Origin of the sequence: Hymenobacter piscis (assembly GCF_018760735.1) — a bacterium.
Classification (GTDB): domain Bacteria; phylum Bacteroidota; class Bacteroidia; order Cytophagales; family Hymenobacteraceae; genus Hymenobacter; species Hymenobacter piscis.
The window spans coordinates 1-57671 of the sequence record NZ_JAHHZN010000025.1; the positions used below are offsets into that span (position 1 = coordinate 1).

Annotated in this window: 47 protein-coding genes and 1 pseudogene; 27 read left to right on the forward strand and 21 right to left on the reverse strand. The window is 59.3% G+C overall.

All coding sequences use genetic code 11. The annotated features are described in order from the left end of the window. The 5 genes and pseudogenes from KLP40_RS21730 to KLP40_RS18575 form a co-directional block, all read left to right on the forward strand. A pseudogene (locus KLP40_RS21730) lies at positions 1-121 on the forward strand (IS701 family transposase); the annotation flags it as partial. 185 nt (positions 122-306) lie between these two features. Then, positions 307-1875, forward strand: a complete 1569-nt coding sequence (locus KLP40_RS18560; RefSeq protein ID WP_215595332.1) for an acyl-CoA carboxylase subunit beta — start codon at positions 307-309, stop codon at positions 1873-1875. Between the two features lie 9 nt (positions 1876-1884). Beyond that, on the forward strand, positions 1885-2409 hold the full coding sequence (locus KLP40_RS18565) for a GNAT family N-acetyltransferase (protein WP_215595333.1): 525 nt from the start codon (positions 1885-1887) through the stop codon (positions 2407-2409). A 46-nt stretch (positions 2410-2455) separates the two neighbouring features. Further along, the gene (locus KLP40_RS18570; RefSeq protein ID WP_215595334.1) at positions 2456-3526 is read left to right on the forward strand and encodes a M42 family metallopeptidase; all 1071 of its coding nucleotides are present in this window, start codon (positions 2456-2458) and stop codon (positions 3524-3526) included. A gap of 132 nt (positions 3527-3658) precedes the next feature. Further along, positions 3659-4462, forward strand: a complete 804-nt coding sequence (locus KLP40_RS18575; protein ID WP_215595335.1) for an ABC transporter substrate-binding protein — start codon at positions 3659-3661, stop codon at positions 4460-4462. A 16-nt stretch (positions 4463-4478) separates the two neighbouring features. Here KLP40_RS18575 and KLP40_RS18580 read toward each other — a convergent pair whose 3' ends face one another. The 5 genes from KLP40_RS18580 to aroB all read right to left on the reverse strand — a co-directional run bounded on the left by KLP40_RS18580 (position 4479) and on the right by aroB (position 8698). Next, a complete protein-coding gene (locus KLP40_RS18580; RefSeq protein ID WP_215595336.1) occupies positions 4479-4805 on the reverse strand; it encodes a hypothetical protein in 327 nt (108 codons plus the stop codon). Positions 4806-4929: 124 nt separating this feature from the next. Next, complete coding sequence (locus KLP40_RS18585; RefSeq protein WP_215595373.1) at positions 4930-5742, reverse strand: IS630 family transposase; 813 nt, start codon at positions 5740-5742, stop codon at positions 4930-4932. Beyond that, the gene (locus KLP40_RS18590) at positions 5637-6071 is read right to left on the reverse strand and encodes a helix-turn-helix domain-containing protein (protein WP_215595337.1); all 435 of its coding nucleotides are present in this window, start codon (positions 6069-6071) and stop codon (positions 5637-5639) included. The genes KLP40_RS18585 and KLP40_RS18590 overlap by 106 nt, the downstream gene beginning before the upstream one ends. 257 nt (positions 6072-6328) lie before the next feature. Continuing rightward, positions 6329-7558, reverse strand: coding sequence for a 3-phosphoshikimate 1-carboxyvinyltransferase (locus KLP40_RS18595; RefSeq protein WP_215595338.1), 1230 nt, complete (start codon positions 7556-7558; stop codon positions 6329-6331). Positions 7559-7669: 111 nt separating this feature from the next. Continuing rightward, positions 7670-8698, reverse strand: a complete 1029-nt coding sequence (gene aroB / locus KLP40_RS18600; RefSeq protein ID WP_246559017.1) for a 3-dehydroquinate synthase — start codon at positions 8696-8698, stop codon at positions 7670-7672. Positions 8699-8838: 140 nt separating this feature from the next. On the opposite strand from aroB, the gene KLP40_RS18605 reads away from it, so the two are divergent. From KLP40_RS18605 to lysS, 7 genes are all read left to right on the forward strand, one after another. Beyond that, on the forward strand, positions 8839-9297 hold the full coding sequence (locus tag KLP40_RS18605; protein WP_215595339.1) for a hypothetical protein: 459 nt from the start codon (positions 8839-8841) through the stop codon (positions 9295-9297). A gap of 269 nt (positions 9298-9566) precedes the next feature. Next, positions 9567-10763, forward strand: coding sequence for a proline dehydrogenase family protein (locus KLP40_RS18610; protein WP_215595340.1), 1197 nt, complete (start codon positions 9567-9569; stop codon positions 10761-10763). A gap of 139 nt (positions 10764-10902) precedes the next feature. Next, complete coding sequence (locus KLP40_RS18615; protein WP_215595341.1) at positions 10903-11271, forward strand: hypothetical protein; 369 nt, start codon at positions 10903-10905, stop codon at positions 11269-11271. A 193-nt stretch (positions 11272-11464) separates the two neighbouring features. Continuing rightward, the gene (locus KLP40_RS21590; RefSeq protein WP_317196796.1) at positions 11465-12298 is read left to right on the forward strand and encodes a hypothetical protein; all 834 of its coding nucleotides are present in this window, start codon (positions 11465-11467) and stop codon (positions 12296-12298) included. Between the two features lie 329 nt (positions 12299-12627). Further along, positions 12628-14775, forward strand: coding sequence for a carboxy terminal-processing peptidase (locus tag KLP40_RS18625; protein ID WP_215595342.1), 2148 nt, complete (start codon positions 12628-12630; stop codon positions 14773-14775). Between the two features lie 194 nt (positions 14776-14969). Next, positions 14970-16010 (forward strand): hypothetical protein, encoded by a 1041-nt coding sequence (locus KLP40_RS18630; RefSeq protein WP_246559019.1) that lies wholly within the window; start codon positions 14970-14972, stop codon positions 16008-16010. Between the two features lie 189 nt (positions 16011-16199). Continuing rightward, positions 16200-17756, forward strand: coding sequence for a lysine--tRNA ligase (lysS, locus tag KLP40_RS18635; protein WP_215595343.1), 1557 nt, complete (start codon positions 16200-16202; stop codon positions 17754-17756). A gap of 359 nt (positions 17757-18115) precedes the next feature. Here the strand turns inward: lysS and KLP40_RS18640 are convergent, their stop codons facing one another. Both KLP40_RS18640 and KLP40_RS21595 read right to left on the reverse strand, forming a co-directional pair. Then, positions 18116-18499, reverse strand: a complete 384-nt coding sequence (locus KLP40_RS18640; RefSeq protein WP_215595344.1) for a YtxH domain-containing protein — start codon at positions 18497-18499, stop codon at positions 18116-18118. Positions 18500-18638: 139 nt separating this feature from the next. Further along, the gene (locus tag KLP40_RS21595) at positions 18639-19073 is read right to left on the reverse strand and encodes a YtxH domain-containing protein (protein ID WP_215595345.1); all 435 of its coding nucleotides are present in this window, start codon (positions 19071-19073) and stop codon (positions 18639-18641) included. A 240-nt stretch (positions 19074-19313) separates the two neighbouring features. On the opposite strand from KLP40_RS21595, the gene KLP40_RS18650 reads away from it, so the two are divergent. After that, entirely contained in the window at positions 19314-19553 is a 240-nt protein-coding gene (locus KLP40_RS18650; protein ID WP_215595346.1) for a Kazal-type serine protease inhibitor family protein, read from the forward strand. A 15-nt stretch (positions 19554-19568) separates the two neighbouring features. Then, positions 19569-19940, forward strand: coding sequence for a cupin domain-containing protein (locus KLP40_RS18655; RefSeq protein ID WP_215595347.1), 372 nt, complete (start codon positions 19569-19571; stop codon positions 19938-19940). Between the two features lie 49 nt (positions 19941-19989). Here KLP40_RS18655 and KLP40_RS18660 read toward each other — a convergent pair whose 3' ends face one another. The 3 genes from KLP40_RS18660 to KLP40_RS18670 all read right to left on the reverse strand — a co-directional run bounded on the left by KLP40_RS18660 (position 19990) and on the right by KLP40_RS18670 (position 22698). Further along, positions 19990-20754, reverse strand: coding sequence for a LytR/AlgR family response regulator transcription factor (locus KLP40_RS18660; RefSeq protein WP_215595348.1), 765 nt, complete (start codon positions 20752-20754; stop codon positions 19990-19992). Between the two features lie 35 nt (positions 20755-20789). Then, positions 20790-21821, reverse strand: a complete 1032-nt coding sequence (locus KLP40_RS18665; RefSeq protein ID WP_215595349.1) for a sensor histidine kinase — start codon at positions 21819-21821, stop codon at positions 20790-20792. Between the two features lie 103 nt (positions 21822-21924). Next, positions 21925-22698: a hypothetical protein gene (locus KLP40_RS18670; RefSeq protein ID WP_215595350.1), complete on the reverse strand. Its 774-nt coding sequence runs from the start codon at positions 22696-22698 to the stop codon at positions 21925-21927. A 181-nt stretch (positions 22699-22879) separates the two neighbouring features. Between KLP40_RS18670 and KLP40_RS18675 the strand changes: the two genes are divergently transcribed. The 7 genes from KLP40_RS18675 to KLP40_RS18705 all read left to right on the forward strand — a co-directional run bounded on the left by KLP40_RS18675 (position 22880) and on the right by KLP40_RS18705 (position 36408). Then, positions 22880-23740: a dienelactone hydrolase family protein gene (locus KLP40_RS18675; RefSeq protein WP_215595351.1), complete on the forward strand. Its 861-nt coding sequence runs from the start codon at positions 22880-22882 to the stop codon at positions 23738-23740. 461 nt (positions 23741-24201) lie between these two features. Beyond that, the gene (locus tag KLP40_RS18680; protein ID WP_215595352.1) at positions 24202-25632 is read left to right on the forward strand and encodes a carbohydrate-binding protein; all 1431 of its coding nucleotides are present in this window, start codon (positions 24202-24204) and stop codon (positions 25630-25632) included. Positions 25633-26045: 413 nt separating this feature from the next. Continuing rightward, a complete protein-coding gene (locus KLP40_RS18685; RefSeq protein ID WP_215595353.1) occupies positions 26046-29216 on the forward strand; it encodes a SusC/RagA family TonB-linked outer membrane protein in 3171 nt (1056 codons plus the stop codon). A gap of 12 nt (positions 29217-29228) precedes the next feature. Further along, a complete protein-coding gene (locus KLP40_RS18690; protein WP_215595354.1) occupies positions 29229-30884 on the forward strand; it encodes a RagB/SusD family nutrient uptake outer membrane protein in 1656 nt (551 codons plus the stop codon). Between the two features lie 261 nt (positions 30885-31145). Continuing rightward, on the forward strand, positions 31146-31586 hold the full coding sequence (locus tag KLP40_RS18695) for a SusD/RagB family nutrient-binding outer membrane lipoprotein (protein ID WP_215595355.1): 441 nt from the start codon (positions 31146-31148) through the stop codon (positions 31584-31586). A gap of 331 nt (positions 31587-31917) precedes the next feature. Beyond that, positions 31918-35013: a SusC/RagA family TonB-linked outer membrane protein gene (locus tag KLP40_RS18700; protein ID WP_215595356.1), complete on the forward strand. Its 3096-nt coding sequence runs from the start codon at positions 31918-31920 to the stop codon at positions 35011-35013. Positions 35014-35040: 27 nt separating this feature from the next. After that, the gene (locus KLP40_RS18705; protein WP_215595357.1) at positions 35041-36408 is read left to right on the forward strand and encodes a RagB/SusD family nutrient uptake outer membrane protein; all 1368 of its coding nucleotides are present in this window, start codon (positions 35041-35043) and stop codon (positions 36406-36408) included. 111 nt (positions 36409-36519) lie between these two features. Here KLP40_RS18705 and KLP40_RS18710 read toward each other — a convergent pair whose 3' ends face one another. From KLP40_RS18710 to lon, 4 genes are all read right to left on the reverse strand, one after another. After that, positions 36520-37257, reverse strand: a complete 738-nt coding sequence (locus tag KLP40_RS18710) for an SDR family NAD(P)-dependent oxidoreductase (RefSeq protein ID WP_215595358.1) — start codon at positions 37255-37257, stop codon at positions 36520-36522. Between the two features lie 131 nt (positions 37258-37388). Next, positions 37389-38810: an ATP-dependent protease ATPase subunit HslU gene (gene hslU, locus KLP40_RS18715; protein WP_215595359.1), complete on the reverse strand. Its 1422-nt coding sequence runs from the start codon at positions 38808-38810 to the stop codon at positions 37389-37391. Positions 38811-38934: 124 nt separating this feature from the next. Beyond that, on the reverse strand, positions 38935-39987 hold the full coding sequence (gene porQ, locus KLP40_RS18720; protein ID WP_215595360.1) for a type IX secretion system protein PorQ: 1053 nt from the start codon (positions 39985-39987) through the stop codon (positions 38935-38937). A gap of 139 nt (positions 39988-40126) precedes the next feature. Beyond that, positions 40127-42583 (reverse strand): endopeptidase La, encoded by a 2457-nt coding sequence (gene lon, locus KLP40_RS18725; protein WP_215595377.1) that lies wholly within the window; start codon positions 42581-42583, stop codon positions 40127-40129. A gap of 330 nt (positions 42584-42913) precedes the next feature. Between lon and KLP40_RS18730 the strand changes: the two genes are divergently transcribed. After that, entirely contained in the window at positions 42914-44989 is a 2076-nt protein-coding gene (locus KLP40_RS18730; protein ID WP_215595361.1) for an OmpA family protein, read from the forward strand. Positions 44990-45181: 192 nt separating this feature from the next. Here KLP40_RS18730 and KLP40_RS18735 read toward each other — a convergent pair whose 3' ends face one another. The 3 genes from KLP40_RS18735 to KLP40_RS18745 all read right to left on the reverse strand — a co-directional run bounded on the left by KLP40_RS18735 (position 45182) and on the right by KLP40_RS18745 (position 48620). Then, positions 45182-45697 (reverse strand): DUF6702 family protein, encoded by a 516-nt coding sequence (locus tag KLP40_RS18735; RefSeq protein WP_215595362.1) that lies wholly within the window; start codon positions 45695-45697, stop codon positions 45182-45184. 139 nt (positions 45698-45836) lie between these two features. After that, positions 45837-47183, reverse strand: coding sequence for an RIP metalloprotease RseP (gene rseP, locus KLP40_RS18740; RefSeq protein WP_246559023.1), 1347 nt, complete (start codon positions 47181-47183; stop codon positions 45837-45839). A gap of 261 nt (positions 47184-47444) precedes the next feature. Then, on the reverse strand, positions 47445-48620 hold the full coding sequence (locus tag KLP40_RS18745) for a 1-deoxy-D-xylulose-5-phosphate reductoisomerase (protein ID WP_215595363.1): 1176 nt from the start codon (positions 48618-48620) through the stop codon (positions 47445-47447). Positions 48621-48827: 207 nt separating this feature from the next. On the opposite strand from KLP40_RS18745, the gene KLP40_RS18750 reads away from it, so the two are divergent. Continuing rightward, positions 48828-49313 (forward strand): hypothetical protein, encoded by a 486-nt coding sequence (locus KLP40_RS18750; protein ID WP_215595364.1) that lies wholly within the window; start codon positions 48828-48830, stop codon positions 49311-49313. Between the two features lie 110 nt (positions 49314-49423). On the opposite strand, the gene KLP40_RS18755 is transcribed toward KLP40_RS18750, so the two are convergent. From KLP40_RS18755 to KLP40_RS18765, 3 genes are read right to left on the reverse strand one after another with little or no spacing between them, the layout of a single operon-like run. After that, on the reverse strand, positions 49424-49831 hold the full coding sequence (locus KLP40_RS18755) for a 3-oxoacyl-ACP synthase (protein WP_317196797.1): 408 nt from the start codon (positions 49829-49831) through the stop codon (positions 49424-49426). After that, positions 49794-50309 (reverse strand): hypothetical protein, encoded by a 516-nt coding sequence (locus tag KLP40_RS18760; protein WP_215595366.1) that lies wholly within the window; start codon positions 50307-50309, stop codon positions 49794-49796. Before KLP40_RS18760 ends, KLP40_RS18755 begins: the two co-directional genes overlap by 38 nt. Before the next feature lie 28 nt (positions 50310-50337). Beyond that, positions 50338-51066 carry a slipin family protein gene (locus tag KLP40_RS18765; RefSeq protein WP_215595367.1) on the reverse strand — a complete coding sequence of 243 codons (729 nt, stop codon included), beginning with the start codon at positions 51064-51066 and terminating at the stop codon, positions 50338-50340. A 668-nt stretch (positions 51067-51734) separates the two neighbouring features. Between KLP40_RS18765 and KLP40_RS18770 the strand changes: the two genes are divergently transcribed. Beyond that, positions 51735-52532: an alpha/beta fold hydrolase gene (locus KLP40_RS18770; RefSeq protein WP_215595368.1), complete on the forward strand. Its 798-nt coding sequence runs from the start codon at positions 51735-51737 to the stop codon at positions 52530-52532. A gap of 262 nt (positions 52533-52794) precedes the next feature. Here KLP40_RS18770 and KLP40_RS18775 read toward each other — a convergent pair whose 3' ends face one another. Then, on the reverse strand, positions 52795-54375 hold the full coding sequence (locus tag KLP40_RS18775; RefSeq protein WP_215595369.1) for a M28 family metallopeptidase: 1581 nt from the start codon (positions 54373-54375) through the stop codon (positions 52795-52797). A gap of 336 nt (positions 54376-54711) precedes the next feature. On the opposite strand from KLP40_RS18775, the gene KLP40_RS18780 reads away from it, so the two are divergent. The 3 genes from KLP40_RS18780 to KLP40_RS18790 all read left to right on the forward strand — a co-directional run bounded on the left by KLP40_RS18780 (position 54712) and on the right by KLP40_RS18790 (position 57630). Continuing rightward, complete coding sequence (locus tag KLP40_RS18780; RefSeq protein WP_215595370.1) at positions 54712-55071, forward strand: hypothetical protein; 360 nt, start codon at positions 54712-54714, stop codon at positions 55069-55071. A gap of 91 nt (positions 55072-55162) precedes the next feature. After that, complete coding sequence (locus tag KLP40_RS18785) at positions 55163-56974, forward strand: ABC transporter ATP-binding protein (protein ID WP_215595371.1); 1812 nt, start codon at positions 55163-55165, stop codon at positions 56972-56974. A gap of 38 nt (positions 56975-57012) precedes the next feature. Further along, positions 57013-57630 (forward strand): hypothetical protein, encoded by a 618-nt coding sequence (locus tag KLP40_RS18790; RefSeq protein ID WP_215595372.1) that lies wholly within the window; start codon positions 57013-57015, stop codon positions 57628-57630. Positions 57631-57671: the final 41 nt, after the last annotated feature.

The window sequence follows — 57671 nt, forward strand, 5'->3', positions numbered from 1 at the left end:
CTGGGCCCGCCTCAAGCACCTGGCCTACCAAGCCAACACCACCGTCTACCAACTCAAGCAAGGACTGCTCGACGACTACCTGCGCCGCGAGCTGGCTCAGCCCACACTCCGGTTTGCGTAAGTCCTATTAGCTTTGAATGAACTTGTTGAGGTGGCTTACGCGAAGTGTCGCGTCTTTACACCATTCGGAAAACTGCCATAGTGCAGCAAGTGACGCCCCAGAATTCTGGTGCGGCTTTTCTTACCCCGTGCGTTACCTTTGAACCTCTTACCGAAGTAGCTACCCTGACTCTTTCCCACCCCACAATGTCTGATCCGCACGCTGAAGCCCAACTAAGCAAAACCGAAATTCTCGCCCGCAAAAACGCCGAAGCGCTGCTCGGCGGAGGCCAGGCCCGCATTGATGCCCAGCACAAGAAAGGCAAGCTCACCGCCCGGGAGCGGATTGACCTGCTGTTCGACGAAGGCTCGTTTGAGGAAATCGGCAAGTTTGTGATGCACCGCTCCAAGGACTTCGGGCTGGACAAGGAGTATTACCTCGGCGACGGCGTGGTGACCGGCTATGGCACCGTGAACGGCCGGCTGGTGTACGCGTTTTCGCAGGATTTCACGGTATTTGGTGGCTCGCTAAGCGAAACCCACGCCGAGAAAATCGTGAAGATCATGGACCTCGCCATGAAGAACGGGGCCCCCGTCATTGGCCTCAACGACTCGGGCGGGGCCCGGATTCAGGAAGGCGTAGTGAGCCTGGGCGGTTACGCCGATATCTTTTATAAAAACACCCTGGCCTCGGGCGTGGTGCCGCAGCTGTCGGCCATCATGGGGCCGTGCGCGGGCGGCGCGGTGTACTCACCGGCCATCACCGACTTTATCCTGATGGTAGAGGACACGAGCTACATGTTCGTGACCGGACCCAACGTGGTGAAAACCGTTACCCACGAAAACGTGACCAGCGAGGAGCTGGGCGGCGCCAGCACCCACTCGGCCAAAAGCGGCGTAACGCACTTCTCCTGTGCCAACGAGGTGGCCTGCATCACCCACCTCAAGCAGCTGCTGAGCTACATGCCCCAGAACTGCGAGGAAACTGCCCCGATGGTGCCCTACGAGGCCGGCCAGGACGAAAGCCGCCCTGCCCTCGACACCATCATCCCCGACAACCCCAACCAGCCCTACGATATCCGGGAGGTAATTGACGGCCTCATCGACGCCGGCTCCTTCCTGGAAGTGCACCAGAACTTCGCCGAGAATATCGTGGTGGGCTTTGCCCGTCTGGGGGGCCGCAGCATCGGCATCGTGGGCAACCAGCCGGCCGTGCTGGCCGGCGTGCTCGACATCAACGCCAGCACCAAAGCGGCCCGCTTCGTGCGGTTCTGCGACTCGTTCAACATTCCGCTGCTGGTACTGGAAGACGTGCCCGGCTTCCTGCCCGGCACCGACCAGGAGTGGCGCGGCATCATCACCAACGGGGCCAAGCTGCTCTACGCCTTCTGCGAAGCCACCGTGCCGCGCATCACCGTCATCACCCGCAAAGCCTACGGCGGCGCTTACGACGTGATGAACAGCAAGCACATCGGGGCCGATATGAACTACGCCTGGCCCACCGCCGAAATTGCCGTAATGGGTGCCAAAGGCGCGGCCGAAATCATCTTCAAGCGCGAAATTGCCCAGGCCGAAGACCCCGAAGCCAAGCTGCAGGAGAAGGTAGACGAGTACCAGCAGAAGTTTGCCACGCCCTACCGCGCCGCCCACCGCGGCTTCGTAGACGAGGTAATTCTGCCCTCGCAGACGCGCCAGAAGCTGATCCGCGCCTTCAAGATGCTGGAAAACAAAGTGGACACGCTGCCCCGCAAAAAGCACGGCAACATTCCGCTGTAAGCCCCTCGCATGTCCATCACCATTCGCCCCTCCACGCTCCACGATGCGCCCACCATTCGGCGGCTGTACCAGCGCGTGTCGGCGGAAAGCGGCGGGCTGGCCCGGCGGCCCGAGGAAATAACCGAGGACTACGTGCAGCACTTCCTGACGCGCAGCCTGACCCAGGGCATCGGGCTGGTGGCGGAACAGGCGGGTGAACTGGTGGCGGAAATTCACGCCTACCAAGCGGGCCTGCAGATTTTCGCCCACGTACTCGGCGACCTGACGGTAGCCATTGCCCCCGCTGCACAGGGCCAGGGCTTGGGCCGACGGCTGTTTACCGAGTTGCTGACCCGCGCCCAAGCCCAGTTTCCGCAGGTGCGCCGGGTGGAGCTGCTGGTGCGCGAAAGCAACACCCGCGCCATTGCGCTGTACGAGCAGCTGGGCTTCCGGCAGGAAGGCCGCTTTGAAGGTCGAGTGGCCGGTGCGTGGGGCCTGGAGGCCGATATTCCGATGGCCTGGTACGCTCCGGGGGCGTTGGCTGTTGCCCAATAAACCATCGGCCCCGGCGTTTGTATTTTATCTTCTGATTCTTCATCCCATGCGTCAAGAAAGCTTCGACTTCCTGCAGAAGTACCTCAACAACCCCTCTCCTACCGGTTTCGAGAAGGAAGGGCAGAAAATCTGGCTCGACTACCTCAAGCCCTACATCGACGAGTATTTCGTGGATACCTACGGCACGGTAGTAGGCGTGGTGAACCCCGAGGCCGAGTACAAAGTGGTGATTGAGGCTCACGCCGACGAAATCAGCTACTTCGTGAACTTCATCACGGAGTCGGGCTTCCTGTACCTGCGCAAAAATGGCGGCTCCGACCCGCTGGTGGCTCCCAGCAAGCGCGTAAACATCCACACCAAGAAGGGCATCGTGAAGGCGGTGTTCGGCTGGCCGGCCATCCACGTGCGCAAGGTGGAGCAGGACAAGGCCCCCACCATCGAAACCGTGTTCCTCGACTGCGGCGCTTCCTCGAAGGAGGAAGTGGAGCAGATGGGCATTCACGTGGGCTCGGTGGTGACGTTTGAGGACGAATTCACGGTGCTCAACGACCGGTTTTACGTGGGCCGGGCGCTGGACAACCGCATCGGTGGCTTCATGATTGCCGAGGTGGCCCGCCGCCTCAAGGAAGAGGGCAAAAAGCTGCCCTTCGGCCTCTACATCGTAAATGCGGTGCAGGAGGAAATCGGGCTGCGGGGGGCCGAAATGATTGCCCACCGCATCAAGCCCGACGTGGCCATCGTGACGGACGTGATTCACGACACCCAGTCGCCGATGTACGAGAAGAAAACCTCCGGCGACCTGTTCTGCGGCAAAGGCCCCGTGATTACCTACAGCCCGGCCGTGCAGAACAACCTGCGCGAGCTGATCATCGAAACGGCCCAGAGCGCCGAAATTCCCTTCCAGCGCGCCGCCGCCACCCGCGCCACCGGCACCGACACCGATGCCTTCGCCTACTCCCATTCGGGCGTGGCCTCGGCCCTGATTTCGCTGCCTCTCAAGTACATGCACACCACCGTGGAAACCGTGCACAAAGATGACGTGCAAAGCGTCATCAACCTGATTTACGAAACCCTGCTGCGCATCGAGGACAAGCACGATTTCCGGTACTTCAGCTAATTCGTAGGGTCCCATTCAGTGAACGTCATGCTGAGCTTGTCGAAACATCTCTACCGAACAATACGAAACGGTAGAGATGCTTCGACAAGCTCAGCATGACGTTCTTTTGTATCGTGCTTCACCTGTTTCTCTATGGATATTCCTTTTCCTAGCCTTCCGCTTTCCGTAACCGATCAGATGGGGCGGCGGGTGGCCGTGCCGCTGCCGGCGCAGCGCATTGTGTCGCTGGTGCCGTCGCAGACGGAACTGCTGTTCGATCTGGGGCTGGGGGCACGGGTGGTGGGCGTCACGAAGTTCTGCATTCACCCGGCCGAAGCCCGCCAGTCGGCTACTATCATCGGCGGCACCAAGAACTTCGATTTCGACAAGATTGACGCCCTGCGGCCCAATCTTATCATCGGCAATAAAGAGGAAAACTACCAGGCCGGCATTGAGCAGCTGGCGGAGCGGTATCCGATCTGGATGAGCGACATCAACACCCTGGCCGACTCGCTGAGTATGATCCGGCGGGTGGGGCTCATCACGCAGCGCAAGGAGGCTGCCGACGCCCTGGCTGCCGAAATTGAGGCTTCTTTCGTGGCTTTGCCGCCGGTGGCTGAGCCCGTATCGGCAGCTTACTTTATCTGGCGCAAGCCCTATATGGTGGCGGCGGGCAGTACTTTCATCGATGAGATGCTGGCACGGGCTGGCTTCCGGAACGTGTTTGGCAAGCTAGACCGCTACCCCGAAATCACGCCCGAGCAGCTGCAAGCCGCCGCCCCGCAGCAGATTCTGCTGTCTTCTGAGCCTTACCCTTTCGGCGAAAAGCACGTGGCGGAGTTTCAGAAAATATGCCCTACGGCCTCTATCCGCATCGTTGATGGGGAGCTGTTCAACTGGTACGGCAGCCGCCTCCGCCATTCCGCCGCCTACTTCCGGGAGCTTAGGGAACGATAGGGCATTGCATTGGTAGTTAACGAATAAAAATAGAACCTGGAGGATGCTCCTTCTTAGGCATATGCTTTAGCCAGATATCAACCACCGTTGTCGATTGAGTGTCTGTTGGGAGGATAATGTGTAGTTGCGCAATTGCCGCCGGAGTTACACGCAGCTTACTTGTTGCTTCTGTATTCAACCAATGGCCGTTAATAGCAAACTGCACCGGCCCCGATAATTTCAACCGTCGTCCCAGCTGCGCCAAAGATTCTGACGGCACTCGCCGTGTTGAATTAATAATCACTACTCCTGCTGTTCCTACACCTACTTGCCAAGGCAGCGGTATACTGTCATTGCTACGCATCGACAGCTTGTATACTTCGATTCCCTTGATATCAGAAGGCGCGAAATCGGCAAACAGGCCGTTGATAATGGTAGTTGAGTTGAGGAGGTATATCGGTTCAGCTAGTGCTTTGCCCGCATAGTTATTAGCCGGTCTGGGATGGCGGTTCGGGCTTGTTGACGGGGTTGACTTTTGTATACCAGTGCTGCAGTTTGTCTTCGGCTTTGGCCAGCGTAAAGCTCCAGTTGACCTTAACCGCTCGCCGGTTGCGCTCCGTGGCCCAGGCCTGCACTTGCCGGGCCAGCTCGTCGAGGGAGGCGATGCGCCGGTCCAGGCACTGGCGGGCCAGGGCCGAAAACTCCAGCTCGGCCATGTTGAGCCACGAGCCGTGCCTGGGCGTGAAGTGAAAGCGCACCTGCCGGCTTAGCGCCCGCGCCTGCGCCACGGGCAGGTGCTCGTAAAACGAGCCGTAGGCGTGCGTGTTCAGGTTATCCTGCACCAGGTCCACCCGCGCCGCGTCGGCGTAGTGGGTGGTGAGCACCTGGTGCAGGAAGTCGGCGTAGTCGGCCTTGGTGCGGCGGGCCCGCACCTGCGCGTAGCGCTGGCCCGTGTCCAGGTCATACGCCAGCAGCACCACGGCCGTGCCATGGCGCACGTACTCGTGGTCCTGCCTGGCCACCTGCCCTGGCCGGGCGGGCAGCGCCGCCAGCTTCTCGCCCAGCAGCTGGCAGGGCCGCTCATCGAAGCACAAGCGTGCCCGCCCCGGGTGGGCCGGTTGCGCGTACAGCTCGAGCACGTCTTCCATTTTAGCCAGGTACTCGCCGTCGAGCTTGCTCAGGCACCATTGCTTTTTCAGCCAGGGCTTGAGTTGGCTTTTTTTAAGACCTGCCGCACCGATTCCTCGCCCACGGCCACGCCCAACTCGATCAGGCGCCCGCGCAGCAACCGGATGCTCCAGCGCGAGGCCCCGTCCGGGGCATCGGTGCAGGCCAGCGACGTGATGGTGGCCTCGACGGCGGGCGTGACCTTGCGCGGCTGGCCACTGCGGGGCTTCTCTGTCAGGGCCGCGGCCAGCCCCTGCTGGCGGTAGCGGCGGCGCACATTGTAGACCGTGGCCCGGCTCACGCCCAGCAAGGTCACAATGGCATCGGGCGCATGGCCCTGGTGGCTGAACTGCAGGATGCGCGCCCGGTTGAGTTGCCGGGCCGGGGCGGTGCCTTTGCGCACCAGCCGCTGCAGCTGCGCTTGCTCGGCAGCCGACAGTTCAATCGAAGAAGAAGTGTTCATCCGACCCTATACGAACTCGACACCAACCCGGTCTAATAATTATGCGGGCAGAGCACTAGCTCAGTCGCCGTACGCGCGTAGGCAGCCGTCTCCTGAGCGTACGCGCCACAGGTCATTCCCAATAAGCCTATTATCCATAAAATAGCTAGACGCATATTTACCACGATGAACGGTATAACTCGAGCTAATAACGGAAATCTTCCGGCTGCTGCCAGCAGCGCGCTGCTACACTATGGGCGCGCTGCTGGCAGCTCGGCTCAGAACACCGGCGCGGGCGCGGGGTCCGTCACGAAGCCGACCTTTTCCAGCTCCCGCCAGAACTGCGGATACGATTTGCGGACTACCTGCGGAGCCTCCAGCGTAAGCGGCCCCAGCAGCGCCAGCGGGGCAAAGGCCATGGCCATGCGGTGGTCGTGGTAGGTAGCTACCGTCTGGCCAGCCACGTGGAAATCCTGGGCGCTGACCCGGAATACCCCTTCCCCTTCATCGGTCAGGGCGCCGCCGAACTTGGCCAGCTCGGCCTGCAGAGCTGCAATTCGGTCGGTTTCCTTGATGCGCAGGCTTTCCAGGCCGGTCATGGTGGTGGGTACGCCCAGGGCAGCGGCTACCACGGCCACGGTTTGCGCCAGGTCGGGACAGTCGGTGAAGTCCTGGGTGAGTGAGGCGTTAGGGGTGCGTTTGGTCAGGCGCAGGGTTTCATCGGCCAGAAACTCCGTTTGTACCCCTAACTGGGCCATAATAGCCACAATGGCCTGGTCACCCTGCCAGGAGTAGCGGCGCAAAGTGGGCAGGGTGAGATGGGAGCCTTCGGGGGCCAGGGCCACCATGGCGTACCAGTAGCTGGCCGCCGACCAGTCGCCTTCCACGGTGTAGTCGGTGGGCGCGTAGGCCTGGGGCCGCACTTCCAGCACCTCGCCCAAATCCCGGCACACGGCCCCAAAATGCTGCATCAGCGCCTGCGTCATCCGAATGTAGGGCCGCGACCCTACCTTGCCCGTGAGCCAGATGCGCAAACCGTGGGGCAGCGTGGGCCCGATCATCAGCAGGGCCGAAATGTACTGGCTGCTGATGTCGCCGCGCACGCTAATTTCCGTGAAGTCAGCGGCTTCATCGGTGGCAGGCTGGGGCGTGCGGCCCCGCAGGCGCAATGGCGGGTAGCCCTCCTGGTTCAGGTACTCGATGCGGGCACCCAGCTCCTGCAGGGCATCGGCCAGCACCTTGATGGGGCGCTCCTGCATGCGGGCGGTGCCGGTCAGCTCGGTCTGGCGGCCGGTCATGGCCAGGTAGGCCGTCAGGAAGCGCATCACGGTGCCGGCATCCTCCGTGTCGAATACGGGAGCCGTGGGGTCGGCCAGCAGGCGCTGCATGAGCTGGGTGTCGTTGGCGTCAGAAAGGTTGTGCAGCGCGCCGCCGCCAGCCAGCGCCCGGATGATGAGGGCGCGGTTGCTTTCACTTTTGGAGGCCGGTACCTGGGCCGTGCCGCGCAAAACACCCGCGGGCCAGGTCAGAGTCAGGGAAGAGTTGATAAGGCAGAGAAACTTACGAAGCGCCGCCGTGGCCGCGCTTCCGGTGATTATGATGAGACAAAGCCCGGCCGCTTACAGCCGGTGGTAGTAGCGCAGCGACTCCGCAATTTCCGCCAGCGTTACCGGCTGGTCGTACACGCCGCGCCCGATGCTCTCCAGCAGCGTGCAGTTGATGGTGGAGCCCGAGTTCTTCTTGTCCTGCAGCGCAAACTGGGCAATAGCCTCGGTTTCCAGCGTCACGAACTGCACCTTCTCGAACACCGAGAACAGGAAAGTTTCGATTTTGTCCAGTTCTTCGGCGCTGAGCAGGCCTTTCTGGTGGCTTAGCCAGGCCTCGCACACCATGCCGGCTGCCACGGCCTCCCCGTGCAGGATTTCCCGACCCGGCTGCTGGAGCAGGTAGCTTTCCAAAGCGTGGCCCACGGTGTGCCCGAAGTTGAGCAGCTTGCGCAACCCGCTTTCCAAGGGGTCCTGGGCCACAATTCGCTGCTTCAGGGCCACCGATTCGCGGATGAGGGGCGTCCAGTCGTCCACCAGAATGCCCACGTAACGGTTGCGGGCGAAGCCGTCAGCGTCGGCAATGAGCCAGTGCTTCACGATTTCGGCGTAGCCCGATTTGAGCTGGCGGGGGTCGAGGGTTTGCAGGAAGCGGGGCTCGATAAACACGCCCGCCGGCTCCTGGAATACGCCGAGCTGGTTTTTGAAACCCATAAAATCAACCCCGGTTTTGCCGCCTACGCTGGCATCTACCTGGGCCAGCAGTGTAGTGGGCACCTGCACAAACCGCACGCCCCGCTTGTACACGGCCGCCGCGAAACCACCCAGATCCGTTACCACACCCCCACCCAGGTTCACGACCACCGCGTAGCGGTCGGCCCGGGCCTCGGTCAGCGCGGTCCACAGCGTTTCGCAGGTAGCCAGGGTTTTGTAGTCCTCGCCGGCCGGGATTTCCACTACCTCACAGCCCGCGGGCAACACGTTTTTCAGCAAGGGCAGGCACATGGCCGCTGTGTTGGCATCCACCACCACAAACACCTGTTTAACAGCTGGTTTTTGCAGAAAATCAGCTAGTTCCGGCAGAGAACCGGGACCTACGAACATCTTTTCATTCAAAATAATATGAGTTTTATTAAAAGTTTTCGACAAACGCTTGCAAGAAATCGGACAAAAATAGCTTGTTTTGATGCAACTATTCTAGCCGGGTTCTGCTCATGGAAACGCAACTTACCTTCTATTCGATTATGAATTCTTTCGCCCGGAGCGTATTCGTCGGCGGCCTGCTCAGTGCGGGCGCCCTGTTCACTTCCTGCAGCCGGGACGCTATGCCCACGATGGAGGAGGGCCTGGTCGGCCGTTGGGAATGGGAGCAAACTGCCGCCAAGAATCAGCACGTGCTCACCCCCGATAATACCGGCCACAAAGTAGTAGTGGAATTCGACCGGCGCGGCCGGGCCCGCTTCTACCAGGATGACAAGCTGGTGAGTGCCGCGGCTTTCATGGTACGCCGCGACCGGGCCGGCCTGGGCGAGCCGGTACGCCACCTGATTATTTACCGGGGTTACCAGAACAACCAGTATTATTCCGTTTCCGGCAACCGCCTGCAGCTTCAGGATGCCAACGGCAAGCTCCTGCAGCATCAGTATACCCGTCTGGTAGCCGACCTCTCCGTGCAACTGCCCACCACCAAGCAAGGGCAGTAGCCCGGCCCCGCCGGATACCCCTCCCAGCCGGACGCAACCAGATTAGCGGGCCCGGTAGCGCCATAGCCGGCGCTGCCGGGCTGTTTTGCGCAAGCTACGGCCATTAATTCCCGGGGCCTTTTCGGGCCGGGGGGCCGAAGCCGGCTACTCGCGGGGAAAGCCGGCTCCCGCGCCCCGGGATGGGGCGCCACCTGCGCGAGCGAACCGCGTTTAGCGGTTATCTTTGCGCTACCCACCCAGCCCACCCGGCCGCCGCTACCACCCCCACTATGTCCCTGACCCAAGCCCCCGCCATTTCCTTCGACGATACGGCCGTTGCCTTCGCTTCCAAGTCTGATGGTGAACTTCGCCGCATGTACGCCCTGTTTGCGGCCATGAACAACAATACACTGGTCAAGACGGGCGGCAGCCTGATGAAAACGGCGCTGAAATGGCACCTGCCCGGGGCCAAGTTTCTGATCAAAAAATCTATTTTCGAGCAGTTCTGCGGGGGCGAAACCATTCAGGAGTGTCTGCCCGTCATTCAGGAACTGGGCCGCTACAACATCGGCACCATCCTCGACTACTCGGTGGAAGGCGAAGGCAATGACCAGAGCTTCGATGCCACGACTACCGAACTGCTGGCCACTATTGACCTGGCCCATCGTTCCCGCCACATTCCATTTTCAGTTTTCAAGGTAACCGGCGTCGGCGACGCGGCTATTCTGGAAAAGATGCAGGCGGGCAAAACGCTCACGCCGGCCGAGCAGGAAAGCTTCGAGAAAACCAGGACACGCGTTAACGCCATCTGCGCCCGCGCTCATCAGTATGGCGTACGCGTGTTCGTGGATGCGGAGGAAAGCTGGTTTCAGGATACCATCGACCAGTTGGCCTACGAGATGATGCAGCGCTACAACCGTGAGTCGGCCATCGTCTGGAATACCTACCAGCTCTACCGTCACGACCGGCTGGAGGCCCTGCGCCAGGCCCACGCCGAGGCCGAGCGCGGCGGCTACTTCCTGGGGGGCAAGCTGGTGCGGGGTGCTTACATGGAAAAAGAAGCCCGCGTAGCCGCTCAGCAGGGCGTACCCAACCCCATCAACCCCACCAAGCAGGCTACGGATACGCTCTACGACGACGCCCTGCGCTTCTGCGTGCAGCACCTGGACCGCATCAGCGTGTGTGCCGGCACCCACAACGAGGCCAGCTCCCTGCTGCTGACCCAGTTGTTGCAGGAGCACGGCATCCGACCCGATGACTCCCGCGTCTGGTTCGCGCAACTCTATGGCATGAGCGACAACCTGAGCTACAACCTGGCTAATGCGGGCTTTAACACGGCCAAGTATGTGCCCTACGGCCCCGTGGAAGCCGTTATGCCCTACCTGCTGCGCCGGGCCGACGAAAACACGGCCATTGCGGGCCAAACCAGCCGCGAGTTCCGGCTTATTCAGAAGGAGATGGCCCGCCGCCGGATTCGCCATACCTGATTCCGCCGGCCCAGACAGCTTGCCGGCATAGTTTTTGAAAAATCAGTGCCCGTCAGGACCGGTTTTGCACCGGTCCGACGGGCTTTTTTCTTACATTCCGTTTTCTTCTCTCTCATTTCCCGTTTCCTACCTTCCCTCCATGATCGGCCGAGTACGCAGTCATCTAATCCGTTTTTCCCGCACTCAGGTAGGCACTACCAGCTACCTCAACCTCGTTCAGGAAGCTGAACTGGGCCTGAACCTGGATATTTCGCACGAGAAGTCCCGCCTCAATGAGATACTCACCGAAATTTCAGAGCAGGAGTTCGAAGCCGGCCGCCCCATGCTGAGCTGCCTGGTAAAAGTCAAAGGGTCGAAGGGGCAGGGCGACAATTTTTTCAAGATGTGTGAGCGGCTGGGCATGGGCGAATGGCGCACCCTGAAACAGCAGGAGGATTTTCTAACCACCCTGCGGCAGGAATGCCGGGATTTTTGGCAGAACGACGAAAATTTTCAAAAATTTGCATAAGTCGAAATGCGGGTTAAGAGGATGAAAATCGGGGTATTGATTGGATGAGAAAGGTTGCGTGCATTTTTATGGCGCAACCTCCTGTTTCGGCCTGCGTTAAGCACCTCGAAACCTCCGCCGGACCCTTCCTTTCCACGTAAGAAGCCGAGCGGAGACTGTTCTCTTACTTCATCCCATTTAATTCTCTCCACCCATGAACAACGATTCGATTAACCCCACTAACTCCGGTACTGGTTCAGGCGCAAACTACGGCACTGGCTCGGCCGGCACTGGTTATGGCACGGGTGCCAATACTACTTCCAGCGGCAATATGGGCAACGCCAACACCGGCGACGCTTCCACTCCTACCAACGGCGACACGAACCCCCACCATGACTACAGCGCCACTCAGAAAGGTGCTGCTGTTGCTGGCTCGGTAGGTGCTGCAGTAGGCGCCGGTATTGATGCAACGCAGAACGCCGCCGGTGACGCCGCCCGTGCCGTAACCGGCAACAACGAAACCTACGGATCAGGCAATGCCTATACGGCCGGCTCTTTCCGTGACCGTGACAGCGCCGAGCGTGCTTACCAGTCGCTGGCCTCGCGGGGCTACGATAAGGATGACGTTAACCTGGTAATGTCGAACGATGCCCGCAAGCGTCACTTCGGCGACGACACCGTAGAGACGGAGCTGGGCGATAAGGCCATGGAAGGTGCCGGTGTAGGTTCCGCCATCGGCGGCACGGCCGGTGCGGTTATCGGTGCCATTGCTGCCATCGGTACTTCGGTAGCGCTGCCCGGCCTGGGCCTGGTAATTGCCGGTCCTATTGCTGCTGCGCTGGCCGGTGCCGGTGCCGGTGGCCTGACGGGTGGCCTGGTAGGCGCTCTGGTGGGCTCGGGTATTCCTGAAGAGCACGCCGCTGAGTACGAAACCGACGTTAAGAACGGCAACATCGTGATGGGAGTTCGTCCCCGCAACGAGGAGGACGCCCGCTACTTCGAAGAGGAGTTCCGCCGTCATAACGGTGACAAAGTTCGTCGCTACTAATTGCGCCGGAGCTTAAGCTCCCCCGATTTAAAAGAGGCCTTTCCTATCACAGGGAAGGCCTCTTTTTTGATAGTCAGGGGAATATAGTTTGCTGACCATCCATTTTTGGGTGGTTATTTGCTGAACCCCTATATTCACGGACGCCCACCGGCTCGGGCCATACAACCTGTTGCCCCGTTTAGTACCCTTTACCGGGGCACTGACTACCCGTTAAGGGCACTTATTGCACCGGTAGCCGCGTTGTTGCTGGAAACCGGAAGCCGGCCGTCGGCGTACCTCTCGGTCAGCCCCTCCCCATTTGCCAATCCCTCATTTCACCCCGTTAGTTCATGTCTTCCCCCCGACTCAAAATAGGCCTTTATGCCTCGGTGTTGCTGGCGGTGTTTGTGCTGGCTTCGTACAAATTGTACCAGCGCAACGACGGCCGTCCGCCCCAGAAGGACGAGGTTCTGATTAAGGCCATGCTCTCGGGCCTGAGCCAGGCCCACTACCAGCCCGAGCGTATTGATGACGCGTTTTCCAAGCGTGTGTTCGACCTGTACCTGAAGCGGCTGGATGGCAGCAAGAAATTTCTGCTCAAAACCGATGTTGACCAGCTGGGCCGCTACCAGAAGGACATCGACAACCAGGTGCAGCGCGGCACCCATGAGTTTCTGGACCTGAGCACGCAGCTGATGGACCAGCGCATGAAGGATGTGCAGGGCCTGTACCGCGAGATTCTGGCCAAGCCCTTCGACTTCACGGTGGAGGAAACGTTCGAAACGGAGCCCGATAAAGTGGACTTTGCCGCCAATGCCGCCGCCCAGCGCGAGGAATGGCGTAAGTTTCTGAAGTACCAGACCATGGTGCGGCTCTCAGAAATGATGGAGGAGCAGGCCCGTAAGAAGGATAAGCCCCTGGCCTCAACCACGGCCAAGCCTTCGGAAGCTACCACTTCTGAACCCGTGCGGACGCCGGAACAAATGGAAGCGGAAGCCCGCAAACGGGTGCTGAAGTATTTCAACGATTACTTCAGCGACCTGGCCCAGAACGATGCCAACGACCGGCTGGCTACTTACGCCAACGTCATTGCCAACACCTACGACCCCCACACCGAGTACTTCGCGCCCCGCGACAAGGATAACTTCGACATTGCCATGACCGGCCGGTTTGAGGGGATCGGGGCTACGCTGCAGGAAAAGGACAACCAGATCAAAGTAGCCGACATTGTGCCGGGTTCCGCTTCGGCCCGTCAGGGTGAACTGAAAGCGGGCGACATTATTCTGCGCGTGGCGCAGGGTGCCGAGGAACCCGTATCGGTGGAAGGCTGGCGCCTGGACAAAGCCATTACGCTGATCCGGGGCCGCAAAAACACCGAGGTACGCCTCACCGTGCGCAAGCCCGACAACAGCACTAAGGTGATTCCCATCATCCGCGACGTGGTGGTGATTGAGGAAACGTACGCTCAGTCGGCCACCATCGAGGAAAACGGCACCAAACTGGGCTACATCAAGCTGCCGAACTTCTACGCCGATTTCAACGACAACGGGGGCCGTAGCTCGGCCGCCGATGTGAAAAAGGAAGTAGAGAAGCTCAAGCAGGAAAATGTGAAAGGCATTGTGCTGGACCTGCGCTTCAACGGCGGCGGCTCCCTACAGGATGCGGTGGAAATGGTTGGCCTGTTCATCGACAGCGGCCCGGTAGTGCAGGTGCGCGGGGGCCAGGGCGCTCCCACCATCCTCAACGACCGGGACCCGCGCGTGCAGTACAGCGGACCGCTGATTGTGCTGGTCAACAAGTACAGCGCGTCGGCCTCCGAAATTCTGGCTGCTGCTATCCAGGATTATAAGCGCGGTATCGTGATGGGCTCGGCCAGCACGTATGGTAAAGGCACCGTCCAACGGATTTTTGATCTTGACGACGCCATGCCCGCCGAATTTAACGGGATCAAGCCCTTCGGTTCGCTTAAGCTGACTACCCAGAAGTTTTACCGCATCAACGGGGGCTCCACTCAGTTTAAAGGTGTCATTCCGGACATCATTCTGCCCGATGCCTACAGCTACCTTGATCAGGGCGAAAAGGAAACGGACTATCCGCTGAAGTGGGACGAAATCACCCCTGCCCGCTACCGCGCCTGGAACGATGCCCCGGCCATCGATAAGCTTCGGCAGGCCAGCCTGGCCCGCGTCAACTCCAGCCCCAGCTTCACCCAGCTCTCCGATATGGTGAAGCGCATGGTGAAGCGCAAGGACGAGACGAAGGTCTCGCTGCAGCTGACCAACTACCGCGCCGAGCAGCAACAGGCCAAGCTGGAGGCGGATAAGTACGAGGCCATCCAGAACGCCGCCCAGCCCATGGCTATTACGCCCCTGGCCTTCGATCTGCGCCAGCTCGGGGCCGATACCACCAAGGTGAACCGGGCTTCGCGCTTCGTAAAGCCCCTCAAGAAAGATATCACCTTGCGCGAAGCCGTAGCCGTTCTCAAGGACGAGATATAGCCGCTCAACAATCGGATCAGAGCAAAGCCCTTCTGCACTGCGTGCGGAAGGGCTTTTTTGCTGTTCCTTCGCCCGGCTTCAGCTTTCTTTATAGTGCTACAATCAACTTATAATCAGCTACATAAAAGCCAAAGTTTAATGACAATATTTTTAGCAATAAAGAACCTAATTATTAGTAATTTGGTTTACTAATCATGAAGACGACGAACATGGAAACGACCATCATCCCGCTGATTACCGACGAGCAGAAGCAAGCGGAGGAAACCTGGCGCAAATCGATTCCGGCCCAGGTGTTCCTTAATTACTTCTTCGCCATCAACTACCACATCGAGCAGGCCGACGACGCCCTGGGCGGACTGCAGCACCTGCCCTACTTCCGGGCTCACCAGGCGGAGCTGGCGGAAACCGACCTGCAGGCCATTACCAAAATGCTGCACGCCTGCTGGAGCACCGAGTACGCGTTGCGCGCTACTGCGGAACTCGGCGACGAGGATTACCTGCGTAATGCCCTGCACTGGACTTTCCCGCAGGCCTACCACACCATCACGGCCGGCTTGCAGGCTTTTTTATACACCGCCGGCGTGCGCAGCAACAACCCTTCGCTGATACGCCGGGAAGTGGGCCGTTTGGTGGTCCGCAACGCCTATCCGCGGCCGGTTTCCTTCTATGCCGCCGGGGCGTACGGCGACTTTAGCATTCACCGCCTGCCGCTGGCCGGCTACAAGGCGGGGCTGCACATTGCCGGGCAGGAAATCGATGCTCAGGCCCAGATTGGTCAGTTTCTGCGCACGACCCGCAAAATCAAGGCGCAGGCCACCCGCCAGCAGGTGCAGGCCAACGCCAATACGGCCCTGCGCAGCCAGAAAACCGGCAAGGTGCTGGACAAGTGGACGGCTGCCCACTGGCAGCAGATTACCTGGCGGCTGGGCTATACCACTATTTTCGACTTACTGGGTCGTCTGCGCGTGTCGCAGACCAGCCGGGAGATTGAGCGGTTCGTGGAGGCCGATATCGACTTCAAGCTGTTCCATAACTCCCTGCTCAACATTGTGAGCTACCTCAACGGCATCCACGAAACCTACGTGGCCAAGGCCCTGGGGCTGGAGCGCTACCAGCAGCTGGTGGCCGAGCTACCCCGCCACCTGCAGCACTCCTTCGTGGAGGAGCGCTTGCAGAGCCGCGTTGCCCCCCTGCTGCGCCCCGACGAGACGCCCCTGCTGCGCATGGCTGCCTAAGCACTGTCCCGACTTGTTTTCCTACTCCATATACACGTAAGCGCCGGCTCTTTGGGCCGGCGCTTTTTGCGTTCCGGTATTTCGAAATCAGGCGGGCCGGCCGGGGGCGTTAGGTTAGGCGGGCGGGCCGCGCTATTTTTGCAGCTTGACTTGCCGGGCCCCACGTGGGGCCCGTTACCCCCTTGCCGTATGCAGCACCTCAGCGAACAGGAGATTATCCGTCGGAACAAACTGGAAGAGCTTCAGAAACTGGGCATCGAGCCCTACCCTTCGGAGCTGTTCGACGTGAACTTCTACGCCCAGGAAATCAAGGACAATTACCATCCGGAGCTCAACAACTTCCAGGATGTGACGCTGGCCGGCCGCCTCATGTCGGCGCGGGTGAAGGGCAAAGCCTCTTTTGCCGAGCTACAGGACGCCTCGGGCCGGATTCAGCTTTACATTAACCGCGACGAAATCTGTCCCGGCGAAGACAAGGAGCTCTACAACACCGTATTCAAGAAGCTGCTCGACCTGGGCGACTTTATCGGCGTGAAAGGCCACGTATTCAAAACGATGGTAGGCGAAACGTCGGTGCACGTCACTGAGCTGACGGTGCTCAGCAAGAGCCTGCGGCCCCTGCCCGTGGTGAAAGAGCGTGTAGATGAGGCCACCGGCGAGAAAATCACCTACGACGCCTTCTCCGACCCCGAGCAGCGCTACCGCCAGCGCTACGTGGATCTGGTGGTGAACCCGCACGTGCGCGAAGCCTTCATCAAGCGTACCCAGCTGGTGCAGGCCATGCGCAATTACCTCAACGACAAAGGCTACCTGGAGGTGGAAACGCCCATCCTGCAGCCCTTGTACGGGGGTGCGGCGGCCCGGCCCTTCAAAACCCACCACAACACGCTGGACATGACGCTGTACCTGCGCATTGCCAACGAGCTGTACCTGAAGCGCCTCATCGTGGGCGGTTTTGATGGCGTGTACGAGTTCTCGAAGGACTTCCGCAACGAGGGCATGAGCCGCTTCCATAACCCCGAGTTCACCCAGATGGAGCTGTACGTGGCCTACAAGGACTACTACTGGATGATGGATTTGGTGGAAGAAATGGTGGAAAAGGTGGCGCTGGCCCTGCATGGCAAAACCGAAGTGCAGGTGGGCGCAAACCTCATCAACTTCCAGCGGCCCTGGAAGCGCTTCACGATGGCCGAGTCCATTGAGCACTTCACGGGCTTCAACATTGATGGCAAGAGCGAGGACGAGCTGCGCGCGGCCGCCAAGGACCTGAAAGTAGGCCTTGACCCGAGCATGGGTAAAGCTAAAATCATCGACGAAATCTTCGGGGAGCACGTGGAGCCCAAGCTGATTCAGCCCACCTTCATCACCGACTACCCGGTGGAGATGTCGCCGCTGGCCAAGAAGCACCGCAGCAAGCCGGGCCTGGTGGAGCGCTTCGAGGCCATCTGCAACGGCAAGGAAATCTGCAATGCCTTCTCCGAGCTCAACGACCCCATCGACCAGCGCGCCCGTTTCGAGGAGCAGCTGGAACTGGGCAAGCGCGGCGACACCGAAGCCATGGTGCTCGACGAGGACTTCCTGCGCGCCCTGGAGTACGGCATGCCGCCTACGGCCGGCCTGGGCATCGGCATCGACCGTCTGAGCATGATTATGACCAACTCCAACTCCATTCAGGACGTGCTGTTCTTCCCCCAAATGAAGCCGGAAAACACGAAATCGGAAAACGCTCCGCACCCCGAAGCCTAACAACCAGCCTACCTTTACAAGCCCAACGGCCTGCTTCCTTGTCGGATGCAGGCCGTTGGGCTTGTAAAGCGTAGATAACGGGTTTCCCCGATGCACCCACAAAATCAGAAAGCCTCCCGCCGAAATAGGGCGAGAGGCTTTCCTTTATACACAGACTGCCAACCCTTCCGGGCAAGTATTATAAGAGAACTGTGCGATGGACAGCGTACGATTTTACTGAAAGAATGAGTTACCAATTCTCTTCAGAAGCTCTACGGTCGGCAATTTTACTCTTATAACGGCTGCACCCTTCTTTTAGGCTGCCTGATGTTTGTTTGTACGGGTCAGGCCGCGGGAAGTTGCTGGAGCATGGAAAAAAATCAGACCCTTTCGTTGCCGGCTGTTGGCTTGGCACTCTGCTCCAAGGCTTCACTGCTCATTTCACCTAGTATCGGCGGCAGTTCCGGCACCGTTGCCAAGGTGTCCGAGTCCGTTTGACCCAGGGAATTGAGCAGTTCATCGGCAGCCGTGCGGTCGGTGCGATGTTGCTCGGAATCGGCCGGATTGGCTCCTTTAAGAGCTTCCACGCGTGCTCTGCCTTCTTTAAGCAGACGGGACAGGTCGGCGCTGAGCTTGCTGGCGGTACGTTTGAGGTCGGCGCGGGCTTCGTCGCCGGTTTCGGGAGCCAGCAGCAGGCCGGCTACCACGCCGGCCGTAGCGCCGGCCAGCAGCGACAGAATTACTTTACCTTTTGTGTCTTCCATGAAAAAACGTATTGGGATGAGAAAAGAAGAAGCCAGTACAACGGCAGCTTTGTCTAACGCGCGCCGTTGCCGATGGGTTAAGCAAAAGCCCCCGCTTCTCTGAAAGAAGCGGGGGCTTTTAAGGCATTTGGCTGATGACCTACAGGTCGTTCAGCATCTTTACTACTTCGCTCTTGGCTTTGCCGAGCTTGTTTTGCAGACGGCCCACGAGCTCATCGCCCTGGCCTTCGGCATACTGGAGGTCTTCATCGGTGAGCTGCGCATACTGCTGCTTCAGCTTGCCTTTGGCCGTGTCCCAGTCACCTTTCATTTTCAGACTGGAGCCCGAGCCGGTCAGGCCCATGTCTTCCAGCTTTTCGATATAGCCTTTAAACTTCGAGTCGAGTTCTTCGCCGTACTTGGAGAGCTGGTCGCCTACCTGGCCGCTGTACTTGGTAGCCGCCGAGCCGATTTTTTCGCGGGTAGCCTTGCCTTTGTCGGGAGCCATCAGCATCCCGGCAATAATACCGGCGCCGGCACCGGCGAGAGCAGCAAGGAGAATTTTACCGGAGTTGTCTTCTTCGTAATAGGACATGATTCTGGGAGAGAAGGGGTGAAAGAAAATAGGGTTGCAGCAGGAACGACACCTCGCTCGTGGTTTGGCGGAACGCCGAAACCCGGGCTAATTGTCGGGCATGGCTCACTATACGAAGCCGCGCGGCCGGGGTTTTGCGGCAGTGCAAAAAATTGCCGAACAAAAATATAGTAAACCGGCGGCTTCGTGCAGCCACGTTCCGTAGGTGCCATCATTGTTACCTCCTCCTACCTTTGCCTTATGTACACCCGCCTGATCACCTCCCTGCTCGCCCTGGCCCTGGTGGCCTGCCAGCGCGAAACGCCACCCACTGTTAAGGCCGGCTGCATCGATGCCAGCAAGATCCGCAAGGACGCCATCTGCACCATGGAATACGCCCCGGTCTGCGGCTGCGACGGTAAAACGTATAGCAACGCCTGCCAGGCCACCAACGCCGGCGTCACCAGTTACCGCCAGGGCGAGTGCCCGGCAGCCAACTAATTTTCTACCTTTCCTATGTCTGAAAAACGCTATTTCCGCCAGCAGAACCCCTTCGTTGTCCCTACCACCGATGGCAAGCTCATCGAGGAGCACATCGGGCAGGCCAGTACCGGCACCGGCCAGTACAGCGTGGCCCACATGGTAGCCCCGCCCCAGTGGAGCGAGCCCCACCAGCGCCCCGAGTTCGACGAGGTGACCATTTTGGTGCGCGGCCGCAAGCGGTTTGAGATTGATGGCGACGTGGTGGAGCTGGGCGCCGGCGAGTCGCTGCTGATCAAGGCCGGGGCGCGGGTGCGCTACTCCAACCCCTTCGATGCTGAGTGCGAGTACTGGTCGGTTTGCGTGCCGGCGTTCAGCCCGGACACGGTTAATCGGGAGGAAGAATAGATTCGATATGCTTATCGACAAGCGCGGCGGACCGGAAGGCCCGCCACGCTTATTTCAGGCCCAGCCAGCGGCGCAGCTCCGGGGTGCGGTGGGTGCTGCTGGTGAGGGCGGTGGGCGGCGTGCCCCGGAGGTGGGCCGTCAGCGTATCGTTGAAATAGGGTTCCAACCGCTCAATGGCGGCCAGCTGCACGATTTCGGCGCGGTTGAGGCGGAAGAACTGGGCCGGGTCGAGCTGGGTTTCCAGCTGGCTGAGGGTTTCGTTGAGCACGTAGGCGCGGCCTTGCCCATCCACGGCGTGCGTGACGCCGTGACGGAGCTGGAAGTAGTGCAGCGTGGCCACCTCGAGCAGGTAGAGGCCCTGGCGGGTTTTGCTCACGAGGCGCTGCTTGTAGCTGGCCGCCGGGGCCGCGCCCATGGTAGCGGCCAGCTGCCGCAGCGCCGCGCCCTGAAACGACTGCCGCAGCCGCTCGAACTTCTGCATGGCCGCCGCAAACTGCGCGTACTGCACCGGCTTGAGTACGTAGCCAATCCCGTTCTGCTCGAAGGCCTGCACCACAAAGGCGTCGTAGGCGGTGATGAAGATGATGGGGCTGCTGACCGCCACCTGATCAAAAAGCCCGAACACGTTGCCGTCGAGTAGCTCGATATCGGACAGAATCAGGTCGGGGGCAGGGTTGTGGCGCAGGAAATCGGCCGCCTCGCTCACCTGCTGGCACTCGCCCACGATGGTAGCGTCCGGGGCGTACTGGAGGGTGAAGCGGCGGAGCTGGTCGAGGGCGGGTTCTTCGTCTTCAATCAACAGAACGCGGAGCATGGCAAACGGGTAAATGGCGAAAGTGAAAACGGCCGCTACCCGGCCAGTCGGGCCAGCGGCAAAGTCACGCTGAACTGCTGGGGCGTGTCCAGCACCTGGACCGGCGTATCGTGGAGCAGGGCCAGGCGGGCGCGCAGGCCGGCTAGGCCGCTGCCCTCGCCCACCGCCGGCGCGGGCCGGGGCTGGCGGGCGTGGGCCACGGTGAGCGACTCGGGGCCGACGGTGAGGCGCACCCGCAGCGGCCGGGCGCGGCTGCCCAGGTTATGCTTGAGGGCGTTGGTGAGCAGCTCCTGCCCCACCCCGGGCGGAATCAGCAGGGTGTGCAGCGCGGCCGACTCCACCCGAATATCCTCCTCGAACACGTAGGCCGCCCCGAAGCGCCGCTGCAGCAGAAACTGGTAGTCGCGCAGAAACGCCAGCTCCTCGGCCACGGGCACCGCCACCTGCTGGCGGGTGCGCACCAGGTAGCGGTAGAGGCTGGCTAGGTGAGTCACGTAGTCGTGGGCGGCGGCGTTGCCGGGTTCGATGAGGGCGGCCAGAATGTTGAGGTTGTTGAACAGAAAATGCGGATCGACGTGCTGGTGCAGGGCCTGCAGGCGGGCCTGCGCGGACTCCTTCTCCAGGCGTTCCAGCTCGGTGCGGGCTTGGGCGGCGTGCTGCTGGTAAAGCAGCGGCAGGTAGAAGCTGCCCACCAGCAGGTACACGAACAAATCGGAAAAGCCGCTGCGCACCACCGAGTACCAAGTGGGATGAAAGCCGCGCCCCACCGGCGACACGCTCACCAGCGCCACCAGCAGCTGGCCCGCCACCAGAAACACCAGTCCCGCCCGCCACAGCAGCCCAAAGAAGTAGCGCGCCTGCCCGCTGGCCCGGCCCCGGCGCACGTTGCGGGCGTGCAGCCGGTCGAGCAGGAACACCACCAGCAGAGCCTCCAGGAAAATCCAGAAGGGCGCATCGGGGTAGAGGTGGAACTCGGCGGCAGTGGCGGCCATGTTCAGGCGCGTGTACAGCGCCAGCAGCACCGACAGGCCGAAAACGAACAGATAAAACCAGGGATTCTTGCGCATGGCGGCGGCCAAGGTAGGGCCGCGCCGCCGGCTTTCCAGCGGCGCGGCCGAATGAAACAGGAAGAACTATGCCGTAACCACACCGGGCCAGCCCCCGCGCCGCTTACAGGCCCGTCGTTTTCACTTCCTTGCCGGCCTCGTCCAGGAAGCGCAGCACGGGCTGGTTGCTCTTATCAACGCCGATGGTGAGGCGGGTGCGGCCCTGGCTGTCCTTGAAATCCAGGGTCGACTGCTCGGTGTTGGCCACCAGCATCACGCGGGTTTCGCCGCGCTGGTCGGCCATCACCATGGCCGAGGACCGGCTGGCCGTGGTGCCCAGGTAAAGGCGCGAGGTCAAACCCAGCTTGCCTTCCTTCACCGCTTTGCGCTGCTCCTCGGCGCTGGCGTGCTGGTAACGCGCATCGAGCACGGCCATGGATTCGTCGGGGGCGTCGTTGAAGGTCAGGCCGGCTTTGTAGCCACCGCCCTGCTCTTGGTAGTTGAGGGCAATGACCTGATCCTGCCCGAACCGGTCGAGGGAGAAGTGGCCGCCGGCGGCCACCTTGCCGTTCTCGTCCTTGTTGCCCCCGAAGATGAGGCCGCCGCACTCCTCCCCTTTCTCATTATAGAAGAGCATGCCGGGGTGCGGACGCTTGTAATCAATGTGCCGGCCGTCGATGGTCACGCCCTGCGGAAACCGCTCCTTGTTGCTCATCACCATCTTCACCGTGCCGTCGCGCTCCACCAGGTTGAGGCGCTCCACGGTTATTTCGCCGAAGCGCACCGGCTTATCGGGCTTGCCGAAGGCGCAGAGCAGGGCCACTATCGGCACCAGCGTGGTAGCTAGGGCGTAGGTTTTCAGCAATTTCACGTCGCGGGTCAGTTTCTGGGTATCCATCGGAAGTAGGGTTAAGGGGTTGATTGATGCCTCAAAACTGCCCCGCCTACCGCCCGAATACCGGCGTTTTCGCGTGAGTGCCGGAAAAATCGTGGGAGTGCGGGAAAACCGCGGGCGAATGGCGGTCACCCCGGGGCCGATTGACTATCTTTCCCTGCTCCACCGTTTTTTCCGGCTTCCCATGGACCAGCGCATCCTCAACCTCTTCGACGAGTACACCCACGCCCCGCTCAGCCGCCGCGACTTTCTGGAGCGCCTCCAGCAGCTAGCCGGCAGCACCGCCCTGGCCGCCGCGGCCCTGGCCGTGCTGGAACCCGGCTACGCCCGGGCCGCCACCGTGGAAACCGATAAAAGCAAGCTGACCGAGGAAACCGTGACCTGGCCCGGCGCCGACGGCACCATGATGCAGGGCTACCTGGTGAAACCCAAAGGCCGCAAAAAGCGCGGGGCCGTCGTCGTCATCCACGAAAACCGCGGCCTCACGCCCCATATCAAGGACGTAACCCGGCGCGTGGCCCGGGCCGGCTACCTGGCCCTGGGCGTCGATGCGCTGTCGGTTTTCGGCGGTACGCCCGCCAACGAGGACGAAGGCCGCACCCTCATCGGCAAGCTCGACAAAGCCCAGACGCTCACCAATTACCTCAACGCCCTGGCGTACCTGCGCCAACGCCCCGACGGCAACGGCCGTACAGGCTGCGTGGGCTTCTGCTGGGGCGGGGCCATGGCCAACAACCTCGCCACCCACGACTCCCAACTGAACGTCGCCGTGGCCTACTACGGCACCCAGCCCGCCGCCGCCGAAGCCGCCAACATCAGGGCCCACCTGCTGCTGCACTACGCCGGCCTCGATGAGCGGGTGAATGCGGGCAAAGACGCCTGGGCAGCCGCCCTGCAAGCCGCCCACGTGCCCTTCCAGCAGTACGTGTACGAGGGCGTTAACCACGCTTTCAACAACGACACCTCTCCCGCCCGCTACAACGCCGAAGCCGCTGCTCTGGCTTGGGAGCGGACCCTGCAACTATTCGGGCAGCAGCTATCCTGAGCGCGTATTGCCCTTCGCCCCGACTGCTTGTTAAGCCAACCCTCACAAACCTGCGGTTCCGCCCCTGTCCTATTCAGCCGTGAAGTTGCCTGCTTCACTTAGCCGACGGGTAATATCTGCCAGCCGGCTTCCCGACCGTTGGATGCTTGAAAAGCGAATCCTGCGGGCAGAAGCCTATTGGGGCTACTATAATTTTGGGGGATTTCGCGTGTTTTTTAGCTGCGGCAGCCAGCATCGGCGCCGGTGCCGCACGTCCGATTGCGCTTACGCCACGGCTCTTCCGGCTTGTGGCTTAGGCGTATAAGATGTACCTGAGCCTGGTTCGGGCGGGTGGGAAGGCGTTTGGATTTGCAGAAAAAGAACGGAAGAATTGGGGGTTCCCAGGCCCTGAGTGGCCGAAGGCTACTGCCGGTTTTAGCGCCCGGCATCCGTTCCTTTTCCAACCAATTCCCACAACCATCATGAAACACACGTTTACCTCCCTGCTGGGAGCAGCAGTCTGCTGCCTGCTCGGCTCCCTGGCCCACGCCCAAACCTACCAGCAGGTTTGGGCCGATGAGTTTACCACTGGCATCGGCCCTGGCTGGCAGTTTGAAAACGGCGGTGGCGGCTGGGGCAACAATGAGAAGCAATACTACCAGCGCGCCAACGCTACCGTCGCCAACGGCATTCTTCAGATTACCGCCCGAAAGCAAAGTGTGGGCGGCTATGCCTACACTTCTTCCCGGATGAAAACCCAGGGAATCAAAGAGTTTAAATATGGCCGCGTGGAAGCCCGGATGAAGCTCCCGCTCGGGCAGGGCCTGTGGCCGGCCTTCTGGATGCTGGGCAGCAATATCGGGCAGGTGGGCTGGCCGGCCTGCGGCGAAATTGACGTGATGGAACACATCAACGCTGAAAACAAGGTGTACGGCACCGCCCACTGGGACAGCAACGGCCACGCCGAGTACGGGGGTAACCTCATAACCACCCCCGAGGCTTACCACGTGTACAGCGTGGAATGGGAACCGACTTACATCCGCTGGTTTATAGATGGGGTCAAGTACCACGAAATCAACATTGCCAACAATGCCGGCGGTACCGAAGAATTTCAGCGGCCCTTCTTCCTGCTTTTGAACCTGGCCGTGGCCGGCAACTGGCCGGGCCAGACCGTTGACGAAAGCAAGCTCCCGGCTACCCTGTTCGTCGATTATGTACGAGTATACCAGAAAGCCGCGGCGCCCGTGGTCCGTTTCCTGGAGGCCGAAGGCTACAGCACTATGAACGGCGTACAGGTGGAAGCCTGTGCCGAAGGCGGCCAAAATGTCGGTTATGTCGATCAGGGCGACTGGTTGGCCTATAACAACATCCATTTCCCGGTTTCCGGCACCTACAAGCTGGAATACCGGGTTGCCAGCCCTACGGGCGGGACACTGTCGTCGGATCTGAATGGCGGGGCCGTGCAATTGGGCAACATCCTCATCCCGGCCACCGGCGGCTGGCAGAACTGGACCACCGTGACGCGCAGCGTGTACGTCAACGCCGGCACTTACAGCTTCGGCGTCTTCGCTCAGACCAGCGGCTGGAATCTGAACTGGATCCGCATTACTCCGCCTGCCAGCGCCCGCCCCGCCACCGTAATGGCTACCGCCACCGCCCAGAACGAGGACGCCCTGACGGTGTATCCCAATCCTTACGTTGCCGGTGGCCTGCTTACTATTCAACTCGCCCGTGAGCAACTCGCGTCTCCCTCGCAGGTTGCAATTCTGGATGCCAACGGCAAACAAGTGTGGCAAACCACTACCTTCGGAACGGAAGTCCGGATTACGGATCTTATGCTACCCAACGGACTCTACCTCATCCGCGTCACGAATTCCGCCACCACCATCACCCGGAAACTGCGGGTGCAATAGCGCCAATCTATAGTCAGGCCCGCCGATTCCGGCAAGCACCCCAAGTCCCTGTTCTCTCTCGCCAGAGACAGGCCCTGGGATTGTTCGCGGAGTCGGCGGGCCTTATTATGCCTACAGAATCTGCCCGCCTTCAGCCGGCATCACTTTCCCAGTCCTGTTTACCTAAGTATCGGAGAGACTTTTCGCCCAGATGATCAGCCGCTTAGATTCCGACAAACAGAACGGTAGTCCCCAGTCCAACCCACCCAACTGCCCCTACCTGGCCATTTGCGTGGGGTTTGCCTGAAGGGCTGGCTGAAAAGTATTCCCAGCAATTATTTTGAGCGGCTAAGATTTCCTCGTTACTTTAGCACTCTCACAAATGGATTTTTAATTATAGAAAGCTCCACCTTTTTCATTTTCCTCTCTTTTTCATGAAAAAAGCTTTACTTATTGCAGCACCGCTGGTTGCCCTTTCGGTGACGCAGGTGACTGCACAGACGAGAGCAGTATCCGGACGAGTTACTGATCGATCTACGGGTGAGGGCTTGCCCGGGGTCACCGTCCTATTGAAAGGAACCAATAACGGGGTATCCACGAACTCTGATGGCAGCTATACCCTCAACGTTCCCGCCGAAGGTGGCACGCTGACTTTTAGTTCCATTGGTTTCATATCGGTAGAGCGCCCGATTGGCAGTGATAATCAAGTTAACATAGGGCTTTCTGCTGACTCCAAACAGTTGAGTGAAGTAGTAGTAACGGGTTACGGCACTCAAGAGCGCCGAGATGTTACTGGCGCCATTAGCTCCATTAAAGGTGAAACTATCTCTCAATTAGCCACTCCTAGCTTCGACCAGCAACTAGCTGGACGAGCTGCCGGCGTACAGGTGACTACGCCTTCAGGCATTCTTGGTCAAGCACCTCGTATTCGAATTCGAGGAACAAACTCTATATCCTCGGCTGGAGATCCACTCATTGTAGTAGATGGAGTACCAGTGGTAACGGGCAACCAAAGTGGTGTAACACCTAACAACCCACTAGGCGATATTAACCCAAATGATATCGAGTCGTACGAAATTCTAAAAGACGGTTCAGCAACCGCTATTTACGGTTCGCGCGCTGGCAATGGTGTAATTCTAATAACCACCAAAAAAGGGCGTTTGGGTAAAGCCAAGGTGACCTATGACACTTGGATTGGCGTAGCAGAAACACTGAAACGTTACGAAGTACTAAATGCTGATCAGTTCATCGAAATCACGAATGAAAAGTACCGTAACGACGTAGGTGATGCAGCTTACCAGCCAATCGCCGTCCCGTTTGAGAACAACGTGAGTACTGATTGGCAGGATTTGATTTTTCGTTCTGGATTTCAACAAAATCATGCTGTATCGGTATCCGGAGCCAATGACAAGACGCGCTACTTTTTTTCGGGAGGATACACTGATCAAGACGGCGTAATAGTTTCTAACTCGCTTAAAAGAGCAACATTTCGGGCAAACCTTGATCAGGACGTAACCAAGTGGCTGCGCGTAGGAGTAAACATGGGTCTTACTCGGACGCAAAACTTCGGTCTAAATACTAGTCGTAACGGTCTTTCAGGAAACGTCACGAACGCACTGTCTTTGTTCCCCAACGTACCAGCTCGTAATCCTGATGGCACTCCCTTCATCAGTACGACTAACCCTGCCGTATTAGGCGAGGGTAACAACGCAGGAACCATTGATTTCAACTACACAAATATCCTTTTCCCACTAGAGAACAATAAGTACGAAGCTACGAATTACCGGATTTTGGGCAATGTGTTTGCCGAATTAGAGCCAGTAGCGGGTCTTAAACTCCGTACGCAATACGGAACCGATTTCTTCCTCAACGAAGATTATCAATACCTTGATCCACGCCATGGAGATGGACGGGGCTCCAATGGATTAGTTTACCAGCAGTACTTGCCAACCTTCCGGTGGAACTGGCAGAATACAATTTCTTACAATAAGGTACTAGCCGAGGCTCACAAGATTGGTTTTGTAGGTGGGGTAGAATACCAGAAGACTACTAGCCAGTCTTTCTTCGCCCAAGCAACGGGACTTTCTGACCGCTTCTTCGGTAATAATAACATCATTACTGGAACATTTGCTACACCAAACATTGGTGGTTCCTACCAACAAGAAGGATTCGATTCTTACTTTGGACGTTTGAATTATGCATTCAAGGATCGGTATCTATTGAGTTTCTCAGCTCGTAATGACGCTCTCTCCCGTTTACCTGAAGCCAATCGGCGGGGTTGGTTCCCTGGAGGCTCTATCGGCTGGCGTATTTCGGAAGAACCCTTCCTGCGAGAGTCGTCTGTGCGTACGGTTCTTTCCGATTTGAAAGCTCGAGCCAGCTATGCTGCTGTAGGTAATACTGGTATTGGCAGTTCATTCTTCCCGTATGCCAGCCTGTTTGGTCCAGCCAAGTACGGTACGCAGAATGGCATTGGTTACAACCGTAATGGTCAGTTTGGAAACCAAGACCTAAAGTGGGAATCCTCTAAGAAATTTGATGTTGGCTTGGATATTGGCTTCTTAGATAATCGATTCACTTTGGGAGCGGATTACTACCGCAACAACATTGATGACTTGGTTCTATTTGTGAGAGTGCCCGTTTCGTTAGGCATTCCTGGCAATGGATATAATGCTAACATTGGCAGAATGAGAAATGAGGGTTTTGAGTTTAATTTCACTTCGCAAAATATTTCTAGAGAAGATTTCACTTGGTCTACTAACTTGAATTTTTCTACTAACAAAAATCAGGTGTTAGAACTGAATAACGGTGAAGACATTCTCAATCCATATAATATTACGCGGGTAGGCGAATCAATTGGCTCTATTTACGGCTATGACTTTGTTGGTGTAAATGCAAGCTTCGGATATCCTATTTATCGAAAATCCGATGGATCGCTGGTGCAAGCCAATGTCGATAACAACACCTACTATCCTTACGACCCTAGCAACCCAGGTGCTGTGCTCGGTCCATCATCCGGTCCTACGCCTGCGGGTGAAATAGAGCGTACGACGCCTTTGCAGGCTGATCGTGATCGTAAGGTTTTAGGTAATTCCAACCCAACTTGGTTTGGCGGCATAGACAATAATTTCACATTCAAGGGGTTCGATCTGAATATTTTTGCTCGATTCTCGGGTGGCAACAAAATCATGAATGTATCACGGCAACAGCTGTTACGAATGGATTTTGTGAACAATGGCACTGAAATTTTAGATCGCTGGACACCAACAAACACCAACACTGATGTTCCAAAACTTGTGTTTCGAAATTCTGACTTCATTAACCTGAACAATTCCTCAGTTTCTCGTTTTGTAGAAAAAGGCGACTTTTTCCGTCTACAGAACGTAACATTGGGTTACACACTGCCTGAAAATTTCGGCCCTCTAAGTGCTTTGAGCCGTGTCCGCCTCTTCGCTCAAGTACAGAATATCTTTACTATCACCAAATATTCTGGTCTCGATCCAGAGGTAAACTCCAATGGAGAAACTAATCAGCAGTTTGGGGTAGACTTTAATAGTAACCCACAACAACGAGTGTTTACGGGTGGTCTAAACGTAGCTTTTTAAATTTCTTTCAGCATGAATACCAATTCTTTCTCGTTTAAGCCTCGGACCACCCGCACATTGGCTATCGCTACTTTCCTTTCGTTAGGTTTGACAGCTTGTGATGTAACTGATATAACTCCTCAGGACGCCATTCCCGAAGGTTCAGCTTTCGAAGATGCAGCGAAAGCCAACTTATCAGTTGCGGGTTTATACGATGCTGCCCAATCGGGTTTCTATGATCCACTCAACGGTACAGCCATTGCTGTCCGGGGTTATCCATTTGGAGCTGCTGCCAATGAACAGGGCGATGTAAGAGGTGAAGATGTGACGGATTTAGCCGGTTTCTTCGGCATTGTCTATCAGAACAATGTTACTCCTGGCAGCCCTAATATTGTGAATATGTGGTCTACCCTGTACTCACTTATTAACCAAGCTAACGTTGTAATAGAGGGAGTACAGGGTGCTGGACAGCGGGGAGCATTGAGTGCCACTGATGCATTGGCATTTGAAGGCGAGGCTCGCTTCTTGCGAGCATTGGCTTATCATGAGTTACTTCAACATTTTGCTCGGCCATACGCTGACGGTGCCGGTAGCAAGCCAGGAGTACCGTACCGAGATTTTGCCGTAAATACAGCTGAAAAGGTTGCGCGTGCGCGTGAACAAGGACGCAATACAGTGGCGGAGGTATATGACAAAATAATCGAAGATCTCAATATAGCGGAAGACAATCTGCCCGAAACTCGCACGGGCTCCTTGCGGGTAACACGTGCAACTAAAGCTGCAGCCATCGCACTTAAGCAACGGGTGTATCTACATAAAGGTGATTATGCTTCCGTTGTTATAGAGGGCAACAAATTGATTCCTGAAAGTGCTCCTTTTGTGAGTGCAATTGGCGGTGTTACGCTCAATACTACTCCCGGAGCAGCTTTTCCGGGTGGTACCGCTGTTACATTAGAGAATATTTTCTCGATCGAAAACAGCTCAGATGACAACCCAGGGGTTAATGGAGCATTACCGTCTATGTATGGTTCTCCTAATACAACAGCTAACGCTTTACCTGGTATTCAAGGTCGTGGCTTGGTGGCCGTAAGCCCTATTCTCTTCAACGCTCCATTTTGGACATGTGGAGATTTGCGTCGGACCCAGTTACTACAGCGAACTTCTACTCGCTATTTTACTTTTAAGTATAAGGATGCAGCAAATAACTCAGATTTTGCGCCCATTATCCGATACGCAGAAGTTGTGCTTAATCAAGCTGAAGCTGAGTCACGCTTAAACAATTCAACTCGTGCGATTGCATTGTTGAATGCAGTGCGCAATCGTGCAGTAACTGATGCTACCGAGCAGTTTTCCATAGCCAATGGTAATGTCCCAGTAGGTGATGAACTTACCCGCGCAATTCTCAACGAAAGACGTATTGAATTCGTGGCTGAGGGATTTCGTTGGGATGACATCCACCGTTTAGCTGTCGATCCGAAATTTGGCACGAACGGCGTTCCTCGTAAACTGACGGCGACCCAAACGATTCTTGCTAATTACCAGTGTCCAACTCCTAATATGCCTGCTCCAACAGTTACAGGTGGTGTTGCTCCTATTGATTACAACGATTTTCGATTCATTTGGCCAATCCCTTCTATTGAAGTAGCTAACAATCCAACTTTAGCCGCTCAGCAGAATCCTGGCTATTAATTCCTATAATATATTTATTGTCTCCAACTGCATGTTGATGTGCTAATACAAAGCCCCCGCTTGGAATTCCTAGCGGGGGCTTTTTTTGTATGAGGCTGTTTACTAGCTGTATAGCCCCAATGTGAGGTGAGTTGGGTCATAAGTGAAGCTAATAGGCCTTTTCTGCCATTGGGCACATACAAATTCATGTAGCGTGATGATACTCAAAATATTGACCCTGAATTATTTATAATCCAGCAAAGAGGCTTATATAACGGTTTTGTGAACAGTTCGGCCGTTTATTTTGTCGCCTCGGAAAGAGTTGTATGCACACTTACTCGCTTGATTTACGTACCCGCATATGCTGCCTACGTTGCGGCAGTTAACGCCGATCTGACAGCCAAAGGCGGAGCGGGCTTCGTGAGCACCAGCACCAGCGCAGAATCGCAGGAATTCCGCGACCGGGTATTCGTAGGTGCGGCTAACCTGACGTTGCAGAACATCATTACCCAGAAGTACATCTCCTTCTTCGTTTACCAGTCCATCGAAGCCTACAACGATTACCGTCGTACGGGCTTCCCAACGTTGCAGAACCCGAAAAACTCGGTTTTCTTCCCCCGTCGCTTCCCTTATCCTCAGAGCGAAATTGCAACCAACAAAGACAATGTACCGAATGCTACCATTGGGGACGGTGTTTGGTGGGATGATGGCACCGAAGACTAAGCAGCCATTAGCATCCTCCCGCTTTTACTATATCGGATGCTAACCCAAGAAAGCGCTGGCCTGTGGCCAGCGCTTTTTTTATGCTCATTCCGCTGTGCATCCGGAGCAAGTGATAGGCCCTCTGCACATACAGCAGAAGATGGCAACCATTCACAAACCCAACCTAGACAGCCCTCATTACCGGTTTACCTTCCCTCGCCGCAGCTGAACAGTTAACCAGCAAGGCTTTTTTTTAGAAATTATGATGGTAGTCATTATTTCCTTGTTAATTTAGCATTATCACAAATAAAACCGCCGAAACACACACCTTTTTCAACACTTGTTTACTTTCATGAAAAAAGTAATACTCTCTGTCTTACCGCTTGTAGCCTTCGCGGCGACTCAGGCAACTGCACAGACTAAAGCGGTTTCTGGCCGCGTCGTCGACCGTGCAACCGGTGATGGTATTCCGGGCGTTACCGTCATTGTAAAAGGTACCAGCATTGGGGTTTCCACCAACGCCGACGGTAGCTTTGCATTAAATGCCCCTACTTCTGCTACTACTCTGTCTTTGAGCTCAGTTGGGTTCATTTCTCAGGAAGTGGCTATTACGGATGGCCCTATCAACGTTGGCCTGGCTACGGACAGCAAGCAGTTGAGCGAGGTAGTGGTAGTAGGTTACGGCGAGCAATCGAAGGCCTTGGTAACGGGTGCTATTTCGCAGGTCGATGCCAAGGAGTTTGCCAGCCAGCCCGTGGCCAGCGTGGAGCAGGTGCTGCAGGGCCGGGCTTCGGGCGTGCAGGTTTCCTCTAACTCCGGAACCCCCGGCGGCGGTATCAGCGTGCGGATTCGGGGCAATAACTCCATTTCGGCTAGCAGCGACCCGCTTTATGTTGTCGACGGAGTGCCCATCAACAGTGGGAGCTACTCCAACGTCGGTGTGGGTAACCAGCAGCTCAATGCCTTGGCCGACATCAACCCCAACGACATTGCTTCTATTGAAGTGCTCAAAGACGCTTCCGCAGCGGCTATCTACGGCTCCCGGGGGGCCAACGGGGTAGTTCTGGTAACGACCAAGCGCGGCCAGAGCGGCAAAACCAAAATCACCCTCGATGCTTACGCCGGCGTCCAGCAAACCTGGAACCGGCTCGATGTGCTCAACGGCCAACAGTCCCAGGACCTGATCAATGAGGCCCGCACCAACGTGGGCCTGGCCCCCCGTTATGTAGAAGCGAGCCCCAACCCGAGCTCCCAACAGCTTTTCACGGGAGCCAGCACCAACTGGCAGGATGAAATATTCCGCGATGCTCTCATCCAGAACTACACCGTTTCTGCTTCCGGAGGCGACGCCAAAACGCGCTTCCTGGTTTCCGGCACTTACTTCGATCAGGAAGGCATTGTCCTGGGCTCGAGCTTCAACCGTGGCAGTGGGCGCTTCAACCTCGACCACCAGGTATCAAATAAATTCAAAGTAGGTCTGAGCCTGACGGGTAGCCGTTCCCTGAGCAACCGGATCAACAACGACAACAACATCTACGGGGTGCTGAGCACCGCCCTGCTGCTGGGCTCTCAGTTTCCGGTATATAACCCCGATGGCACGTTTGGTCGCGACCCGTTCAGCTCGGTGGAAAACCCCGTAGCCGCCGCTATCCTGCCCACCTTCCTGGCGCGCAACAACCGTGCTATCGGTTCCCTGTACGGTGATTACCAGCTCGCCAAGGGCCTGCGCCTGCGCTCCTCGATTGGTGGCGACTATCTGAACCTGAAAGAGGATGTATACATTCCCAGCACCGCCCTGCAGGCCGTGGGCAGCAGCGGACGCGGCAACGCCAACAGCCGCTACGATGTTGGCTGGATCAATGAAAACACCTTAAGCTACGACAAGCAGATCGGCGACCACTCCCTGACGGTATTGTTGGGACAAAGCGCTCAGCGCTCCACTGAGCAGGGCATCATCACGCAGGTTACGGGCTTTGCCACCAACAAGATCACCCAGCTCTCGGCCGGCTCCGTGAAAACGGAAGCTGCCTCCGACGAGACGCTCTGGACCCTGCTTTCCTTCTTTGGCCGCGTTAACTACAACTACCAGGGCAAGTACATCTTCTCGGGCTCGTTGCGCCGCGATGGCTCGTCCCGCTTCGGTACCGACAATAAGTACGGCTACTTCCCGGCGGCGTCGGTGGCCTGGCGCGTATCCGAGGAAGCTTTCCTGAAGGATAACGCCACCCTGAGCGAGCTGAAGCTGCGCGCCGGCTACGGCGTGGTGGGCAACTTCAATATCGGCAACTTCGCTTCCCGCAACCTGTTTGGCGTGGGTGCTACCAACCTGGCAAACTACAATGCCGTGGCCGGTTTTGCTCCCGTTCAGCTCGGCGTCAGCGACCTGGGCTGGGAACAGACCACTGAATACAGCGCAGGTATTGACCTGGGCTTCTGGGAAAATCGGGTGTCGCTGTCGGCCAATGCCTTCCAGCGCGAAGCCAAAGACCTGCTCCTGAACCGCCAGCTACCTCTCACCTCGGGCTTTACTTCGGTGACCCAGAACATCGGGGATCTAGAAAATAAAGGTCTGGAGTTTGACCTGACCACCCAGAACGTGCGCAGTGCCTCCTTCAGCTGGTCGACCAATCTCAACATCTCTATTATCCGCAACGAAGTAACCCGTCTGGTCGACAATGCGCCGTTTGCCGCCGGTTTCGCCAACCGGGTGCAGGTAGGGCAGCCATTGGGCAGCTTCTACGGTTACGTGGTTGATCGGATTTACCAGACTGCGGGGGAAATTGAATCAGATAATGCGGAAGCCCGCCGCCTGACCGGCAACCCGAACGCGCGCTACCAGGGTACCACTGCCGCCACTAATCCCCGCCCGGGCGATATCCGCTTCCGGGACCTGAACGGCGACGGCGTTGTTACGGCTCTTGACCAGGAGATTATCGGCTCAGCCCAGCCGAAATTCTTCGGCGGCATGAACAACACCCTCTCCTTTAAGGGAATCGACCTGAACTTCTTCCTGCAGTTCACCAAAGGCAACCAGATCTATAACAACAGCCGGGCCTTCGCCGAAGGCATGAACGGGCAGTTCGGACAGTTGGCCTCCACCCTGGAGCGCTGGACGCCCGATAACCCTAGCACCAGCATGCCCCGTGCCGCCTGGGGCGACCCCAACAACAACCGCCGGACGTCGGACCGCTGGCTGGAAGACGGCTCGTACATGCGTCTGAAAACGGCTACCCTCGGCTACAACCTGCCCACGGCCTGGATTGCGCCCTTACGCATGCAATCCGCCCGGATCTACCTGGCCGGCCAGAACCTGCTCACCTTCACCAAATACAAGGGTCTCGACCCCGAGGTGAATACGTTCAGCGGCTCCAACATCTCCCAGGGAACCGATTTCCTGACTTTCCCACAGGCCCGCGTCTACCAGGTAGGGGTTAACATCGGTCTGTAATTTTCACTTCGTCACAGCTTCACCTTCATGAATATTCGTTTTAACATTTCTACTCTGGCGGTATTGGGTTTACTCAGCCTGGGCGCGAGCAGCTGCTCCGACTTCCTGGAGCCAGAGCCACGCAACCAGGTAGACCGCAGCCAGGTATTCACCGACCTGGAGGGAGCCCGGGCAGCCCTTAACGGCACCTACGGCAACCTGCTCAGCGCAAATAATACCGGCTTGCGCGTACCGATCTTCGCCGATATGCTGGCCGATAACCTGGCGCACACGGGTACTTTTCCCTCGTTTTCCCAGATCAAGAACCTGGCTATTCTGCCCGACAATGCGGAGGTGACCAACATGTGGTCGTCGTTGTACTCAACGATCAACCGGGCCAACAACGTCATCGCCTACACGCCTGCCGTAGGCGGGGCCAGCGACGAAGTGAAAGGCCAGCTCATCGGTGAGGCACAGTTCCTGCGAGCCCTGTGTTACTTCTACCTCGTCAACTACTGGGGGGATGTGCCTTTGGTTACTACTCCGACCACTACCCCCGACAACACGCTCTTCGTGGCCCGCAACCCGAAAGCGGCCGTATACGACCAGATGGTGGCTGACCTGACGGCTGCCGAAGGCGTGCTGCCCGCTTCGGGTGGCCCGGCCCGGGCTACCAAGCTGGCTGCCACCGCCCTCAAAGCCCGCATCGCGCTTTACCGTCAGGACTACGCCGAAGCAGTCCGTCTGACTGATCTGGTGAGAGCCGGCAGCTACCAGCTCAATGCCAGCTACCGGGCGGCCGTGGCTTCTGAAAACCCTACCGAGTCGATTTTCGAAGTGCAGTTCGACGCCCAGAACCAGAGCTCGTACGCTTTCTTCATGCTGCCGGGAACCAATGGCGGCCGGAACGAGATGAGTCCTACGGGTCCCGGCTCTACCCTGCCAACGGCTTACGAAGCAGGTGATGCCCGCCGCAATGCCACCATTTCCGATGGAACCTTCACGCTCAACGGCCGGGCCGTGGCCACGGGCAATAACATTAAGTATGTAGACCCAGGCAACGGCACTGACAATTTCAAGGCTATTCGCCTGGCTGAAATCATCCTGATCAGCGCCGAAGCCAAGGCCCGCCTCAACGACCTGGCCGGCGCCATCACCGACCTGAACCGCATCCGTACCCGCGCGGGCCTGGCGGAAGTACCTGCCACCCTCGATCAGGCCCAGATTCTGGAACAGATCGAAAAGGACCGGCGGCTGGAACTGGCCTTGGAAGGCCACCGCTGGTTTGACCTCATCCGCACCGGCCGGGCCCAGGCAGTACTTGATATCACGGATGTGAACCGCCTGCTACTGCCCATTCCTTTCCGCGAAACGCTCAACAACCCGAATATCACCCAGAATCCTGGGTATAACTAAGGGCGGATTGTAGTATAAAGCCCCCCGGCCACCAAGTGGTCGGGGGACTTTTTTTATGTACCAGGCCCGCCAAACAAGCAGCAGACCCTCTGACTTCGTATCGGCGCCGTATCAGTCCGGCAGTTCTGAGAGGCGCAGAACGGGGTCGGCGGCGGGCAGGGGTGCCGCCTGCCGCAGCCAGCCAATGATTTTGGCTGCAACTGCAGCCGGCTCCGACAGTTGGCCCGCCTCGTGCAGTTCATTAAAGCGGGCGGCCTCGCTGAACTTCTGCTCCGGAACGTTGCGGATCTGTTCCTGCATGGCCGTATTGACAACGCCGGGTGCCAGACTGCGGATGCACACCCCGCTGCCGCGCAGGTCCTGCTCCTTTTGGGCAGTGCGGGAAAGGGCATCGAGGGCGGCCTTGGAGGCGGAATAGGCCGCCCACCCGTCCACCGGGCGCTGGGCCGCACCGCTGGTGATGTTGAGAATGGTACGGGGGATGTTCAGGCCCTGGTACGTGCTCAGAAATGTATTCATGAGCATGGCCGGCGCAATCAGGTTGATATCGAGCACGAACTCAAAGTGCTCGTTCGGCTGCTCGCCCAGGTAGCCAATGTCGCCCAGCACGCCGGCGTTGTTGATGAGCGTGATGCTGGCCGCGGCCGGCAACGGCGGAAATACCTTATGCAGATTATTCTGCACCGCAAGCATATCCGATAAATCCAGGGGCTGGTGGTGGTACCGCTCGTGCCGGATGGTGGCGTGCCGACTAACGCCAATGACGGTGGTATCGGCCTGCCGGAGCGCGTGTTCGGTCAGGGCCTGGCCCAGGCCGCGGCTCGAGCCGGTAATGATGTAATAGTGCATGAGGTGAGATGGTGAGGTAGTGAAAAGGTGCGTGCCGTTCAATGGCCCGTCAACCTCCGCAGGTCTTACGCGGGGAGTTGAGGAACCGTTGAACGGCACGCACTCTTTCACTACCTCACCACTTCGTTACCTCAGAGAATATACTGGCTCAGGTCGCGGTTGCGGACCATGTCGCGGAGGCGCTCTTCGACCAGGGCGCGGTCGATGAGGATGCGGGCGTTGGGGCCGATGCGGTCCGGCACGTCGAAGAGGATGTCGTTGAGCAGACGGCTCATGACGGTGTGCAGGCGGCGGGCCCCGATGTTTTCGACTTCGTTGTTGACCTCGAAGGCAATTTCGGCCAGGCGCTCCAGGGCTTCGTCCTCGAAGGTCAGTTCCACTTCCTCGGCCCGCAACAGCGCCTCATATTGCTTGGTGAGGGCATTTTTGGGGTCTTTCAGGATTTTGTAGAAGTCGTCCTTGCTCAGGCTCTGCAGCTCCACGCGGATGGGAAAGCGGCCCTGCAGCTCCGGAATAAGGTCGGAGGGCTTGGCCACGTGGAAGGCCCCGGCAGCAATGAACAGGATGTGGTCGGTGTGGACGATGCCGTACTTGGTGTTGACGGCCGAGCCTTCCACGATGGGCAGCAGGTCGCGCTGCACCCCTTCCCGGCTCACATCGGGGCCGCCGCCGCCCTTGCCGCTGCGGCTGGCCACCTTGTCGATTTCGTCGATGAAGATGATGCCGGCGTTTTCGGCGTGGCGCACGGCCTCATCCTTCACCTCGTCCATGTCGATGAGCTTGGCCGCTTCCTCGTCGAGCAGAATCTTGCGGGCCTCGGCCACGGTGACTTTGCGCTTACGGGTTTTCTTGGGCAGCATCGAGCCCAGCATGTCCTGAATGCCGGCCATGCTGGCCTCGTCCATGCCGCCGGGGCCGCCCCCGATAACGCCGATGCCGCCGCTCCCACCCTGCTGGACCTGAATTTCGATTTTGCGCTCGTCCATCTCCCCGTTGCGGATTTTCTCCCGGAACCGCTCCCGGGTGCGCTCGTTCAGCTCGTGGTCGGAATCGGGCAGGTCGCCGGCGGCCGTGGTGGGGAAACCCAGGGCCGGTTGGGCCGGCTTGCCGGAACCGGCCGCCGTCACGGGCGGAATCAGGATGTCGAGGATGAGCTCTTCCACCACCTGGGCGGCCTGCACCTTCACCTCCTCCTTGCGGCGCTGCTTGACCATGTTCACCGACTGCTCCACCAGGTCGCGGACCATGCTTTCCACGTCGCGGCCCACGTAGCCGACTTCGGTGAACTTGGAGGCCTCTACTTTGGTGAACGGGGCGCCGGAAATGCTGGCCAGGCGGCGGGCAATTTCGGTTTTGCCCACGCCCGTGGAGCCAATCATGAGGATGTTGTTGGGCACAATTTCCTCGCGCATATCGGGGGCGGCGCGCAGGCGGCGCCAGCGGTTGCGCAGGGCAATGGCCACGTGGCGCTTGGCCTCGTGCTGACCGATGATGTACTTATCGAGTTCGGCCACAATCTGGGCCGGGGTGAGAAATTCTGCGGAATCGAGCATAAAGGGGAATGTGGGCAATGTGCAGATGTGCTGAATGTGAGAAGGCATGTGGGCCGAATAAGTTTGCGGATGGCACGTGGTAAACGGCCACATTTTCCGCATTACTCAAATTTTCACCTTAAAATCAGGGTTGTTTTTTGAACAGCGAATCGAGGTTGCGGGCCACGGTGAAGTAGTTAGCCCCGCCCGAGGCGTGGTAGCCGGCGTGGGTGTAATCGAGCTGGAACTGGCTCAGACGCAGCATTACCCCGAAGGAAAATCCGGCTCCGCCCGAGGTATTATCCAGCCGCAGCTCCCGGCGCTGCAGGTGGTTGTAGCCCACGCGCAGGTGGAGGTTCTTGCTCAGCAGCAGCTCCCCTCCCACCACAAAATGGCGCGCAATTTTATCGCCCAGGCTCTTTTCAGGCTTAACTTCTACCCCGTTTTCATCCAGCTGCCCGCGCTGGTTGGGGTCGAGATACACAATATCGAGCCGCTGCAGGTGGTGAGCCGTGAAGGAAAAGCGGAACGGCAGGTGCTCGGGCTTGAAGCTGGTGCCCAGCTGCACATCGAGCGGCATGGGTTCCCGGCCGGCTCCGTCGTAGGCCTTGAGCTGCACGCCGGCGTTGCGCACCACCAGGCCCACCGTGAAATCCCGCTCCGGGTGCTTAAACACGCCGCCCACATCAACCAGGGCGGCGTAGGAATGACTGCCCGCCACGCCCGAGCCGGCCAGCTTGAGCGTGCCGCCCAGCGTGAACACGCCCGTTGTGTAGGAATCGGCCAGGCTCAGGGCGTACTCGTTTACCGAAAACCGGCCCAGCGAATTGCCGGCCGGGTCGAACTGCTCAAAGTCGCCGTAGTTGAGGTAGGTCAGGCCCACGCCAAAGCGGCCCGCTTTGGCTGTGTTGAACACGTAAACAGCCGTGCTCTGCCTGATGTCGGCCAGGTAGTTAACGAAGCCCAGGGCCAGGCGGCCGTCCATGTCGGCGTTGAGCAGGGCCGGGTTGCCGTAGAGCAGGGTGCCGTCGGCGTCGCGGGCGGAGGTGTTCACCCCGCCCAAACCAGCCAGCTTGGCGCTGGTGGGCAGGTTCAGGAACGAAAAGGCCTGCTGCCCCCCGATCTGAGCCTGCGCCGCGCCCAGCCCCAGACCCGAAACGGCGAAAACAGCAGCAGTGCGGCGTAGGTGTCGGACCATAGTCAATCTGAAGTAAAAGAAGCTTAGGACGATGAGCAGAACGAAGGAGGAAGCGGCCGGAAGCCCAGGCAAGTTAACTCCCCCGGGCCATCCGAACGCACAACCCCTCGTTTCCGCATACCGGTAGCCGCCGATCTGCTCAGCTCACTTCCACGCTCGGGCCCAGCGGGGCCGGGGTTTCGTCGCGGACGATGAGCTTCAGGGGATGGGCCACCTTCTCGTCCAGCAGGGCCACGCGCAACACGTCGTCCACACGGTCGGCGTAGTGAATGGTGAGGCCCTTGAGGTAGTCGGCCGAAATTTCGTCGATGTCCTTGCGGTTTTTGGGACAGAGGATGATGTCCTTGATGCCGGCGCGGCGGGCGGCCAGGATTTTCTCCTTGATGCCGCCCACCGGCAGCACCTTGCCGCGCAGGGTAATTTCGCCCGTCATGGCCAGGTGGCTGCGGATTTTGCGCTGGGTGAACACCGAGGCAATGCTGGTGAAGATGGCAATGCCGGCGCTGGGCCCGTCCTTGGGCACGGCCCCCTCGGGGAAGTGAATGTGCAGGTCGTACTGATCGAAGAGGCGGTAGTCGATGCCCAGCTCCTCGGCCCGGCTGCGCAGGTAGCTCAGGGCCGTCACGGCCGACTCCTTCATCACGTCGCCGAGCTGGCCCGAGAGCGTGAGCTTGCCCCGGCCCCGACTCAGCAGGCTTTCGATGAACAGAATGTCGCCGCCCACGCTGGTCCAGGCCAGGCCCGTGACCACGCCGGCCGTTTCGTTGTCCTGGTACTGGTCGCGGTCGAAAATGGCCCCGCCCAGGATGCGGGTGACGTCGGCGGGCTGGAGGGTGGCGGGGTACTCCTCATCGAGGGCCTTACTCTTGGCCACGTTGCGGACCACGCCGCCCAGCTTGCGCTCCAGGCTGCGCACCCCACTCTCGCGGGTGTAGTCGTCAATCACGCGCTGCAGGGCGGCGGTGCTGATGGCGGCGTCCTTGGGGCCGAGGCCGTGCTCTTCGAGCAGCTTAGGCCAGAGGTGCTTCTTGGCAATCTGGGTTTTCTCCTCCAGCGTGTAGCCCGTCAGATCGATGATTTCCATCCGGTCACGCAGGGCGGGCTGGATGGTGTCGAGGGAGTTGGCGGTGGCAATGAACAGCACCCGCGAGAGGTCGTACTCCACCTCCAGGTAGTTGTCGGTGAAAGTCGAGTTTTGCTCCGGGTCCAACACCTCGAGCAGGGCCGAGCTGGGGTCGCCCCGGAAATCGGAGGCCAGCTTGTCGATTTCGTCGAGCACGATAACCGGATTGGAGGCCCCGGCTTTCTTAATCTGGGCGATGATGCGGCCGGGCATGGCCCCCACATAGGTTTTGCGGTGTCCCCGGATTTCGGCCTCGTCGCGGACGCCGCCCAGGCTCATGCGCACGTACTGGCGGCCCAAGGACTTGGCAATGGAGCGGCCGAGGCTGGTTTTGCCCACGCCGGGCGGGCCGTAAAGGCACAGAATCGGCGCTTTCAGGTCGTTTTTGAGCTTGAGCACCGCCAGGTACTCGATGATGCGCGCCTTCACCTTTTCCATGCCGTAGTGGTCCTGGTCGAGGATGCGCTGGGTGCGCTTTAGGTTAAAGTTGTCCTTGGTGTACTCGCCCCAGGGCAAATCCAGCAGGTACTCCACGTAGTTGAGGCTGATGGGGTACTCGGCGGCCTGGGGGTTGAGGCGGCTGAGCTTGTCGAGCTCCTTGGCAAAGTGCCTGGCCACGGCTTCGGGCCACTTCTTGGTTTTGGCCCGCTGGCGCAGCTTGTCGGCGTCCTGCTCGGGGCCGTCGAAGCCCAGCTCGTCCTGGAGCACCTTGATCTGCTGGCGCAGGAAGTAGTCGCGCTGCTGCTGGTCGATGTCGGTGTGGACCTTGGTGTGGATTTCGCGCTTGATTTCGAGCAGCTGAATTTCCTTGAGCATGAGCTGCAGCAGCTGGGTGCCGCGCTCCACGCCGTCGTTGGTTTCGAGCAGCTGCTGCTTCACGCTCACCTCCACGTTGATGTTGGAGGAGAGGAAATGGGTCAGAAACGCGGGCGACTCAATATTATCCAGGGCCACCTGGGCTTCCTGCGGAATTTCGGGGTTGAGCTTGAGCATGCGGGCCGCCGCTTCCTTGAGCGACGAGACCAGGGCCTTGAGATTCTTGGAAGTCTGGGCCGGGAAGGCCTCCGGGGCGTAGCTTACCCGGGCCGTGATATAGGGCGTGCTCTGAATCTCCTGCTCAATTTTGAAGCGCGACTGGCCCTGGATGATGATGGTGGTATTGCCGTCGGGCAGCACCAGCATTTTCAGAATCTTGGCCAGCGTGCCCACCTGGTACATATCGGCCAGGGTGGGGTCGTCGCTCTGCCCGTTTTTCTGGGCCACCACGCCCACCAGCTTGTTGCCCCGGTAGGCCTTGCGCACCAGCCGGATGCTCTTTTTGCGGGTAACCGTGACGGGCAGCACCACGCCCGGAAACAGCACCGTGTTGCGCACCGGCAGCAGGGGCAGTACCTCCGGCTGCTCGCCCGGGCTCATGGGCTGGTCGGGGTCGGCGGCCACAATGGATACCATTTCCGTAGAGTCGTCGGTCATCAGCAGGTAGGAGGATAAATCGGCGGTAGGGGGATTGGAAAAACTCATGCGCGGGAGTACAAACGAAGCGGTAGCCGGGTGCCACAATGGCAGCTACCGGCCCGGACCGCCTTCCAACAGCGGGAAGGCGCTTCCGAAGGTACGGATTCGGCAAGTGCCGTGCCACGGCGGAGGGTTGCCACTTCGGCAGAACATCCCGGCCCGGGCCAAGGCAGACCGGGCCGGCAAAAAAAGGCGGGGCCACCGGGCACCGGGGCGTGTTTCGATATCCAAATTTTCCTATTTTTGATGCTTGCCGGTTTCCCACCGCCTCAGTGCCCTATTGTTGTTATGCCCCGTTTTTTTCGTCTGATTCCCTTCTGCGGGCTGCTGCTGGCCTTGTGCCTGCCCGCCACCTTGTGCGCCCAGCAGAACAGCAACCTGCCCACCTCCCAACGCAGACTCTCGGCCAAGGTCATCCGGCAGATGCGCACCCGCCTCGACGCCACGCCCCTGTTCCCGAACGTGAACCGGGTGGCGTATTTCCGGGATAAAAAGGCCCTGCGCGAAATTCAGCGGGCCGAAAAGCGCAGGAACTGGACCGCCGCCCGCAACCTGCTTGAACTCTACGTGGGCCAGTTCGGCATCGAGAACTTCTACCGCGATACGCCCATGCTCTGGCACCTGGGTCAGCTCTGGGACCGGACCGGCAACCCCGAGCGGGCCAAGGCCTACTACCGCCTCGCCCTCAAGCACCGCCGCCAGGGCCTGACCAAGGTGCAGCAGTACTACGACTCGCTCGAACACCGCGACACGGTGCTTTATGTGCCCCTGAAAACGTATTACGACCTGGTGGAGTACCGGAAAAACATTGCCACGTTCCGGCCGCCCAAGGGCGTGTACACCAGCATGGGCGAGGCCATCAACTCCAAGCGCGAAGACTACGGCCCCACCCTCAACGCCGACGCCGACCTGCTCATTTTCTCCTCCAAGCGCAAAACCCGCGGCCTCAACGACGTTTCCGACGAAGACCTCTACCAGTCGCGGCGCGAGAACGGGCTCTGGACCGACGCCGAGCCCCTGCCCAAGCCCATCAACTCGGCTTACAACGAGGGCTCGGCCTGCATCAGCAAGGACGGCACCACCCTCTACTTCGCCCGCTGCGAGTGCCCCACCTGCCACGGCAACTGCGACCTGTACGTGTCGAACTTCAAGGACGGCAAGTGGACGATGCCCAAGAGCCTGGGCGCCAACGTCAATTCCTCGGCCTGGGACTCCCAGCCCACGCTTTCGCCGGGCGAGGATACGCTCTACTTCGCCTCCGACCGGCTCGGTGGCTTCGGGCTGTCCGATATCTGGTTTACGGTGAAGCAGAAGAACGGCGAGTGGAGCCGGGCCCAGAACATGGGGCCCGTGGTGAACACCCGCGAGAGTGAGGTGAGCCCCTTCTACCACCCCCTCTACCACGTGCTGTACTTCAGCTCCCGGGGCCAGCTGCTCAATTTCGGCGACTTCGATATCTACAAAACCTACCGGGTGCGGGGCCGCTGGCAGGAACCCATCAACATTGGCCCGCTCGTAAACGGCAAGGGCTCGGAGTACTACTTCACCATCGATTCCGACTCCAAAAACCTGTATTACGCTCGCTCCGAGCAACAGGAACCGAAAAACCTGGACCTCTACTCCTTTCCCCTGCCCATGGAGGCCCAGCCCACCGCCACCACCCACGTCGAGGGCTCGCTCATCGACTCGGTGAGCCGCCGGCCGCTCAACGGCATCGTGAGCATCATCGACACCGATAACGGCATTGAGGTGGCCAGCAAGTACCTGCGCGACGACGGCTCCTTCGATTTCGACCTCATGGAGGGCTCCCACTACGTGATGCTGATTCAGAGCCCGGACTTTTTCAGCGTGGAAAAAAAGTTCGCCCTCCAGAACGATACGGTCATGTCGCTCATGACCAACGCCATCGACTACAAGCTGCCGCTGGTGTTCAAAAACATCGAGTTCGACCAGGACAAGGCCACCATCCGGGCCGGCATGCACCCGATTCTGGACCGCATTGCCGTGTTCCTGGTCGACCACCCCACGTTCCGGCTCAACATCTCGGGCCACACCGACGGCAAGGGCGACCCGGATTTCAACGAGCGGCTGTCGCAGGAGCGGGCCGAAGCCATCCGGCGCTACATCGAGCAGAAGGGCAAGCTGGCCGCCAACCGAATTGAGAGTTTCGGCTACGGCTCCACCCGCCCGCTCAAGGATGAAGTGACTGCCGAAGACGCCAAAACCAACCGCCGCGTGGAGTTCCGCCTGCTCAAGCCCGACGGCGGCCCCGACGACACGCCCTTCCAGGCCGACCCGCTCCCCGGCTCCAAACCCGCCGCCCCCGGCAAGCCCGAACCCCAACCCACCGGCGACGGATGGTAGCGGGAAATGAGTGAAGTGGTGAATGAGTGAATGAGTGAATGCGTGAAGTGTCATCCTGAGCAAAGCGAAGGACCTTATTACGGTAGCACGAGTCGTACGAACGATTGTCGTTGCAACGTAACAAGGTCCTTCGCTTTGCTCAGGATGACACTTCACGCATTCACTCATTTACCACTTCACCCATTCACCACTTCACCACTTCAGTGTCTGCGTTTCCTCGCCGTTGCGGAACAGCAGGCTTTGTTTCTGGCCGTGGGCGGTGAGGTTGACGATGTTCATCTGGTCGGGGAAGAGGGCCAGCAGGAGCTGGTGGCACAGCGTGACGCCGGTGGCGGCAGTGGGCAGCGGGGCCGTGAAGTAGAGCCAGTAGGCGTCGGTTTCCTTTTGCAGGCCCACCAGCGTGAGCGGCAGCGGAGCCGCGCCGGGGCGGGCCGTGAGCTGCACCTGCCGGCGCAGCAGATTCAGCAGCAGCGGGTCGAGCTGGGCGCGGGACAGCTGGTCGGTGCGCACGGGCGCGGGCTGGCCCTGGGAGAGGTCCTTTTCCAGGTCGTCGATGAATACTTTGAGGGCCATTTCCAGCCGTTGCTTCTCGGGGTTGAAGCGCACCTCCATGATGCTGGCGTGGTAGGTGTGCGCCCAGGCCGCCAGGCTGAGCGTGAGCAACAGAGCCAGCGGGGGCAGAATTCGGCGGAGCTTGGAAACGGACATGGGCAAAAGGCGCGGGTTGGCGGGCGGAGTTGCAGGTGTGGGGCGCGGCGAGTGGCGCACCCCGCTGCCCCGGCATTCATATAAAAGCCGTGCCATCCTTGCGGACAGCACGGCTTTTCGGCAGACCGCCCGCGGGCGGCTACTTGAGGAAGGTTTTGAGCAGGGGGTTGATGATGAGCGTGAAGGCCATCAGGCCCAGAATCAGCATCATGCCCACTTTCTGAGCGTTTTCCATGAAGGCATCCGAGGGCTTGCGGCCGGCTATCATCTCGTAGAGCAGGAACACCACGTGGCCGCCGTCGAGGGCCGGAATAGGCAGCAGGTTCATGAAGGCCAGCACCATCGAGAGCATGCCGGTGAGCGTCCAGAACCGGAGCCAGTCCCACTTGCCGCCGTATTGCTGGGCAATTTCGATGGGCCCGCCAATGGATTTGCGGAACGAGGCCTCACCCCGGAAAATCTTCCCGAAGGCCTTCATCTGGGTCGTCACGACGCCGAAGGCCTGCTTGGTGCCCACGGGCAGGGCCGCCAGCAACCCGTACTGCCGGGTTTCAAATTTAAGCAACGACTTGGGCAGGAACCCGATTTTACCGTCCTCATCTACGTTTACCTGCAGCGTCACGGGCTGGCTGGCGCGCTCCACCTGCACGGCTACCTGCTTGCCGGCCTGGTCCTTGAGGGCCTTCTGGAGCTCGGGAAAGAACTGAATGGGCTGGCCGCCCACGGTCAGAATCCGGTCGTTGGGCTGCAGGCCGGCCTTGGCGGCGGGGCTGCTGGGCACCACCTGGTCCACCACGAAGGGGTCGAGGGGCTGCACGAAGCGCTGCTCGCCCTCGTCGGCGAGGCGGTCCATGAAATTGTTAGGCACGGGCACGTCCAGCAGCTGACCATTGCGGTCGACGGTATAGTAGGCGTTGGAGCCCAGAATCACGTCGGGGCTGTACACGTCGCTGAAATCCTCGAAGGGGCGGCCGTTAATCTTCACGATTTTGTCGCCCTGGCGGAAGCCCATTTCCCGGCCCAGCTCGTTGGGGACCACGCCGTAGCGCACTTCCGAAGCCGGCAGGTAGCTCTGGCCGTAGCTCACCGTGAGCAGGGTGAAGATGACGATGCCGGTAATCACGTTCATGATGATGCCGCCCAGCATTACAATCAGGCGCTGCCAGGCCGGCTTCGAGCGGAACTCGTTGGGGGCCGGCTCGGAAGCCAGACTCTCGGCGTCCTGGGTTTCATCAATCATACCGTGGATGGCCACGTAGCCGCCCAGCGGGAACCAGCCCAGGCCGTATTCCGTCTCGCCGATTTTCTTCTTGAACAGGGCGAAGTTCATCACCCCGGGCAACGGAAACAGGAAGTCGAAGAAGATGTAAAACTTATCGACCCGGATTTTAAAGTACTTGGCGGCCGCAAAGTGTCCGAACTCGTGCAGGCCCACCAGTAGCGAAAGGCCCAGCAACAGGTTGCCGGCCATGATTAGTCCTTCCAAAGGTAGTAGGGTGAGGAGGTGAAGGGTAAAAGAGGATAAGGGAGAAAGGCGGTGAAAAAGAACGTCATGCTGAGCGAAGCGGAGCGCGGCCGAAGCATCTCGCGGGCTGTTGTTGCAACGGTAATCTACCAGCAGAAATTACTATTGCCCGCGAGATGCTTCGGCTGCGCTCCGCTTCGCTCAGCATGACGTTCTTTATGCTACTCGTGCCCATCAAACAACGCGCCGGGGCGCGGGGTTCGGCTGGTTTCGGCCAGGGTGTCAGGCGCGGGCCCCGAGGAGGTCGGCGGCCACGCGGCGGGTTTCCTCGTCGGTGAGCACGTAGTCGTTCAGGCTTGGGGTGGCAAGGTACGAAACCCGCGCGAGGCTGGTTTCTACCACGTCCGACATTTCCAGGAACCCGATTTCGTCGCGCAGGAAGGCGGCCACGGCCATTTCGTTGGCCGCGTTGAGGATGCAGGGCGCGTTGCCGCCCCGGCGCATGGCCTCGAAGGCCAGGGCCAGGTTGCGGAAGGTGTCGGTATCGGCAGGCTCGAAGGTGAACTGGGGATAGTCGAGGAAGTTGAAGCGGGGGAAGTCGTTGGCCAGGCGCTGCGGGTAGCCCAACGCGTACTGAATGGGCAGCTTCATATCGGGCAGCCCGAGCTGGGCCTTGAGCGAGCCGTCCTCGAACTGGACCAGGGAATGGATGATACTCTGGGGGTGGACGATTACGTCAATCTGGTCGTTGCGCAGGCCGAAAAGCCACTTGGCTTCCATCACCTCCAGGCCCTTGTTCATGAGCGAGGCCGAGTCGATGGTGATTTTGGCGCCCATGTCCCAGTTGGGGTGCTTGAGGGCCTGGGCCCGGGTCACCTGGGCCAGCTGCGCTCGGCTGCGGCCCCGGAAGGGCCCGCCCGAGGCCGTGAGGATGATTTTCTCGATCGGGTTCTGCTCCTCCCCCACCAGGCACTGGAAAATGGCCGAATGCTCCGAATCGACGGGCAGCAGGCGCACGCCGTGCTCCCGCACCAGCTCCGTGATGAGCTGGCCGGCCACCACCAGGGTTTCCTTGTTGGCCAGGGCAATGTCCTTGCCGGCCCGGATGGCGGCCACCGTGGGCAGCAGCCCGGCGTAGCCCATCATGGCCGTGAGCACCACGTCGGCGTCGGGGCGGCCGGCTACCTCGGTGAGGGCGGCCGGGCCGCTGAGCACCTCGGTTTCGGGCTGGCCGGCCAGGGCCGCGCGCACCTGCTGGTACTTGCTTTCGTCGCCGATAACCACGGCGGCGGGCCGGAACTCGCGGGCCTGGGCCACCAGCAGGTCGGCGTTCGACTGGGCCGAGAGGGCCGTGAGCGAGAAGCGGCCCGGCTGGGCCCGGATAACGTCGAGGGCCTGGGTGCCAATGGAGCCCGTGGAGCCGAGCAGGGTAACGCGTTTGGGAGTTTCGGAGGGCATAGGGCAGGGTAAAAAACCTGTTATTCCGACGCAGGAGGAAGCGGGTTTAGCGTCATCGAACCGGATTGCTGAAAGAATTGTCCCAGCTTCCTCCTGCGTCGGAATGACCGGGCGTTTGCAAAAGTACGGCTTCCGGCCACTTCGCCCCGCCGGCAACCCCACCGCCGCAAAACCCCGTACTTTGGGGTTCATCCGTTTCTCCGTTCCGTGACCCAGCCCGACCCCGCCGCCGCTTCCGCCGCCTTCGATAAAGCCCGCACCGGCCTCTGGACCAGCCTGCAGAAGCACCTGCAAACCGTGTACGCCGCCGAAGCCGACTTCCGCGCCGCCACCCGCTTCACCGAAACCTTTCCTTTCCCCAACTCCGCCGCCACGCCCCAGCAGCTGCTCGACTACCAGCACCAGCGGGCCGTACTGCGCGACCTGTTCATGGACGAAACCGTGCAGCTGGATACGCTGGTGAAGGCCGTACGCACCAAAGGCTACGCCGAAGCCGACAAGAAGCTGCTGCTGCTCATGATTCTGGGCTACCTGGACCTGGCCGACACCGTGTTCAGCCTCCTCGACACCCACCGCCCCAGCCAGCAGGAACCCGACGAAGAGCTGGACGAGGCCCGCACCCGCTTCGAGCGCGTCCGCAACTTCACCCGCCTCAACATCCGGGGCGTGGCGGGCCTGCTGCAGGGGTTTTGATTAGCTGTTGGCTGGTAGCTGATAAAACGAAAAGAACTCCCCACTCGATTGAGTGCGGAGCCCTTTGTTAGTTGGTCCGAATAGCACTCCTAACACAGAGCCAGCAGCTATCAGCTAACCGCTAAAACTTTAACCGGCTTCCCGTTAAACACCACCTGCTCGCCGGCGCGCTTGCCGCTCAGGGCGGCGGCCACCGGCGCGGCGGCCGATACGGCGAAGTAGTCGGTGCCGTCCAGCGGGAGCTTGCCGGCGCTGATGCTGACGAAGAAGTGGCCCAAGCTGGTGCTGACCAAGGCGCCGGGGCGCACGGCCTCGCAGGGCAGGTCGGGGTTGATGCGCTGGAGTTCGGCCAGCAGCTGCCGGGCCTGCTGGAGCTGCACCAGATTTCGGTCCCGCTCGTTCTGAGCCATGGCGCGGCCGGTTTCGTACTTGTCGCCGGCGCTGCTCTTGGTTTCGGAGTTGGCCGATTCCTGGGCCGCATTAACGGCCGCCTGGATGGCGTTTAGGCGCTCCTGCACGTAGCTTAGGCACAGGGCGTGGAGGCGGGGTTTGATCATTTGTCTTTTGACGCTTCAGCAAAGTAATTTCGGATTTCAAGGACTCGATAGCCTTGGCGTTATTCATAGTACTAATAATATTCATTACAAACGTGCTGACACTGATAATTGCTGCTATAAATATGCCTGTCATCTGCAACCAACGAAGCATATTAACTTTAGCCTTTTCCTTTCCCTCTTCTAATAGTATCTTCTGAAAAAGCGCTTGTGCACCTTCAGGCTTGCAGACAATTGTAAAAGGCCTTGTAGTCCTATTGATTGATGCAAATCCACGACCATGAAGTAGAGCTGCCGCTTGCAGTACATCCTCTTCTGAAAGTGTCAGGTCTTGAGCAATTTTTCGCACATCGGGAAATTCATTAACACTTGGAACATTGTATATTTTCTCCAGTACCCGATGCTGGTTGATGTTGATTTTTGAAATAAAATACTGTGTCATAGGTATCGCTGTTTCTTGAGGTATAATTCTACCCCTTCGGCAAGGCCGGGAAATCGCCCACCAGGAAGGTGTGCTTGCCTTTGGCGGCGATTTTGGTGATGGTTTCCAGGTATTGGAAAAAGCGCAGGCTGTCGTCGCCCTTCATCAGATCGGCGGCGTTTTTGAGGGCGCGGGCCGTGGCCACGGCGGTGCGGGCGTTTTCCAGGTCGGCTTTGGCGCGGATTTTAGCCTCCAGGTGCCGGGAAAACAGGTCCTGGATGCTCTTGGGAAACGTGAGGTCGCGCAGCTGGGCCTGCTCTAGCACCACTCCCAGGTCGGCGAGCTGGGCCAGTAGCTCGGGCGTGGTGAAGTCGGTGAGCTCATCGCGGCGCTCGGGCAGCTCTTCGCTCTGGAAGCCGGCAATGCGGTTGCGGGCCGCCACCTGCACGGCCTGCTGAATGCGCTGCTCCGCCTGCTGCAGCAACCCGAACGTGGCTGCCTGGTTCAACTCAAACTGGCTCAGAAAACGCGCGCCGTCGGCAATGCGGTAAAGCACCGTGAACGAGAACCGCAGGGCGATGCTGTCCTTGGTCAGAACTTCCTGGTTGGTGATGACGAGCAGGCGGCTGGTGGTGGGCAGGGTCAGGAGCAGGGTACGCCGCCGCAGGTCCCAGATTTCGTAACGGCCGGGCGCCAGCCGACGCTCCAGTACGTTGTCGCGGAATAGAAAGCCTTCCTGATTCGGTTTTACCTGATACGTGGTCGTGAGCAGTCCCATAGATGGAATAAAACGGGTAAATGGCCGCCCAGAAGGGCAGGGAATACGGCGCCGCGGGGAACCCACCTTGAGCCCACCAAAGCCGGCGGACGGTATCCGGCGGGCTGCAAACCGCGGAGCCGTTCGGATGACCCAGGCCACCCGGTTCCCTGCCCCTCACCAGACAGCTTTTCAGGCTGATCTTCCCGGTTGGGAAGGTACACCACGTCCAGCGGAGGGAGTCGAACCCTCTGACGGGGCCGCGCCGCAATACCCTGTCCGAGCAGCCCCGCCATAAGTGAACAGGTGGCGGTTGAAGCGAAGATAGTGGGTCGGGGCCAATCGGCCACGGGGTGGGCGGGGTGTTTCAGCCGGGCCGCCTGGCACTATCCCCCCTTGCGCAAGTGCCCAACCAGGAAGCACGGCCCGTAAGCCGGACTGCCGCCCATGCGGGCAGGGGCGGGTACAATACCCCGGCGCGGAACGGCTCAAAATGGACCCGGCAACGGATAGGTCCGGGAATCGATAAGGCTATAAAACCAGGCTGGCAATACCCCTGGGACAGGCAGTGGAACCGGCAAGTGAGTCGGCCCCAACTTTCCCATTGTGGCACAACTTCCTATTTTGAATAACATTTCCAATATCCTATATAATTTATTAACTACTACACCCATTCAGTTTATTCCCTCATGAGCTTTATCAGAAAGCGTAACAACGTACATGTGCTGGGGACCGGGCCCCGCACACTGCTTTTCGTTAACGGCTTCGGCTGCGACCAGACCATCTGGCGCTACATCACCCCGGCCTTATCGGGGCACTTTCAACTCGTTTTGTTCGACCACGTGGGCGCGGGCCTTTCCGACCTGACGGCCTACGAGCCGGATAAGTACGCTTCGCTGCAGGGCTACGCCGAGGACGTTCTGGCCATCTGCCGGGAGCTGGAGCTGGCGCAGGTCACGCTGGTGGGCCACTCGGTGGGCGCCATGATTGGCATGCTGGCCGCTATTCAGGCGCCCGACCTGTTCGAACAGCTGCTCCTGCTCTGCCCCTCCCCCTGCTACCTCAACGAGAGCGGCTACCAGGGCGGGTTCGAGCGGCAGGATATTCAGGACATGCTCAGTTTCATGGAGCAGGACTTTGTAGGCTGGGCCGATGAGTTTGCGCCCTTCCTTATGGGCAACCCCGACCGCCCCTCCCTGGCTTCGGAGCTCATGCACAGCTTCTGTCAGAACGACCCCGATATTGCCAAACGCTTCGCCCGCGTCACCTTTCTCTCCGACAACCGGGCCGACGTAAGCCGTTGCCACACGCCCTGCCTGCTGGTGCAGTGTGCCCAGGACCTGATAGCCCCCCCGGAGGTAGGCAGCTTTCTGGCCTCCGCCCTGCCCGTGGCCCGGCTCGTTACCCTGCCCGTGAGCGGCCACTGCCCGCACGTAAGCGCGCCCACCGAAACGCTGGAAGCCATGGAATCCTTCATGGCAGCCTAGCCAGGATGGGCTGGCCAGGCTGCCTTCATCAGCTTTCTATCGGCGTACCCAGCACTTTATCGGGCGTAGGGGGCAGCTGCCGGATGCGGCGGCCGGTGGCACGATACCCCGGTTTCATGGCCGAACCGCTCAGCCCCTTCCCCACCAGTACACGAGCGGATGCAAACCCATACAAACCGTAAAAGCCGACCCGTTGGGGCCGGCTTTTTGCGGTTTTTTATTCTGAAAACTCCGCGAACTGATGACCACGGGGCCGGCAACCCTACGGGCGGGCGGGCTGGGCGGCGGGCAGGGGCTTGCGGGGCAGCTTCTGGTCGCGCATGGCCGCCTGGTACACGAACGAGGCCACCACTACAGAAGCCTGCCGGAGGTCGTCGGCGGGCAGGCGCTCGTAGGTGTCCATGTTGGTGTGGTGGGTGCGGGTGCCGTAGTCGAGCGGGTCCTGGATGAACTGGAAGCCCGGCAGGCCCACGGCGTCGAAGGAGAGGTGGTCGGTGCCGCCGGTGTTGCGCAGCGTCACGGTAGTGGCGCCCATTTCAGTGAAGGGCTGGAGCCACTCCCGGAAAATGGGCGCGGCGGCCTCGTTGCCCTGGGCGTAGATGCCGCGGATTTTGCCCGCCCCGTTGTCGAGGTTGAAGTAGGCGGCCAGCTTCTCGTGCTCGGGCAGCAGCTTCATATTCGCAGGGTCGGCGAAGTGGTTTTTCACGTAGCCCCGCGAGCCGAACAGGCCCTGCTCCTCCTCGCCCCAGAGCGCAATGCGGATGGTGCGGCGGGGCTGCACGCCGGCGGCTTTGAGAATGCGTACGGCCTCCATCATCACGGCCACGCCGGCGGCGTTGTCGGTGGCGCCGGTGGCGGCGTGCCAGGAGTCGAGGTGGCCGCCGAGCATCACCACTTCGTTTTTGAGCTTGCGGTCGGTGCCCGGAATTTCGGCCACCACGTTGTAGCCCTTCAGGTCCTGGTCCTGGAAACGGGTGCGGGTTTCCAGCTCCAGCTCTACCGGAATACCGGCTTCGGCCAGCCGAATCAGGCGGAGCTGGTCTTCAGGAGCCATTTCCAGCTCGGGCAGCACGGGTTTGGCATCGGCGGCGTAGGGCGCGCCGTTGCTGGTAAAGAACGTGCCGTCGGAGCCGCCCCGGGAACTCAGGATGGCGGCGGCCCCTTCCTTCTGCACCAGCTCGGTCATTTTGGTGCGCAGGGCAAACTGGGCCCGCCGGGCTTTCATTCGCTCGTCCATTTCCGGGTTGGCAGGCCGGGCGACCGGGGGTTCGGGCTTGAAGTCGGCCATTTTCTGGAGTTCCTCGGCGGTGTAGCGCCGGGCGTCGGGCTCGAAGCTGGGCTGGGGCGGATTGGCCACGTCGAAAACTACGATTTTGTCGCGCAGCCGGCCCTGGTACCGGTCCAGGTCGGCTTCCGTGGCGGCCTTCACGACGACGACCTGCTTTTTGAGGACACCGCCGGTGCCCGGCGTCCAGGCCTTGGGCGCCCCGATGAGCGGGTGGTAGTAGGGCGCCGTCATGGCCACGTACGACTTCTCGATGTCCCAGCCGCGGCCGAAAGTGCCCCAGGGCTCCACGTTGGCCTTCACCAAACCCCAGTCGGTGAGTTGCTGGCGGGTCCACGCGTTGGCGCGGTTGAGGCCTTCGGAGTTAGCCAGGCGCGGGCCGCAGACGTCGGTCAGGTAAAAGGCCGTTTCCATCACCTTGGAGCGGTTCAGGCCTTCGTCTTTGATTTTGGCGAGCAGGGCCGGGTCGGCCTTGGTAGCGCCCGAGGACTGGGCCCATGAGGGCGTGGCGACGGCCAGGGCGCCGGCCAGTAGCAGAAAGCGGAACGTGTGCAGCATAAGCAGGAAGAATTGGGAGGTGAAGGAGCAGCCCAATAACCCGAAAATAAGGCTGGCGTTGCAACCGGCCGATGGCTTTGGTTAGTGCAGAAATACTAGGGCACCGTGGCACAATCATAAGCTGGCCGACAGGCGGAATTCAATACGCAATTTTCCGCATCTTTACCCGCCCGGTGGCGTGGTGCGACGGGTTTTTCTGCTTCTGGGCCTTCATTTCGTTTCTGAAGAAGCCGAAGCGGCAAGGGTAGCTTTAGGCTGTTTGGCTGACGGATTATGCGGCCTTCGAAGTATTCAGGAGACAAATCAGCACGCCATATCAATTTTATTATTCAGTGATTGGCTCAAAATTACAGTGCACTCAGCTATATGATTTGGCAACCAATTTCGCTTGAAGAGCTCTACGACGATATACTTTCAGCAGAAAGCGAGATGCGCGGAGAAATAGAGCGGCTGTGGGAACTGGTGAAAATCTTTCCGGAGAAGTGGCAGTACGACACCTACGGCAGCGAAGAGGACAGCTTTTGGGTGGTGGCAGTCTGCGGCAGATGTATCATTTGGTACGACGATATTGAGGAGCATTTCTGTCTTTCCGAATATAGTACCTACGGTCACTTCGATAAGAATACAGCGCACGGCGTGGCAGCTGGATTACAGAATAATGTTCAGGCATTATTGGCTAGAATACAGTTCAACTGATCAATGCTGGCTGTGCCCTACTCTTCTTCCTCCATAACCCCACCCCCGCCCCGCTCGTCTAACCGGCTACTGTTTACTTAGCCGCTGCTGCATGAGCCTTTGGGAAATTATCAAGCGCCTTTACCCCTACGTGCTGCCCTACCGGCGGCTGGTAATTGCCACCCTGCTGCTCACGCTGGTGGGCTCGTTGGCGGCCCAGGTGAACCCGTTCGTGCTGCGCTACACCGTGGATACCGTGCAAGGCCTGCTCGACCGGCGCCAGGCCCTGGCCGAGGGCGCGGAGCTGCTGCTGCTGGTGAGCGGGCTGCTGCTGGCCAAGGAAATCGTTAATACCGGCATTCAGTTCGGCCAGAAGTTCTACGGCGAGAAAATCCGCATCAACGTGTCGAGTACGTTGGTGCGCGACGCGGTGCACAAGGTGCTGGGCTACCAGCTGGGCTTTTACTCCGACAGCGGCAACCAGACCGGCAAGCTCCAGACCCGCATCGACCGGGGCGTGGAGAGCCTCATGAAGCTGGTGCAGAACTTCTTCATTGACATTCTGCCGCTGTTTGCCAACGCCCTGGTGGCCCTGGTGGTGATGTTCGCGGCCAACCTGTATGTGGGGCTGGTAGCGGTGGCGGTGCTGCCGGTGTACTTCTGGCTCAGCTACCGCCAGGCCGATAAGCTCAACGGCACCCGTCGGGCCCTGCGCGGCCTGCGCGAAGCCCGCAGCCAGGGCCTCGTCAACCTCATCGACTCGGCCGTGGTCATTAAGAGCTTCGTGCGCGAAGACTACGAGGAGCAGAAGCAGGCCCGGACCCAGCAGAACCTCCAGGACGCCCAGCTCCAGACCCGCAAAACCAGCTTCCGCTACGACGGCCTTAAAACCTTTACCGAGCAAATCGGCGTGGTGCTCATCATCATCCTGACGGCCTACCTGGTGCTCGATGGGCAGATGACCATCGGGGCCATCATGTTCCATATTCTGCTCTTCAACAACGTGTCGGCCCCCATCCGGCAGCTGCACCGCATCTACGACGAGATGAACGACGCCCTCACTTACGCCGAGGGTTTCTTCGACATCCTGGACGCCGAGGACGCCGTGGAGCCCACCGGCCCCCTCCGGCCCGACCACCTGCGCGGCACCTTCGACATCTGCAATGTCGACTTCACCTACCCCAGCGGCACCCGGGCCCTGCACGACGTGTGCCTGACCATTGAGGCCGGCAAAACCACCGCGCTGGTGGGCCTGAGTGGAGCCGGCAAGAGCACCATCATTAACCTGCTCTGCAAGTTCTACGCCCCCGACCAGGGCCGGATGCTGCTCGATGGCCGCCCCCTGGCCGACTACAACACCCACGCCCTGCGCCGGCAAATCGGGCTGGTGCTGCAGAAAAACCACATTTTCAAGGGCACCATCGAGGAGAACATCCGCTACGGCGTGATGGACGCCACCCTCGACCAGATCAAGGCCGCCGCCCGGCAGGCCTACCTGCACGAGCAGATCATGGAGCTGCCCAACGGCTACCAGTCCGACGCCCAGCAGCTTTCGGGCGGGCAGCAGCAGCGCATTGCCATTGCGCGGCTGTTCCTGAAAAATCCGCCCATCATCTTCCTCGACGAGCCCACCGCCTCCCTCGACGCCATTGCCACCGAGCAAATCAAGAACTCCCTCGACGCTATCAAGCAGGGCCGCACGGTAGTCATAATCTCCCACAGCCTCGCCCAAATTGTCGATGCCGACTGCATCTACGTGATGAAGCAGGGCCGCATGGTGGAAAGCGGCACCCACGAGCACCTCTACGACCTGCGCGGCACCTACCGCGAAATCTTCGACGCCTCCGCCCGCAGCCTCAACATCGAGAAGCTGGCCCGCGTGATGGTAGACGACGAGGACGAAGTGGGCGACACGGCGGGTTGAGAGTGTGGAAACTACCTTTGTGCTGCATCTACTTAAACATGAAAGTTATTTTCTACATCACGGCCATTGTGATTTGCTCTATTTGCTCATGTACAGGGCAGCGCATCACAGAATCTACAGTCATTTCTCCGACTTCAACTTACGTCAAAGGGAATAATTTCGAGGGAGCTGTTTTCTCTGATAGTTATGGAGTGGACTTCTTCAAGTTCGATATTAAGCAGCATTTCAGGCAATATCAGGAAGGTGCGTCAACACGATTCACACCAACCTTTGCACAAATCGAATTCGCTGAGCGTATTCTACAAAAAAGCCTTCGACACGATAACCGCCATACGTTCCACCAAAGCAGAGGCTACGGTCCCATCGTACACAGGCACCTGCCTAAATATCAACGGCAATATTTTGGCTACACCACTGCCAGCAATGAGCAAATCATTTATATAAACGCAGGGTGGGAGCGTTACACTCTCATTGACCGATTACAGAACTTGTATCCGCGTGATGAAACCTGGAAAAATGATTATAGAATTGTCATGGATGGTGGCAGCTACTATTGGAGTATTGAGGTAAACTTAACTACGGGTAAGCTTTCTGCCTTTGGTACCAACGGCTTAGCTTCTTTATGGTCAAATTCTCGTGAGGATTATGATGTATAATTAGAACTTACGCACTTGGTGGTATCTTGAAGTAAAACCTA

Bases quoted from the DNA above. Each gene is read 5' to 3' on its own strand.
- KLP40_RS18650 (WP_215595346.1), top strand. From the start codon at position 19,314: ATGTACACCCGCCTGATCACCTCCCTGCTCGCCCTGGCCCTGGTGGCC.
- KLP40_RS18660 (WP_215595348.1), bottom strand. From the start codon at position 20,754: ATGCTCCGCGTTCTGTTGATTGAAGACGAAGAACCCGCCCTCGACCAG.
- aroB (WP_246559017.1), bottom strand. From the start codon at position 8,698: ATGTTCGTAGGTCCCGGTTCTCTGCCGGAACTAGCTGATTTTCTGCAA.
- KLP40_RS18705 (WP_215595357.1), top strand. From the start codon at position 35,041: ATGAATATTCGTTTTAACATTTCTACTCTGGCGGTATTGGGTTTACTC.
- KLP40_RS18790 (WP_215595372.1), top strand. From the start codon at position 57,013: ATGAAAGTTATTTTCTACATCACGGCCATTGTGATTTGCTCTATTTGC.
- KLP40_RS18680 (WP_215595352.1), top strand. From the start codon at position 24,202: ATGAAACACACGTTTACCTCCCTGCTGGGAGCAGCAGTCTGCTGCCTG.
- KLP40_RS18730 (WP_215595361.1), top strand. From the start codon at position 42,914: ATGCCCCGTTTTTTTCGTCTGATTCCCTTCTGCGGGCTGCTGCTGGCC.
- KLP40_RS18640 (WP_215595344.1), bottom strand. From the start codon at position 18,499: ATGGAAGACACAAAAGGTAAAGTAATTCTGTCGCTGCTGGCCGGCGCT.
- KLP40_RS18625 (WP_215595342.1), top strand. From the start codon at position 12,628: ATGTCTTCCCCCCGACTCAAAATAGGCCTTTATGCCTCGGTGTTGCTG.
- KLP40_RS18765 (WP_215595367.1), bottom strand. From the start codon at position 51,066: ATGGGACTGCTCACGACCACGTATCAGGTAAAACCGAATCAGGAAGGC.
- KLP40_RS18710 (WP_215595358.1), bottom strand. From the start codon at position 37,257: ATGCACTATTACATCATTACCGGCTCGAGCCGCGGCCTGGGCCAGGCC.
- KLP40_RS18690 (WP_215595354.1), top strand. From the start codon at position 29,229: ATGAATACCAATTCTTTCTCGTTTAAGCCTCGGACCACCCGCACATTG.
- lysS (WP_215595343.1), top strand. From the start codon at position 16,200: ATGCAGCACCTCAGCGAACAGGAGATTATCCGTCGGAACAAACTGGAA.
- KLP40_RS21590 (WP_317196796.1), top strand. From the start codon at position 11,465: ATGAACAACGATTCGATTAACCCCACTAACTCCGGTACTGGTTCAGGC.
- KLP40_RS18615 (WP_215595341.1), top strand. From the start codon at position 10,903: ATGATCGGCCGAGTACGCAGTCATCTAATCCGTTTTTCCCGCACTCAG.
- KLP40_RS18735 (WP_215595362.1), bottom strand. From the start codon at position 45,697: ATGTCCGTTTCCAAGCTCCGCCGAATTCTGCCCCCGCTGGCTCTGTTG.
- KLP40_RS18610 (WP_215595340.1), top strand. From the start codon at position 9,567: ATGTCCCTGACCCAAGCCCCCGCCATTTCCTTCGACGATACGGCCGTT.
- KLP40_RS18675 (WP_215595351.1), top strand. From the start codon at position 22,880: ATGGACCAGCGCATCCTCAACCTCTTCGACGAGTACACCCACGCCCCG.
- KLP40_RS18665 (WP_215595349.1), bottom strand. From the start codon at position 21,821: ATGCGCAAGAATCCCTGGTTTTATCTGTTCGTTTTCGGCCTGTCGGTG.
- KLP40_RS18590 (WP_215595337.1), bottom strand. From the start codon at position 6,071: ATGAACACTTCTTCTTCGATTGAACTGTCGGCTGCCGAGCAAGCGCAG.
- KLP40_RS18775 (WP_215595369.1), bottom strand. From the start codon at position 54,375: ATGCTGCACACGTTCCGCTTTCTGCTACTGGCCGGCGCCCTGGCCGTC.
- KLP40_RS18685 (WP_215595353.1), top strand. From the start codon at position 26,046: ATGAAAAAAGCTTTACTTATTGCAGCACCGCTGGTTGCCCTTTCGGTG.
- porQ (WP_215595360.1), bottom strand. From the start codon at position 39,987: ATGGTCCGACACCTACGCCGCACTGCTGCTGTTTTCGCCGTTTCGGGT.
- KLP40_RS18745 (WP_215595363.1), bottom strand. From the start codon at position 48,620: ATGCCCTCCGAAACTCCCAAACGCGTTACCCTGCTCGGCTCCACGGGC.
- KLP40_RS18760 (WP_215595366.1), bottom strand. From the start codon at position 50,309: ATGACACAGTATTTTATTTCAAAAATCAACATCAACCAGCATCGGGTA.
- KLP40_RS18605 (WP_215595339.1), top strand. From the start codon at position 8,839: ATGAATTCTTTCGCCCGGAGCGTATTCGTCGGCGGCCTGCTCAGTGCG.
- KLP40_RS18770 (WP_215595368.1), top strand. From the start codon at position 51,735: ATGAGCTTTATCAGAAAGCGTAACAACGTACATGTGCTGGGGACCGGG.
- KLP40_RS18700 (WP_215595356.1), top strand. From the start codon at position 31,918: ATGAAAAAAGTAATACTCTCTGTCTTACCGCTTGTAGCCTTCGCGGCG.
- KLP40_RS18570 (WP_215595334.1), top strand. From the start codon at position 2,456: ATGCGTCAAGAAAGCTTCGACTTCCTGCAGAAGTACCTCAACAACCCC.
- KLP40_RS18785 (WP_215595371.1), top strand. From the start codon at position 55,163: ATGAGCCTTTGGGAAATTATCAAGCGCCTTTACCCCTACGTGCTGCCC.
- KLP40_RS18670 (WP_215595350.1), bottom strand. From the start codon at position 22,698: ATGGATACCCAGAAACTGACCCGCGACGTGAAATTGCTGAAAACCTAC.
- lon (WP_215595377.1), bottom strand. From the start codon at position 42,583: ATGACCGACGACTCTACGGAAATGGTATCCATTGTGGCCGCCGACCCC.
- KLP40_RS18630 (WP_246559019.1), top strand. From the start codon at position 14,970: ATGAAGACGACGAACATGGAAACGACCATCATCCCGCTGATTACCGAC.
- KLP40_RS18655 (WP_215595347.1), top strand. From the start codon at position 19,569: ATGTCTGAAAAACGCTATTTCCGCCAGCAGAACCCCTTCGTTGTCCCT.
- KLP40_RS21595 (WP_215595345.1), bottom strand. From the start codon at position 19,073: ATGTCCTATTACGAAGAAGACAACTCCGGTAAAATTCTCCTTGCTGCT.
- KLP40_RS18565 (WP_215595333.1), top strand. From the start codon at position 1,885: ATGTCCATCACCATTCGCCCCTCCACGCTCCACGATGCGCCCACCATT.
- KLP40_RS18575 (WP_215595335.1), top strand. From the start codon at position 3,659: ATGGATATTCCTTTTCCTAGCCTTCCGCTTTCCGTAACCGATCAGATG.
- hslU (WP_215595359.1), bottom strand. From the start codon at position 38,810: ATGCTCGATTCCGCAGAATTTCTCACCCCGGCCCAGATTGTGGCCGAA.
- KLP40_RS18580 (WP_215595336.1), bottom strand. From the start codon at position 4,805: ATGCGTAGCAATGACAGTATACCGCTGCCTTGGCAAGTAGGTGTAGGA.
- KLP40_RS18560 (WP_215595332.1), top strand. From the start codon at position 307: ATGTCTGATCCGCACGCTGAAGCCCAACTAAGCAAAACCGAAATTCTC.